This is a genomic window from Paenibacillus gallinarum, assembly GCF_014836635.1.
Taxonomy (GTDB): domain Bacteria; phylum Bacillota; class Bacilli; order Paenibacillales; family Paenibacillaceae; genus Paenibacillus; species Paenibacillus gallinarum.
The window spans coordinates 343,412-401,082 of sequence record NZ_JACSQL010000001.1; the positions used below are offsets into that span (position 1 = coordinate 343,412).

Genomic DNA, 57,671 nt, shown 5'->3' on the forward strand with positions numbered 1-57,671 from the left:
CCTACCAAGTCTTCAGCGAGATGGGTAGCAGACGGACAGAACATGGTGAAATTGTTTGAGGAGAAAGGCTTTAAGACGGATATGCAGTATGCCGAGGATGTCGTCGAAAATCAGATCGCACAGATTGAAAATATGATTACCAAAGGTGTAGACGTCATTGTTATTGCTTCGGTAGACGGAAATACGCTGACAGATGTCATCAAGAAGGCACACGACGAGGGTATACAAGTCATCGCTTATGACCGCTTGATTCGAAATACGGAGTACTTGTCCTACTACGCGACCTTTGACAATTTTCAGGTTGGAGTCCTTCAAGCTTCGTATATCGAGCAGAAGCTGGGGCTGAAAGAAGGAAAAGGGCCATTTAATATTGAGCTGTTCGGAGGATCTCCGGATGATAACAATGCCTATTTCTTCTTTGATGGGGCCATGTCGGTTCTACAACCATATATCGATTCCGGGAAACTAGTCGTTCGAAGCAAGCAGACAACGATGAGTCAGATCGCTACGCTGAGATGGGATGGAGCCGAAGCCCAAAAGCGGATGGATAACCTCATTAGTGCCCATTACTCCGGCGAAGAAATCGATGCTGTCTTGTCCCCCTATGACGGAATAAGCCTGGGCATTATTTCTTCCTTAAGAGGTGTAGGGTATGGAAGTGAAACAAAACCTTTACCGATTATTACGGGGCAGGATGCGGAACTGTCCTCTATTAAATCGATCGTTAATGGGGAGCAAACTCAGACCATTTTTAAAGATACACGCAAACTTGCAGAGCGGACAGTCGGAATGGCCGAAAGTGTTTTAAGCGGAACAGAAGCGGAAGTGAACGATACGGAAAGTTATGATAACGGAAAAGGCATCGTACCTTCTTATCTTTTAGAGCCTGTTTCGATTGATGCTACCAATGTGGAAGAAGAGATTATTGGTTCTGGATATTACACAAGAGAAGAAGTTGGGTTGAAATAGAGGCTTATACAAGGCAGGGGAATTTATACGCGGGAAGGTGAAATCATGGCTGAATATATTCTTGAAATGCGTGGAATTACAAAGACTTTTCCAGGAGTAAAGGCACTGGAGAATGTGAATCTAAAAGTGAAGCCGGGTGAGATCCATTCTTTGTGCGGAGAGAACGGGGCAGGGAAATCTACGCTTATGAAAGTACTTAGCGGGGTTTATCCGAATGGAACCTATGAGGGAGACATTCTTTTTGAAGGCGATGTATGTGAGTTCAAGACCATTAAGGACAGTGAAGAAAAAGGAATAGTAATCATCCATCAGGAGCTGGCACTCATTCCCTATCTCTCTATTGCGGAAAATATATTTTTAGGCAACGAAAGAGTAAATAAAGGGGTTATCAATTGGCATGAAACCATTATGAAGACCCGAGAGCTATTAAAGGAAGTGGGGCTGAGTGAGAATCCTAATACTCTAATTACGAATATTGGCGTCGGCAAACAACAGTTAGTTGAGATTGCGAAGGCACTCTCTAAAAAAGTGAAATTGCTCATTCTTGATGAGCCGACAGCTGCACTCAATGAAACTGACAGCCAAAACTTGCTCAGGCTAATGCTCGAATTTAAGAAACAGGGGATTGCTTGTATCTTAATCTCCCATAAGTTGAACGAAGTATCCGAGGTATCCGATTCAGTTACCATTCTTCGGGACGGAAAAACGATAGAAACATTAGATATGAAGGCTAAGGATATGTCAGAAGATCGAATTATCAGAGGGATGGTCGGTCGTGATTTGACGGATCGTTATCCGGAGCGCAAGCCGAATATAGGAGAAATGCTGCTTGAGGTCAAAGACTGGACAGTGTATCACGAACATCACGCGGATCGCAAAGTGCTAGATCAGGTGAATCTGAATGTACGCCGCGGCGAAATCGTTGGAATTGCAGGGCTCATGGGCGCAGGGCGGACGGAACTGGCAATGAGCATTTTTGGTAAAGCTTATGGACGGAAGATATCGGGTGAGCTTCGTAAGGAAGGCGAAGTCATTCAAAATAACAGCATCGGTCAAGCCATTGATAATGGATTTGCTTATGTCACGGAAGATCGCAAAGATTATGGGCTGGTACTGATACAGGACATTAAACGCAATATTTCGCTGACTGGTCTTCCTAAGCTGCAAAAAGCATCGATCATCAACGAGAATGAAGAGATTGTGGTAGCTGAAACGATGCGTAAAAGGCTGAAAATCAAAACTTCCAGCATCCAGCAGGAAGTTCAGAATCTGAGCGGTGGAAATCAGCAGAAGGTTGTGCTTAGCAAATGGATTTATTCCGAGCCTGACATTCTGATTTTGGATGAACCGACACGCGGGATTGATGTAGGTGCTAAATTTGAGATCTACTCGATCATTCAGGAGCTTGCAGGCGAAGGGAAAGCCGTCGTCGTCATTTCCTCAGAGCTGCCCGAGATACTCGGTATATGTGACCGGATTTATGTAATGAATGCGGGGAGAATTACCGGGGAAGTGAACCGGAGTGAAGCAAATCAGGAAGTGCTCATGAAATATATGACCAAGACACCGAGCAAGGGAACAGGAGGGGCTTAGAGATGGGGACATTAATAAAGCTGTTTAAAAATAACATTCGCCAGTACGGTATGATTATTGCACTAATTTTGATCATGATTTTGTTTGGTCTACTCAGCGGAGGGTTATTATTTGAGCCGATCAATATTACCAACCTTATTTTGCAGAACAGCTATATATTGGTGCTAGCGATCGGTATGGTGCTTGTGATCATAACAGGACATATTGATTTGTCGGTAGGATCGGTTGCAGCACTTGTCGGAGCATGCTCCGCCATCATGATGGTAAATATGAATCTTCATCCTGTCGTTGCTGTTATTCTTTCATTAGTGCTCGGAGCACTTATTGGGGCATGGCAGGGCTTTTGGATCGCTTATGTTAGAATTCCGGCTTTTATTGTGACCTTGGCAGGAATGTTACTATTCCGCGGAATTACGATGATTGTCCTGGAAGGTCAATCTATTGCACCTTTGCCCGAAGGTTTTCAGAAGATCAGTGCAGGATTTATTCCAGACTTCAGTAATATGGAAACAAATCTAGTAGCGCTGCTCGCTGGAATTGTGGTCACCATTCTGTATGTACTTAGTGAAGTGAAAAATCGCAGAAATCAGCAGAAGTATCAGTTCGAGACGATTTCAAGCGCTCTGTTTATTGCTAAAATGGTTGCCATTGCTGCCGTAATTAACATATTCTCTTTTGCGCTTGCAAGTTATGAAGGGATTCCAAACATCCTGATCCTGCTGGCGGTTTTGATTGTCGGATACTCTTTTATCATGAATAGGACTGTTATGGGGCGTCATATCTACGCGATCGGAGGAAACGAGAAAGCCGCAGGTCTCTCTGGGGTGAAAACAAAAAAGGTAACATTCTGGGTATTTGTTAATATGGGCGTTCTTGCCGCTATCTCGGGCTTAATCTTTACGGCGAGACTAAATGCAGCAATTCCGAGAGCAGGAACAAACTTTGAGCTCGATGCCATCGCAGCTGCCTTTATTGGCGGGGCATCTGCTTCCGGTGGGATCGGAACGGTGTATGGGGCAATCATTGGAGGTCTCGTTATGGGCGTACTGAACAATGGGATGTCATTAATTGGTCTTGGAATAGACTGGCAACAAGGGATCAAAGGCTTGGTTCTCTTGTTAGCGGTAGCTTTTGATATTTACAATAAGAATAAAAGGGCAGTTTAAAAAGTTTCGGTAGGAGATGTCCTTCCTTTTACAAAGTGACCGGTATGTGATAGGTTTTTCACCTATTACTTATCGGTTTTTTCTTTTAGGCAAGCATTAGGCGATCATTCCTTATCAGATCTCTATTAATCGGTGAGTAGTTTTATAGATAGAGTAGTTATGCGGCTTGACGATATAATAGGACAGGAAAATATAGTCTCCTAGAAGAAGGATTTATGTGATAATGAAAAGAAGAAGGTCACAAACAGAGGAGGATAGTTACAATGAATAAAGAGGTACTGTTCACAGAAGAACCGATTTTTGAAACAGAGCGAATGATACTTAGAAGATTAGATATGGATGACCTGGAAGAATACTTTCGTTTTGCTTCGGACCCGCTGGTATCGGAACGGACATTATGGGATCGGCATGAATCTACCGAGGACACCCGAGTGTTTTTAGAGAAAGTACAGAGATCGTTTGTAGAAAAGATAGCCTATCGTTGGGCTGTTATTTATAAGCCGGAACAAAGATTGATAGGAAGAATTGGATTTATTCATCTGGACGAAATACATAGCTGTGCAGAAATCGGATATGCTCTTTCTAGTAGATATTGGGGGAAGGGCATCACTACTGAAGCGTTACAAGAAGTAATTAAATATGGGGTTAATCACATGAATATAAACCGGATTGAAGGAAGATGTAATGTAGATAATCTAAGTTCAGCTCGGGTTATGAAAAAAGTCGGGATGCAGGAGGAAGGCATACTTCGAGAAAAGTTTCAGATCAAAGGAGAATTTGTGGACCAGATTCAGTTTGCAATGATAAAAAAAGATGTGCAACAAGAAATAAGGAACTTTAGGCAAGGAGGCAACAACACATGAAATCGACGATGAAAGTAGCAGGAATGTTTATCCTTTTTGCTTTACTCGCGTATGTGATTGTATCTTATAGTCTTACGACTACGAATTCAAGCCATAACAAGCCTTACGACGGGAAGAAACTCAGCATTGGTATGGTAGGTGAGGCACCCGTGGTGCGCGAGAAGCAGGTTTCTTTTCATAAAATAAATCTTCAGCAGATGAAGGAAGAAAGCAACCATTTGGATGCTATTTTTATTAGTAAAGAATTTTTATCAAAGGCTGCTGCACCAGAGTTTGCAAAAGTATACAAGGAATTAGAGATCCCCGTGTTCTTTATACAATCCGAGCGGAGTTACGTCCCTTTCTTCTATGAAGAGCTTAGTTATGAAGATGCGCCAGATACATCTATTGATCTAAGCTATGCAACTGCACTCGTCCCGCAGCAAGGAAATGAAATGGGATACTGGCAGTTTGGAGTCTATAATGACAGACGGAGTAAAAGAAACATTCAGTCTGCTTACTCCAAGATGTTTGAGGCTATTGATCAAGGAAGTATCAATGATGAAGAGAAGTAATTGCCCTTTATGAGGATTTAATTAGTCATAAACATATAAAATATTACATAATAATGGTACAATTAGGAATAAGTTGTTTACTCAGGACTTGAGGGAAAGAGGCAAGTCCTTTTTTATTTTATATTAGAGGAGGAGTGCATGCTCATGGATGGAGGAACAGGTGTTTTCAGTATTTTATCTATATTTTTAGTCATTTGGTATATCGTTTGTCTTGGATTAGGTATCTATTGTTTTGTGTTATTCGTGAAACTGGCGCGGAGAGGGATTACTGCGCTCGATATTTACATCGGTAAACATAAGAATCCAAACCGGCATACAGACCAAGAGTTATAATACTTACCACGCCTATAATTGAATTCATATAGCCGCTTTTAGCCTAGTGCTGAGTGCGGCTATTTTTTTGTGGTAACGATTTGCTTTTCTTTTTTGGAACAATACACCTACTAATCACGTTATTAATCATATAGAATAGATAGCTCCTAATAGACAACTGAGAGAGGAATATAAATACACCATGAATAATAAATGGAAAAACCTTATTTTGATTCTTACCTCCATATTACTGATCTTCGGAACTCTGCAAGCGAAGAAAAAGTATGCTCAGTATCAAAATACACACAGATATGTGCTGTCATTAATGAATCACGAATTGGTAACGAATGGTATGAGTAACTACAGTGAACTAAATCGGCTGTTGAAGGAACTCGATAGAGGCAGGATCTCGATGACTCAGTTTGAGAGTGGACTTCTGGATGTTGTTAAGGACTTGGATAGAGCTGAGCTTGCTGAATATACACTTGCGAATACCCATTGGAATTACACATATGACCAGCCCATAGGTGCAAATGATATCACAGGATTTTTAACGTATATTTCCTATAAACTGAAATATATTGCTCTCTCGGATCATGACGAAGCCAAAGTGGAAGCAGTGAAAGAACTTAAAGAGATCTTCCTGACCATGGAAAATAACTTAGATCAAGAGCGCATGATAAGTGGAAATTATCCTTCTATTAAAAATAGTTGGACCGCTGCGATGAAAGCAGTATATAAGGAACATGGCGATTCAGATCTCGTGAAGAGTTTTTTTGAAAACAACGAGAGATATACAAAATAAATAATAAATAGAGGTAATGAATAGATAATGAAAGAGAGGTCCTGGTAGACAAGTGAGATGGATTCCGTATCTGTTATTGATCTTATTTAATACTGCAATGACCCTGATCGGATGGTATTGGCTGAGGTTATTATATTGGGTAATGGAAGGATCTATCCCGGTATGGCTGATCTTAGGATCGTTTTTACTTGTAACAGGAATATGGATTTGTGGAAATATTCTTGTCATTAGAAATGGACGCATTCGCGCGATTCCTTCTATACTTATTATTGTTTTGACGGTTCTCATGGTTTACTACGAGCCAACCCTGATGCCGAGGTATAAGGAATTTGTAGACGAGAAAACCATGTCTCAGTCTTTCATTCTATTGGAGTATTTCAAAAAGGGGGAATGACCTCTGATTAGTATTCAGACCGAGATCACGATTGATAGGCCGATACGTTGCTGTTTTGATGCAGCAAGAGATTTGGATCTGCATACCCGAACGGTATGGAAGCATACTCATGAGAAGGTCATTTCATCCCCTGGAGGTAAAGATGGACAGCTGATCGGGTACGGTGAGATGGTAACCTTTGAGGCAACTCACTTCTTTGTTCGCCAGCGGCTTACATCTAAAGTGGTAGCTTTTGAGCCGCCCTACATGTTTACAGATCAAATGCAGCAAGGCGCGTTCCGCAGCATGACGCACATTCACGAGTTTGAAGTCCTTGGGCCAAGTTCAACACGGCTTAGGGACTCGCTTTATTTTGAAGCTCCTTATGGATGGGTAGGAAGGCTTGCGGAACGTTTTATTTTACAATCGTATATGAAGAACTTTTTGGAATTCCGTAATAAGCAGTTAAAGAAGATACTTGAATTATAGAGAGGATACAGATTACAAGTAGTACATATATAACTTACTCTTCATAAGGAGAAATAACATAATGACAAACGGATCAAATGATATCGAAGTTAAACTGTACACGATGTGCGTAGTACGCGACGGGGATCGAATCTTATTAATGAACCGCCCAAGTGAAAACGGATTTCCAGGATGGATCGCTGCAGGAGGGAAAGTAGATTTTCCCGAGAGTTTAACCGAAGGGGCCATACGGGAAGTCAAGGAAGAAACGGGTCTAACGGTAAGTAATTTAATATATAAAGGTCTTGATGAGTTTGTTGATGTGAACGAGAGATACCGGTATATGGTATTTAACTATATAACGGATACGTTTGAGGGAAAGCTGTTGGACAACCCTCCTGAAGGAGAACTTCGGTGGATCCCGCTTGATGAACTGGTACACTATCCGATGCAAGATTGGTTTAGAGAGAGACTGACATATTTTTTTGAAGACGGAACCTTTGAAATTTATGCTCTATGGGATGAAAAGCGTAACGAAACACAAAAGCGAACCATAACAAAATTGTAGGGAGAAAGACAAAAGTGAATCATATTCGGTACGAAGATTTGACCTATCTACTTAGTGGAAATGAAGTACAACAAGCAGCATACCGGGCACTGCAGAAACACCATGTGATGGAGATTTTATCTCCATACACTCCTATCCTTACAGGAACGATTCCGATAGATATCGATATTGAAGGCAGTGATCTCGATATTATTTGTGAGGTGCATGACTTTTCGGCATTTGAACGACTTTTACGAAGTGAATTTAGAGACTTTCAGGATTTTATCTTGACGGACAAAATAGTGAACGACATCAGGAGAATGAAGGCGAACTTCCGGCTTGAGCAGTTTGAGGTTGAGATATTTGGACAGCCTATCCCGGTCACTAAGCAGAACGCCTATCGTCATATGGTGATCGAAGACCGTATACTTCGTCTTTACAATGAAGAATTTAGACAACATGTACGTTCTCTTAAGAGAGAAGGATATAAAACAGAACCTGCTTTTGCCAAGCTGATGGATTTAGAAGGAGATCCTTATGAGAGCCTGTTAGAGGTAGAATCATGGGCGGATGAGAAAATTGAAGCAATGGGGTATCCTTCTTTTATAGATAGTGTCACAAGAGTATATCAATTTAGTGAGAAAGAGAAATACTACTTTCCTTTGAACACGAAAAATATAGAGTATACAGAAGGGGAGGAAGGGTCCGAATTATTTGCTGAAAGATATCATAAAGATCATTCTATTCATGTATCCCCGGGGAAAAATCGAAACGAAGCACATTTGTTTTTTCGAGGTGCTCATGACTTCACTTGTCGATGTACGATTCTTGACCTGTCACAGGAACAATCTCCGATTCTTAAGGAGATGGAGGCAAGTATTATCGAAGATACGAATGATTACAATTATGTCTATTCTGATGTTTTCGATTCATTTGGTGTCATTGAAGTGAAAAAATATGAGTGGAATACCTACATCACCTCAGATGTGGAGAAGTGGGGTACGGAGTTTTTTGGTTTTATCGAATCTTTTTTGCTTCGATATTTTTCTCAGCTTGTTTTTCCCGCGAAAGACATAAAAGCGATAGAGATCTATATGAAACAAACCTTGCCCTTCGCTAAAGCCTTTTATTATGAAGAAGAATTGTACTATCGGTTTAAGGATTTCTGGTAATTCTGGAATCTCGATAAAGTGCTTCTTTTTAAATGAACAATAGAGAGGAAGATTGCTGATGAACGTAAAAAAACGCAAAGTTTTTACTAGAATTCTACTTCTTCTTCCATTTATTTTGATTCTAATCATACTGCCTTTTGCTTATTCAAGTAAAACATATTATCCCGCTGCCCCTTTCTCTGCAATAAGCAAGAAAGAAGCGGTTCAAGTATTAAAACCGTCTTCCAAAGAACTGATCTATTTGACAGAAGAGGACGGTAAACGATGGTACGGATTTAAGGGCAGCCAAGGTGATGGCGCAGAGGCCGTTATTTCTTTCATGAAGTCTAAAGGATGGACGTATCAAACTCAGGAGGGGGCAGGCTATTTCTTTGGCAAAGAAAGTGGGGTAACTTCCGAGAAGGAAGCTTCTGCAATCGTGCATAGCGAAATGTGGACAGGTCAATATGTTCTATACAGAATCCCAGTTCGTCACTTGGAAGAATAACTATCCTTGAGTGAAAAATACAGTAATACAGCGCCAGCATAAAAAATAAAAAGACGTGAAGGAATGGATCGCAGTTAACGATCACTCCACTCACGTCTTTTTTATCTACAATACATTACATTACTTTGTTTTTTGCTTGAAATTCTCTTTCAGCAATGAGAGAGACAACTCGGCTGTGGAAGAGACGATAAGATCCGCTTTTTGCATCTGAGCAGGGTTGCCTACGCCAACTGCATACATACCAGCAGAGAGAATAGATTCGATCCCCGCTTCTGCATCCTCAATGCCGACACAGTCTTCTGGCAGAACGCCAAGTTTAGCAGCACCCGTTAAGAAGATTTCTGGATCAGGTTTCCCTTGTTTAATCAAATTCACATCAACAACATGATTAAAATAGTGGGTAACTCCTAGACGATCCAGAATAAACGGTGCATTCTTACTTGCGGAAGCAAGAGCAATACCTATACCGGCTTCTTGTAACTCTTTTAGCAGCGCTTCAATTCCTGGAAGCAAATCGGCAGGTGTCACTTTCTGAATCATTTCTTTATAGAGATCGTTTTTCTTTTCGGCAAGTGCATTTTTCTCTTCATCGGAGTAAGCAGCGTCACCTAGAGACAGGATGAGTTCCAGGGATTCCATCCGGCTGACCCCTTTTAATTTTTCATTAAATTCCTTATCAAAAGGAAGGTCCAATTCATCGGCTAAACTCTTCCACGCTAGATAATGATATTCTGCTGTATCCGTAATAACTCCGTCGAGATCGAAAATAACGGCTTTCATTGTTCTCCACCTTTCTGATTCGCTTAGGAAGCGGTTTTTGTAATGAGTGGCTCTTCATCTGTAATGAGCACTTCTTTATCATAAAGTTCCATCGTCAGCGGCGCACCGGAGACAAGCGTGATCTTCACTTCGTTCTGATCTACACTTACGTTAATCAGGCGCTCACGATAATTGATGTGGAAGCTGTAGCTAGACCATTCTTTTGGCAGGAATGGCGAGAAGCGCAGAGTCTCTCCATGCGTACGCATGCCAGCAAATCCTTGCACAATAGCGAGCCAGCTGCCCGTCATGGAAGTAATATGAAGACCATCTTCCGTGTCGTTATTATAGTTATCAAGGTCAAGTCTTGCCGTACGTTTGTACATTTCGACTGCTTTTTCTTCCATCTTCAGTTCAGCAGCAAGTACTGCATGAATGGAAGGGGAGAGAGAAGATTCATGAACCGTCATTGGCTCATAGAAGTCGAAATTCCGTTTCTTTTCTTCCATCGTAAATTCATCGCTGAAGAAATAAATTCCTTGCAGAACATCCGCTTGCTTGATGAATGGAGAACGCAAGATTTTATCCCATGACCATTTCTGATTCAGCGGAAGATCCGCCTTATCCAGAGAGGATACAGGACGCAGATCCTTATCGAGGAAGGTATCATGCTGTACATGAACACCCAGCTCTTCGTCGTAAGGGAAGTACATGCAGTCTACAATATCCTGCCAGTGAGCGAGTTCCTCAGCAGAAATATTCAGTTGTTCTTTTCGTTGTTCATCGATATCTGCAAGACTTTCCATTGTATATTTCAGCACCCAAGTTGCCATGGTGTTGGTGTACCAGTTGTTATTGACGTTATTCTCATATTCATTAGGTCCGGTTACCCCATGAATCATATATTTGTTATGACGTTTCGAAAAATGAACCCGGTCAGCCCAGAATCTGCTGATTTCGGTTAGTACTTCAATACCTTCATTTTGGAGATATGTTTTGTCTCCCGTATAATTCGTATAGTTATAAATGGCGTAAGCAATCGCTCCGTTACGATGAATCTCTTCAAACGTAATTTCCCATTCATTATGACACTCCACACCAGTGAAGGTAACCATTGGATAGAGTGCACCTTTCAGGCCTTGCTGACGTGCATTATGTTTCGCACCATCCAGTTGATTGTAGCGATAGCGAAGCAAGTTTTCAGTTACTCGTTTGTCGGCAAGCGCAAGATACATCGGAACAGCGTAAGCTTCCGTATCCCAGTAAGTTGCACCGCCATATTTTTCCCCCGTAAATCCTTTAGGACCAATATTCAGGCGTTCATCGTGTCCATAGTAAGTCGAGAATAACTGGAATATATTAAAGCGAATTCCTTGCTGTGCTTCTACATCACCTTCAATGGTAATATCCGCTTTATCCCAGCGCCGAGCCCATTCGAGGATATGTTCTTCTTGAAGCAGGTTGTATCCTTTGTTCATCGCGTCTGCCATCAGACGTTCCGCTGTAGGAATCAGATCTTCTTTCTCCATATCCCGTGAAGTGGTTACTACGACATATTTCTGAATTTCAGCAGAAGCGCCGGAAGGGATTTCATATTCATAATGAGCCGCTGCATAAAGTCCTGCTTCTTCTGTTGTCATAGATAAAGCATGTTCTGTTACAATGCCCATCGTTGCATTAATGGTAAAGCGCTCGATGTCAAATGCATTTTCTTTTGTCATAGCAGAAAGACTGATGTAAGGTTCGCCTATTTTACGATCCGCTTCAACCCAGAACGTTTCTTCATAGTTAGCGTCCTCGTTTTTCGTGTTTCCGTCCAAGTACGGAATCAGAGTGACTTTGATATTCTGATCTGTCAGATTCGTTACGTTATATTTAATTAGACATAGTTCAAGGAAGGAGGCACTGAGAAAACGTTCTGTTTCAATGCGCACCTGTTCATTTACGGTGAAGGAACGGCGTAGAATCCCTTCTTTCATATCGAGTTCTTGATAGAAGTCAGTGACTCTATCTTGATAAGTGTCGATTTCGTGATCGTTAACTAGGACGCGTATTCCAATGAAATTCATGGCATTAATGACCTTGCCAAAATATTCAGGGTAGCCGTTTTTCCACCAGCCAACCTTTGTTTTATCAGGATACCAAACCCCAGAAATATAGGTGCCTTGATGATGATCTCCGGAATACGTCTCTTCAAAATTTCCTCGCATTCCCATGTATCCGTTACCAATGGAAGTCATGCTTTCCTGAAGGCGCAGATCTTCCTTATGAAGTGTATTTGTAGTGAGTTTCCATGCATGAGTGTCAAAAATACGTTTATATGACATGATAATCCTCCTTGAAGGAGTGTGAGTCTCCACAGCTCCTGTGTTAGTTAATCGCTGGTGAAACTTTGATACCTCATCGTATTTTGAAAGCCTTTTCTTATATCGTCAAAATTCATATCTACTATCGTATGAATAACCCTGATCATTTGCTTTAAAAACGTACGATGTTGCATCATGAAAGTGCTGTCATTTGATTGCGTTTTCAGTATATAGTGCAACCGGTTGCCCTGTCAACCTAAAAAAGAATAATCTCGTATTCGACTTCTCAGGATACTTTATGAAAAGCAGCTTGATGCAAATCTAAATGCGTGATCATTCTTTTTATGTGTTAAGCAAGGGAATTATGAAATTCCTTCGACTGTAGTATCTTCCATTGTTCTGCGCTGAGAAGAAGCACGCTCGACAATTCGGTGTGGGACAATAATATGTTTTGTCATTTCTTTGGGATCTAAAATTTTCTCAATTAGACTTTTAGCTGCTTGATATCCCAAAGTAAAAATATCGATATCGACCGAGGTGAGCGGGGGGTTCAGCATCTCAGCAATACGTAGGTTATTGAAACTCACAAGCGAGCAAGCTTCTGGCAGAGAAAATCCCAGCTGACTCAGCATCGTTTGCAGAGGGAGAGCATGCATATCATCGCCGACAATAAGTGCGGTTGGCCGGTTAGGCAGCTTAAAGAGGGAATCTAAATCTGCTTTAGTAAAACTTGAGTCTAGTATATACGTTTCATCAGCAAAGAGACCGGAATCTTGTAATGCTTCTCGGTACCCGCGAACCCTTTCTTTATGAACCGTGCGGCTCACATCTGCTCCCACATATGCGATGTACTCATGACCAAGCTCTATTAGGTATTGTGTTACGTCTTTGCCCGCTTGGAAGTTGTCATTATCTACATGAGTGGTTTCATTTACGTATTGCTGCGGTTTACCGATGACGGTATAAGGGATTTTTTCGTTATGAAAATAATCGACTACCGGGTCTTCAGATTTAGAATAAAGGACGATGAAGCCATCCACCCGGTTGGCTCGGGTCATCATTTTGACACGATCAAGCAGTTCTTCATCCGTTCTTGCTGTGACAATGGCCATCGTAAAATTTTTCTCATTCGCAAGCTCACTGATTCCTCGAATGCTTTCTAGAAAGAATGGATTTTGAAAAATAGCAACTTCTGCATCTGGCATGATAATTCCGATTGATTGCGTTTTCTTGTTAGCTAGGCTTTGTGCAGAGAAATTAGGTTCGTATCCAAGCGCTTTCATTTCTTTCCTTACTCTGGCTTTTGTTGCTTCGCTGATTTTAGGACTATCCTGTATAACGCGAGATACAGTGGAGGTAGCAACATTCGCCCGCTTTGCTATATCTTTAATGGTTACTGCCATCGATAACGCTCCTTTACTATATTCTTTTGTTATATCATACACACCCCTTGGCAAATGAACAACGTCTAAACCAAGGGACGAAACTCACATTAATAAAAAAGGGTTGCAAAATGAAAGCGATATTATTTATAATGATCTTGCAACCGATTGCACTGAATTGCACCATGTTGCAAATCAATCTGTTTGAATCCCTAACAAGTCTAGAAAACAAAGTGTAAACGCTTAAGAAATACGGGCTGGATTCAGCTTATGTATTTCAACTGTAGAAACGTTCTTTTGTAAGGGATTTCTGAATGCGATATCAATTCCAATTATGTTAAACGGGGAATCATAATGGATCAAGCGAAGGTTGCGAAATAATAGAACATGAGGTACTCATTATGAAAAAATTATTGTCTTTTGAGTTCTGGCAAAAGTTTGGTAAAGCACTGCTCGTCGTTGTCGCGGTTATGCCAGCAGCCGGTATTATGATTTCACTTGGTAAAGTAATCGCCATGTTCGGGGCAGATCTTTCATTCCTGGTGACCGCAGGCGGGGTTATGGAAAATCTCGGTTGGGGAATTATCAACAATCTTCACATTCTATTTGCAGTTGCTATTGGTGGTTCTTGGGCGAAGGAACGTGCAGGCGGAGCTTTTGCTGCACTAATCGCATTTATCTTAATTAATATTACGACAGGAACGCTTCTTGGCGTAAGCAGTGACATGCTCTCACAGGAGGGAGCGACGACAACGACCTTATTCGGTCAGGAGATTCTAGTATCGGGCTACTTTACTTCCATACTGGGTGCACCAGCACTGAACATGGGTGTTTTTGTCGGTATCATCTCTGGTTTCCTCGGAGCTGTAGTCTTTAATAAATATTATAATTATCGTAAACTGCCAGAAGCATTAGCTTTCTTTAACGGTAAACGTTTTGTACCTTTCGTCGTTATTTTATGGTCTGTTATTATTGCTGTTTTGATGTCTGCCGTATGGCCTTTCGTACAAACGGGAATTAATAGTTTTGGTAAATGGCTTGCTGCTTCAGGAGATACAGCACCGTTTATTGCACCTTTCTTATATGGTACGCTAGAACGGGTACTTTTACCTTTCGGTCTACATCATATGCTTACTATTCCAGTAAACTACACAGAGCTTGGAGGTATTTACACGGTACTAACCGGAGCGAATGCGGGCGGAACGGTAGCTGGACAAGATCCACTCTGGCTCGCTTGGGCAAGTGACCTTGCGAACTTGCAAGGAACAGATCCTGCAGCGTACCAGCAGCTTATTTCCACGGTTACTCCTGCAAGATTTAAAGTAGGACAAATGATCGCAGGAGCCGGTATTTTGATGGGGATTGCGCTTGCAATGTATCGCCGTGTAGATAAAGACAAACGTTCTAAATACAAATCCATGTTCCTGTCCGCAGGTTTGGCTGTGTTTTTGACAGGGGTAACAGAGCCGCTTGAGTTTATGTTCATGTTTGCTGCACCGCTTCTGTATGGTGTGTACGCAGTCATTACGGGTCTAGCTTTTGGTATGGCAGATTTAATTCATCTGCGGCTGCATTCCTTCGGTATGATTGAATTATTAACTCGGATTCCGTTATCGATTAATGCGGGCCTTGTCGCAGATATTATTAACTTTGTCATTACAACAGCTGTATTCTTTGGGGCATCCTATTTTATTTCTTACTTTATGATTGGTAAATTTAAATTGGCTACACCGGGCAGACTTGGGAATTATACGGATGATGAGTCTGATAAAGCAGCAGCTGAGGATACGGGTTCTGCATTGGCCTCTGAAACATCAGCTGTAGATGCTGAAGGGGAAGATCTTCCTTCTAAAATCATTACTATCCTCGGTGGACCGCAAAATATTGTCGATGTAGATGCATGTATGACTCGTCTACGGATTACAGTGAATAACGTTGATGCCGTGGGTAATGAAGAAGAATGGAAGAAACTTGGAGCACTCGGGCTGATCAAGAAGGATAATGGAATTCAGGCGATCTATGGACCGAAAGCAGATGTACTCAAATCCGATATTCAAGATAAGCTAGGGTGATGAAATTTTGAGGATATTAACACTGAACACACACGCATGGATCGAAGAAAATCAGCTTGAGAAAATAGAGCAGCTTGCTCATTTTATAAACGAGCATAATTTTGATGTGATTGCACTTCAGGAAGTCAACCAATCCATGCAGGAAGAAGCACTTCCTGCTTCGGAAATGACCTATTTTCATGAAGCAGAAGAGAATACGATCGTTAAAGCAGATAATTATGCTTATGTCCTTCGTAAACAGCTTCACACCGAATATTACTGGACGTATATACCTGTCCATGTTGGATTTGCTAAATACGACGAGGGACTGGCTATTCTGTCCAAGACACCGATTAAGGAAGCATTCGGTGCTTACGTATCGGATATGCGGGATTATGCCAATTTCCGTACACGCAAACTGCTGGGAATCAAAACGGAAGTCTCCGGTAAGGATACCTGGTTCGTGAATGGTCATTATAATTGGTGGCATGATGAAGAGGAACCATTTGAGCCTCAGTGGAAATATTCTCTTGCTGTGATGGACAAGTATGTTGGTTCTCTGCCTGCCTTTATTATGGGAGATTTCAACAATGCAGCTCATATTGAGGGCGAAGGTTATTCCCTGGTGACAGGGAGTGGATGGCATGATTGTTATGAGCTTGCAGCTCAGAAAGACGATGGATTCACGGTTGTTAAGGCAATTGCAGGATGGGAAAATAATAAGCAGAAGCTGCGAATCGATTTTGTCTTTTCGAATCAAGAGGTTCCTGTCCATTCTTCAAAAGTCGTACTGAATGGAATCGATAGTCCTGTGGTATCAGATCATTTTGGTGTCGCTGTGGAAATCTAAAGTTAACAAGTAAATAATCCCACAATCCTGGAAGGAGGATGTGGGATTGTTTTTTTTGCATCAATTGGTTTGTGTATCAATGGGTCGAATTCATATTTGTCTCTGCTGCCAGAATTTCCTGATAAAGATCCATGACTGCAGTGAAGAGCGGGATAGACTTGTCCTCTAATAAGGAAGAAACGCCAAGATTTTGATTTAATTTTATTCTTCCTTTGTAGGAGATAGGTGTTGTTTTAAAATAAGCTGACATGTGTGTCAGCAGTTCGCTGCATGCAAGTAGTTCCTCTTTCTTTTCCTTTAGTTGTTCATTCCTAATCATGTGAATTGTAAGATAACCCACTTTTTGAACACGGATCAATATAGGAAAGTCTTCTTCGACATGGTATGGACGATGTGTAATTTCATTGAAAGCTTGATCATATAAGGTACTGGTTCTTTTTAACGACCGAAGTACGATATTAGACAAAACCTTTATTTCTTGGTTATGTTGATTTTTTGCATACGTCTTGATCAGCTTGGCTTGAGCATCCAAAGCGGCAGCAAAAGTCCGATCCAGCCGTTTTGAAGCAGAATGAGGTGATAGTACAAGCATCCCGGCTAAACCAAGAGAACAACCAAGTAAAATATCTATAATTCTTACATTTACAAAGGCAAGCGGTGAATCTACCGGATGTGCCAGTGATACGAGCAGAAGAGAGATCGGCGTAATGAATACCGCAGCAAGAGCATAGTTTTTGGCGGCCAGCGTTTTAATAATGAATTGCATGAAAGCAACAGTCAGTACGACCACAAGGCTGGTGGGCTCTAAGAATAGCAGTAGAGATGCGAGTAATCCTCCTAAGCATGTACCGATCATAAGCTGAATTCCCCGATAAATACTGGCCGTTGCCGTAGCAGCGATTAGGACAGAAGCGCATCCGATCGGAACCCAAGAAGGATGCGGTGCCTGAATCATACTCGCCACTCCATAAGAAACGAGAACGAGCAGCCCCATTTTAGTAGAGGCAGAGAAGATTGTTGTATAGTGATACAGACCTCGAATACTCCACCTGGTACCAATCGCTTCTTTTAGAGAACGGGTGGACACTTCAAGTTTGGGTGAAGGGTTCTTAATGGCTTCCATCATGTATAGAAATGCTTCCTGTAAGCCAGGCTTAAAATGATCTTCTTCCTTTATTTTGCCGATAACTTGCCGATCCACAGTCAAAGTTGAAGATCGTTTAGGTAATGTACGGGCTATCGTTCTCAGCATACGTGGATAGGCAGCAGGAACGGATATTTGTTGATCTTCTATAGAAACAATGGCCCAAAATAGCTGATCCGCAGCCTCTGTAATCTTGTAGATTTGCTGAAGGGAGAGATTCTCTTTTCTTCGAGATATCATACTTTTATAAATTTTCTTTTTCGTTTGCTGAAGAAGTTCGCCCGTCTCCAAGCGAAGAAGCGGATAGTCGCTCGTATTCAAAGATTCAAGCATAGTTGCAAGTTTCTGGTACAGGGAAGACAGCATTCTTTTCTCTGGTCCATAACGATGAAACGCTAGGGGAATCATACATAATAGGAGTGCAGGAATGCCGCCAAGGAGCACAATCAGCCCCCGATAGGCGAATAATCCTGGATCTGCGGGAAGGCTGATCGCCATACCGCATACGAGAACAAACATATATCCTGCGGGAAGCAGGACGCCTGTTATTCCACATAAAAAGGTAGCTGCCGCACCAATAAAACTAATGGCAGCTGCACTTGCAAGTAAAGAAGGAGCCGCAAGAGTGCCCAGCATAATACTGAAAGCAAGCCCTAACAGAATGCAGCTCAGTTTCACAAAGCGCTGTCTTGCGGTTTCATCCCTCATATATACATTCACAAAAGCACCCGTTGTTGCCAGCATTCCAAGCCCAGGTTCGTGTAGAATGATACCGGTTAGCAGAGGAATGCCGGTGCTAAGCCCCGCAATAACAGCCGGTCCCCAAGGGACCGGGACTTTATTGATGCGAAAAGCTTTCTTAAGATGCTGTGCGATGTAAGTTCTTGTTTTGGGTATTGATTGCTTGTTTAAATCCAAATGATATGGCACCTCTTTAGTCATGGGTAATTCAAGTATAGGTTTTCAGTCAAAAACTCTATTTACCACAAGACCTCAGAGTTTAAACTTGCATCAGCAATCGTCTATTAGGATACAACTTGTTGAAACTGACTGTGGTACAGCTCATAATAAGGACCTTTTGCTGCTAATAATTCCTCATGTGTCCCTTGTTCTACAAGACGTCCATGCTCAAGGTAAAGAATGGTATCTGCATCCTGAATCGTACTTAGCCGGTGGGCGATAACAAAGCTGGTTCTTCCTTGCATAAGAAGCTTCATTGCCTCTTGTATATGCATTTCGGTTCTTGTATCTACGCTGCTTGTCGCCTCATCCAGAATAAGAATAGCCGGATCGGCAAGGATGGCCCTCGCGATCGTTAACAGTTGCCGCTGTCCATGACTCAGGTTGCTGCCCTCCGTACTAAGCATTGTGTCATACCCCTGAGGGAGTCGTTTAATAAACGTGTCTGCATTCGCGAGTCTAGCCGCTTGCTCTATTTCCTGGTCCGTCGCATCCAGTTTGCCAAAACGGATATTTTCCCGAATCGTTCCAGAGAAAACATGGGCATCTTGAAGTACCATACCCATCAGCCTGCGGAGATGATCTTTGTCGATTTGGCGAATGTCTACATCATCAATCGTAATTGCGCCATCCACAATATCGTAGAAACGGGTTAAAAGATTTACGACCGATGTTTTACCTGCTCCAGTGGGTCCAACGAGAGCAACCTTTTCACCAGGGCGTGCAGTAAAGCTTATGTTTTGCAGAATAGGTTTATCCGCATTGTAATGAAAAGACACATCATCAAAACTTACAGCACCTTGAATGTTCGTGATAGGTTTTCCGTTTTCGCCTTCGTGCTCCGTTTTCATATCCATAATCTCAAATACTCTCTCTGCACCGGCGACAGCAGACTGAATCAGATTATACTGATTTGCTAGTTCAGAGATGGGGCGCCCAAATTGACGAGAGTAACTGAGGAAACTGACGACAATACCGACCTGGGTTGAACCTTGGAATACGAGCCAGCCGCCGACAGCCGCAATCAGGGCAAAACTGAGGTTGTTGATGACATTCATGAACGGTCCCATCATCCCAGACATAATTTGCGCCTTAATTCCAATCTGATTTAGCCGCTCGCTAATTTCCCTGAAGCGGAGGGTTTCTTTTTCTTCCTGACGGTATAGTTTCACTACTTTTTGCCCACTGATGGTTTCTTCAATCATTCCATTGAGATCCCCCAGATGTTGCTGTTGTTCTTTGAAATATCTCTTTGTATATTTAGCAATATTCCTGGTTACTACAAGAGCGAGTGGGATGCTAATCAGTGCTACTAAGGTGAGCGGTATATCCAAAATAATCATAATTACAAGTGAACCGATGAGTGTGACGATACTATTCAGTAGTTGAGTAACACTCTGATTCAGTGTATTAGATACATTCTCTATGTCATTGGTTGCACGACTCATCAGTTCTCCGGTGCTGCGCTTGTCAAAGAAGGAAACCGGCAGTTTCTGATATTTTGCAAACAGATCTTTTCTCAGGTGAAGCACCGTTTTCTGGGAGAGGGCGGTCATAATATAGGCCTGCACCCAGGTAACCACCGCACCGAATAAATGAATAGCAAGCATGATCAAGCAGATTTGAATCAGCCCCATATAATCTCTCGGAATAATGTAATCATCAATCGTTACCCCAATAAGGTAGGGACCTAGTAGAGCAGTGAGTGAACTTAGCACGGTGAAAATATAAACCATGAGCAGCGCAGTACGCTGTTTGTTTAAGTAATTCCAGAGCCGTTTTATCGTAGCCCCCGTATGTTTCGCCCTTACTTTTGGCATTTGATGCACAGGAACTCGGGGACGCATTTGATTAGACATAGGATATATCCTCCTTGCGCTGTGAACGGTAGATATCTTGATAAACGGAACTTGTCTTCAAAAGTTCTTCATGCGTTCCTTGAGCTACGATCTTTCCATCGTTTAGGACAAGAATAAGATCTGCTTTTGTTACAGAAGAAATTCGCTGTGCGATGATAATCTTGGTCACGTTGCTTTTTTGTTGTTCCATCGCTTTTAGTATGTTAGCCTCTGTCTTTAAATCAACCGCACTCGTGCTATCGTCCAGTATAAGTATTGCAGGGTCCGTAACGAGTGCTCTCGCGAGTGAAATCCGTTGTTTTTGCCCGCCAGACAGGTTTACCCCTTTTTGTCCAAGGACCGTGTCATACCCTTTTTCTAACTGTTCGATAAAAGGAGCCGCTTCGGCCGCCTTTGCAGCCGCCAAGATTTGTTCGTCACTGGCTGAAGGATTACCGTAGCGGATATTATCTCGGATGGTTCCGCTAAACAGAATCGCTTGCTGCATCACTATGGCAACCTTGCTTCTTAGCTCTTCCAGATCATAGTCCTGTATGGGGACATCTCCGACCCGTATTTCTCCGCTATATACTTCGTAAAGTCTTGGAATGAGATGGACTAGGGTAGTTTTCCCAGCACCTGTCGCTCCAAGAATAGCTACCATTTGACCCGCTTCTGCTTTGAAACTGATATCTGTGAGGACGAGGTCATCCTCTTGATTATGATAGGAGAAACTAACATTTGAGAACTCGATAGACCCTCCATTATCACTAGAAACATGTTTTGGATGAATCGGGTTTTCAATCTCGGAATATGTACTCAGCACTTCATTTACCCGATCTGCAGATACTTTCGCTCTAGATACAAAAACCAGCATGTTACTTAGCATCAGCATTGACATCAGGAGCTGGGTGACATAGTTAATGAAGGCGATCAGTTTACCTATTTCGAGACTTCCTTGATAATACTGCAATCCCCCGAACCAGAGCACCGCTACGATACTTACGTTTAGTACAAGCGTCATGAGCGGCATACTGAGTGCCATCAGCCGATTAGCCCGAATCGCTGCCTCGGTATAATCCTCATTTGTTTTGTTGAATCGCTGCTCTTCATAATCTCTCCGGACAAAAGCTTTAATGACACGAACACCAGACAAGTTTTCTTGAAGGACGGTGTTTACATGATCGAGCTTACTTTGCATTTTCGTAAATAAAGGAAAGGACCGTTTGGTTAAGAGATAGAGGATGAAGAAAAGTACGGGCACGGAAACCACTAAGACGAACGCTAGATTTGGACTCAGCATAATTGCCATCGCTAAGCTTCCGATCAGCAGAAGCGGCGTACGGACAAAGATTCTTAGAACCATCTGAACAAAAGCTTGCAGTTGCACCACATCATTCGTTAACCGAGTAATGAGCGAGCCGGTTTTTCGTTCATCCAAATTGCGATAAGAAAAAGATTGGATCTGTTCAAATAATCGAATTCGCAGATCTTTTCCAAAATGCTGTGCAGCAATGCTCGAAAAAATCGTACAGCCGGCTCCGCCCACTAGACCGATCAGCGCGACAACGATCATAAAAAGTCCGGTTTCCTGAATATGATCAAGATTATTTGTCATTATCCCTTCATCTATGATACTTGCCATGAGTCTGGGCTGAAGCAAATCCATGGAAACTTCGAGCAACATAAGCAGAGGAGCGAGTAAGCTCGCTGCCCAGTAGGGTTTGAGAAAAGGGAGTAGTTTCTTCATTAAAATAAGGACACCTTTCGTAAGTGAGATAGAGGGACAACTTTTTAGTGAGTAAATCAATTTCATAACTCATTAAAGCAACTAAAGGTATTATGAAATGAATTCAAGTAAGCTTGTTTTTAACTTAAAGCCACGACGGAAAAATTGTCAAATGATTCCTTGCAGAACCAGGATGTATAAAATACGCATTCTAGATTTATCATTTTTCATTTGAATTAACTGTAATATTATTTCATAGTTTTGTTTAAAAAAGCGTTTACAGAGTTAACTCATTAGGTTTATTATGTAATTGATAGAAAAGAAGATAGTAAGCAGGATTTATATTTTAGTTAATTCATAGACAATAGGAAACACGCGAAGAACCATTCATTTCAATAAGGTGGAGGTTATTATTATGGTAAAAGTTCTTGTACATACGGAGAAACGAAAAAGCCAAATCAATAAAAATATCTATGGTCAATTTTCTGAACATTTGGGACGTTGTGTTTATGAAGGAATATGGGTTGGCGAAGATTCACCCATTCCAAATACGGACGGCATCCGAAATGATGTAATAGAAGCATTGAAACAACTAAAAGTACCTGTACTGCGCTGGCCAGGCGGCTGTTTTGCTGACGAGTACCACTGGGAAGATGGAATTGGACCTCGTGAGAACCGTCCGCGTATGCTCAACACCCACTGGGGCGGAGTAGAAGAGAATAACCACTTCGGTACGCATGAATTTATGAGACTCTGTGAACTGATTGGGGCAGAACCTTATATTTGTGGTAATGTCGGCAGCGGTACAGTGTATGAGATGCAGCAATGGGTAGAGTACATGAATAACGGCGGGCAGTCGCCGATGGCAAGCCTTCGTGCACAGAACGGTCAAGAAGAACCGTGGAACGTGAAGTATTTTGGTGTAGGTAATGAGAGCTGGGGCTGCGGCGGGAACATGCGTCCTGAATATTACGCTGATCTGTATCGCAGATATTCCACTTATGTGCGCAATTACAGTTCTGAGCCGGTATACAAAATTGCTTGTGGACCTAATACAGCAGATTACCACTGGACAGAAGTCCTCATGCGGGAAGCTCATCATCTCATGAACGGACTTAGTCTTCACTATTACACGACAGGTACTGGAGTATGGGAGAAAAAAGGCAGTGCCACGGGATTCACAAGTGAAGAATGGTTCACAACACTGAAAGCAACTCTATACATGGAAGAACTGATTGTAAAGCATTCTGCCATTATGGATAAATATGATCCAGACAAAAAAGTAGGACTGATCATTGATGAATGGGGAACTTGGTTTGAAGTAGAGCCAGGAACAAATCCAGGATTTTTATATCAACAAAATACAGTACGTGATGCGCTCGTAGCGGGAATTAACCTGAACTTATTCCATGAACACTCCGATCGCGTAACGATGACGAATATTGCACAGATCGTGAATGTCTTGCAAGCAATGATCCTGACGGAAGGTGCTAATATGGTACTGACACCGACATATCATGTTTTTGATATGTATAAAGTTCACCAGGATGCACATTTGCTTGAGTCTCAATATGTTAGTCCATCTTATAAAATGGGTGATGAGGAGATTCCGCAGCTCAGCCTATCTTCTTCTGTAGATCATGAAGGGCATATTCATGTATCTGCTTGTAATCTCAGCCATGCAGATTCCTTGAACGTAGAACTTGATCTGCAAGGAATTGTAGATGCAGCGGTAAGCGGCCAAGTGCTGGTTTCATCTAATGAGCTGGATGCACATAACTCGTTTGATAATCCGACTCAGGTTGCACCGAAAGAACTTGAAGGAATCACAGCAGAGCAAGGAAACGTAAGTTTCACACTGCCTGCTGCTTCCGTAGCGGTAATTACAATTGTGCCAAAGAGAGGCTAAGGAAAGAGGATGACAACAAGAGCTGATAACGAATGCAAAGGTTGTACGGCAAGTGTGCATGTCAGCGAATCACAACTTGCAGTTATGGAACAGTCCACAGTTACATCTGATCAAGGAATGTCAGAACAGGCTGTACAGGAGCTGTATAAAGAACGTTTAGCGATATGCCGTACATGTGATGGATTTAAATACGGTACCACTTGTAAATACTGTGGGTGTCTCATTCCTTTGAAAGCCAAGGTAGCCAGCGCTACCTGTCCATATCCTTTTGAACCGAAATGGCTTAGATAATATGAATGAAGAATGATGATGAAAGCATCTTCCTTTCCGAGGAAGATGCTTTTTTTACATGAAGATCGAGTTGATCAAGATACGAAACTGCTAGACATATTTTTGGAAAATACAGTAAAATAATGGGATTAGAATAAAGGGGTGCAGCTGACATGTCTTTTGAAAAAGTGCTTGATCAAGGTTATGTTCGTCTAGTAAATCATATGGGGTCTGATCTGACCATAGCGAATGCGGCAAGAGTGTCTTATGCCAAAGAGTCAGTGGAACTCACGGAGCGAGATATGAAACTGATACGGTTTCTAGCAAGAGAAGGACATACTTCTCCTTTTCGTCACGTAATGCTTCAATATGAAATCTACGCACCCTTGATGGTCGCTAGACAGTGGTGGAAATACATAGTCGGCTCAAGTCATATGGAAGGTACAGGAGATAGCCTGGATGCGTGGAATGAGTCGAGTCGCAGATACATAACAGAAGAACCCAAGTTTTATATTCCAAATCATCAGGAGTGGAGAGGAGCGCCTGCGCATTCAAAACAAGGGAGCGGAGAGGCACTTCCACCAGAGCAGGGCGCTAAACTAAGTAAAGAGTTACTAGAGTATGTAGAACTGGGTATAAAAAAATATGAAGCAGCTCTAGAATCAGGGGTATGTGCTGAACAGGCAAGGCTTTTTCTCCCATCTTACGGGATGTATATTCGCTGGTATTGGACAGCTTCGCTGCAATCGGTATGTCATTTCTTAAATCAGCGGCTTATGCATGATGCCCAGCAAGAAATCCAAGCGTATGCGAAAGCAATTCTATCCTTAAGTGAGCCTCTGTTCCCGGCAGCAATGAATGAGATGGTGAATTATAAGGAAGAAGTCTCGCTATAGAAGAGGTCATAACCTAAATGAATGGCAGGAGGTAACGAACTTGGAATACCGTAAGATGGATGCCCGTGATTATGAGCAGTGTATTGCTTTATGGAAAATAACAGAAGGAATGAGCATCAGCAATGCAGATTCCAGGGAAGCCATAGAAAGTTATTTGGAACGTAATGAAGGCTTCAGTTATGTAGCCGTTCAGAGTGAAGATATCATAGGGACTCTGCTGGCAGGACATGACGGTAGACGAGGCTATCTATACCATTTGTCAGTCAAGCCGGAATACCGGGGACAAGGGATTGCCAAAATCCTTGTACAGTCTTGCTTGGACCGATTACGAGACGCAGGGATCGAGCGAGCTCATATTATGGTGATGGGTTCCAATGAGAGTGGCCAATCATTCTGGACGGGTCTCGGATGGACACAGCGCGGAGATATTTTGATATGTTCCCGAGACATTCATATGAATACTGTAGGAAAGGAATGACTTATGCCGCTGCTGACAGAGTATGAGAAAAGACGGAGTATCGCAGATTCTAAAGCAGAAGAAATAAAAAGAAAATTCTCCTGTATAGAGGCTATTATGGTGACTGGATCGGTCGCAATAGGCACGGTTGATGCGTTCTCGGATCTTGATCTATTATGCTATGTTGAAGGTCCGATACCCGCTTCTATCAAGGAATACGAACAAGTGAAGCTGGATGAACTCTCAGGTATTGAGATTGCTTCTAGTGATAATGTGTACGCAGTGAATTATGAGAACCAAGGTGTGAAATGTGAGATAGTGTATTTCTCTATTTCATTTGTCGAACAAAAAATAATGAATCTGCTCCAGTATAAAGACCGCTCTTTTTCCACTCACACGGTAGCAACCGGGATTTTGCAGTCCTTATCTTTATATGATAAGTCAGGCGTGCTTGCAGGCTGGAAGTGTTCACTAAGCACATATCCTAAAGATATAGGAAGCTGGCTGATCTCAGAACATCTTGATTTTTATTCTAGAACAGAGATGGAAAGAGGGCTTGTTCGTAACGATCTTGTATATTTGGCGGAAAAGAAACTGCAGAATCAAGAAAAGCTACTTGCAATATGGTGTGGTCTAAACCGGATGTACTATCCAGGTAAGACGAAGGGTCTTATTTATACGTTAAGCCAAATGAAGATGAAACCAAATAATGCAGAATTTCGAATGATGAATCTGTGGAGGGTACCAGCTGAAGAATCTATAAATATTTTAACTGATTTAATAGAAGACACTTTTGATCTCATTGAACTGTACAGATCAGATCTGGTGGTTTCCGAAGCCCGTCAACAATTTCTTAAGTAGGATAGGGAGGCTGACAGTGATGAACAAGATTGATTACAATGGACGAATCTTTACGTCTTGGGAGAATTCAGGCAATGGGGAGGTCAATCGAGAGACACTGTTTCATTATTTTCAAGATGGGAATCTCGTATGGGCTAATTATGCAGGAGGCGGTATTTTAGCAGGTCACCTGATAGCGACAATGGGGGAAGATGGAGTTCTGGATATGCGTTATCATCATGTTAATGAAAAGAATGAGATCATGACAGGGATATGCACTTCAACTCCCGAATTACTTGAGAGCGGAAAAATACGCATCCATGAAGAATGGACGTGGACAAGCGGAGACCGGTCAAGCGGGCGTTCAATATTGCAAGAAGTCTGAAGGATGATTGTATTGTTGTATTAGAAGGAGGTAGCCATGGATTTGGATAATCTGGTCGTGTTCAGTTTTGTAGGGATCATTTCCGTTATCATCGGTGTGGTAATGAAATGGAAGCCTCCAAAGCGAATAAACAGCTTGTTTGGATATCGAACCCATCGGTCAACTCAGAATCAACGAATGTGGGAAGAAGCGAATCGTTATAGTGCGATGTGGATGATTTATGTTGGGATTTTTTTTATAATCATTGGATTGATCGTTGCCAAATTCGTTCAAGGTATTCAGGGACTTGGTATTTTGGTAGGCGTGTTTCTGACCGTTCATCTCCTTGTATTTGTCATGGTGGAGAGAAGGTTAAAGGAGCTAGAATAATACATGGAATACAACTACAACCGCTTACATTATAAAAGAGAATTACAGAATAACCGAACTATTTCGACATTTATAAACAAAACATATGTGTTTACAATATAAGGGAATTAAGAAGTTGTGCAGCCTGCATAACTTCTTTTTTATTCCATATAAACTACGATTTAGGAGCGAAAATTAGGGAGTCAGCAGTAAAATTGAAATTCATAAATATTTTTTCGGAAAATCAAACTATTTCCTCTTAAAGCTTGTTATTATAGTACTGAACGTTGTTTTATCTGCATTCTGAATAGAAAATGAAAGTTCGTAAAGCGGACAAAATCGGTTGTGAAATAAGAACGATGAAATGAGGTTTCCCGTGAGAAATATGGAAAATATCTTCATACAGGATACCCATCAGATAGTACTTACGTCAGCTCAGAAAGCAGTAACAATCCGCTGTTAATATTTTGACCAAATTGTGTCATTAAAAGCAAAAGACGAACATCGGTTATATTATGATTCTGTGCTTCGTTTAAAGAACATGGTAAGAGCTGGATTGGGGCAAGCTATTCCTAATCAACAAGTGATTGTAAGAGTCTAGTGTATACAAAATAAAACTATAATGAGTAAGTGGACTGTACTTAAGGAGGAATAGTGATGATGATATCCTACAACCATGAATCCATCGAGTATCACACAACTACAGGAGGAATAATTATTCAGAATGGCAGAGTTCTCCTGCAAAGAGAACAAAACCAGCCGTATTGGTTTTTACCGGGCGGTAGTGTAGAAGCAGATGATACACCTGAGTATACAATCGCTAAGATGATATATGAACAGCTTGGTGTACCTGTAATTCAAGAGCAGCAAGTATGGATGATTGAGAATATTGTCGATTTACCGCTGGGTCCCAATATGCAGGTTCATGAGACGGGAATGTTCTTCGTTCTAGAACTTCCATATCCACATCCGATCTTTAATAAAAACGGTGAATTTACAGGTACAAATAAGGAGTATAGATATCAATGGATTGATCTTGACCTTCTTGATCAGCACCTCGTGGTTCCGGAGTTTGTCGTTCCCGAGCTGCATGTGCTGGAAGTTGGTAAGGGTGTTAAGCATATCGTCAGCTAGTTTTCGTAGAAGTCATCTCTGTTCCTTATTAGTTTGAGCAGGGAGCCGTACATATGCCGAGTCTTACGAATGAAAATAAATAGGATTGATCTCATGAAGCCTGGGTTCCTATACTCAGGCTCTTCTTATGTCCTTTAATACCAGATGACTTTGCATCTTTCCTTCTGAAAAGGTATTGTAGAAAGTAATGTGAAAAGGTAAGTATGGAGGGAATTAGGGGATATGGCTAAGCAAAAATATTATGTGGTTTGGGAAGGGAAAAGCCCGGGTATTTATACAAGTTGGCCTGCATGCCAGCAACAGGTAAACGGAGTGAATGGTGCTAAATACAAGGCATTTGAATCCAAATCAGAGGCGGAGAAAGCCTATACGGCTGGCTGGAAAGGATATTGGGGGCAAGTGGGGACGCAAAAATCCGCTGGGAGTTCCAGTAATCGTAAATATGGAGCTGCTCCCGCTGATCCTATTGAACCTGTTGACTACAATAGTATCTCGGTTGATGTAGGAACTAGGGGAAATCCAGGCCCTACGGAATACAAAGGGGTGGATACAAAGACAGGAGAAGTATTGTTCAGTGTAGGTCCGATTCCAAATGGTACGAACAATATCGGCGAGTTCCTGGCCATTGTTCATGCGCTGGCTTATCTTCAAGAACAAGGAAGTAACAAGACCATTTACACGGACTCGGTAAATGCAATGAAGTGGGTTAGACAGAAGAAAGCAGCTACCACGTTAAAAAAAGATGCCTCGACCCGTCAGATTTGGGATTTGGTCGAGCGAGCTGAAGAATGGCTCAGAACACATACGTATCAGAACAAAATCGTGAAATGGCAAACGAAGCTTTGGGGAGAAATTAAAGCAGATTATGGACGTAAGTAAATAGAGAAATCATAACATGGATGATCATGGAGGGAACCGAGAGAATGACAAATTATAAAGCAGTGTTTTTTGATATAGATGGTACGCTGGTGAATGATGAGAAGGAAATTCCTGCAGATGCAGTTGAAGCGGTGAATCAGCTGAAAGCTCGTGGAATTGATGTTTTTATAGCGACGGGAAGAGCACCTTACTATATTACAAAATATTTATCACAGCTTGGTCTAGACTCCTTTATCAGTCTGAACGGATCATATGTGGTGTACAAAGGACAACCTATTCATAAGACTCCCATTTCCACATCAACAATGGAGAGACTGGAAAATACAGCTCTCAGCCACAATCATCCCGTCGTGATGCAAGGTGCTGAAGCGAGTTTCTCTAACACGGAACTGCACGAGTTTATTGCGACGTCTTTTGAGACCCTTCATGTCGAGGTACCGGGTTATCGTACTTCTTATTGGAAGGAAGCGCCGATCTATCAGGCTCTGCTCTATTGTCAAGAACACGAAGAACATCTCTATACATCGGAGGAAGCCGGTTTTGGGGATCTTCAGTTTGTTAGATGGCATCCTTTTGCAATGGATGTAATTCCTGCGGAAGGTTCCAAGGCCAAAGGTATTGAGGCTGTACTCAAAGATTTAGGAATATCGAAAGATGAAGTGGTCGCTTTTGGCGATGGACTGAATGATGTAGAGATGTTGTCCTATGTCGGGCTGGGGATCGCAATGGGAAATGCGAATGATGAGGTTAAGTCATATGCAAAATATGTAACCAGTTCAGTTGATGAAAGCGGGATTCGTAAAGGTTTGGAGTATGCCGGATTACTGTAATGAGGTCTTAAATTTATATAGAACAGTGCGGTGTGAGAAAAGGATGGTCCACGGATCATCCTTTTTTCTATGCTTGCAGCCTTCATTTTCTGCATAAAAAATTCACATGATAATTACATAATTAAGGAACCAATACACGTAAAAAAGGATATATATGGTATTATTGATCTTGAGAACGGAAAGAGGATTCGGGAGTTTTCCTGTGAGGAGGATGTTCATGTTCTATGTTAATGCAAGGGCTTTTATTGAAAGAGAAGGGAAACAAGGAACCGAGCTCGTCATTCAAACCCGTAACAAGCCGGGAGAGGAAGCACTTGAACTTCCAGGTGGACGAATTGAACTGTTCGAATCCGTACACAAAGCGTTAATTAGAGAAGTCCAGGAAGAAACAGGTCTGACGATTACTCGGATTGAAGGCGCTTCAAAAAGAATAGATACGATAGGTATAAATCCAGACTTTGAGGTCGAATGTGTTGAGCCTTTTTGTGTATACCAGACCCTTAAGGGTCCGATTGATTCTATTGGTATGTACTTTATCTGTAAGGCAGAAGGCAAGCTGTTTGAACAAGGAGACGAGACGAAGGGAGCTACATGGAAAACGCTACAAAGTCTTCGTACGATGATCGATCAGAATCCACTGCAGTTTAGTAATGTAGATAGAGCAGGTCTTAAATATTATCTGAAACATAGAGTTGTTCGTGATTAAGTTACCATTTTAATTTTTCTCTCATTCACTTTGTTGTCGTACATGCCTTCCTTCTTGAATAAGATGAACAATAGGTTGTCTTTTTATTCAAGAAGGAGGAGGCTGTATGATTACAAGTGCTTTTTTGGGTTACATACTGCTTGGGGTTTCCATTGCTGCACCCATTGGTCCGCTCAATGCTGCCCAGCTTAACATTGGAATCAGACGTGGATTTTTTCATTCTTGGTTTTTCGGACTAGGCGCAGTGCTTGCTGATCTATTGTACATGCTTTTAGTGTATTTGGGAGTCGTCCATTTACTAGATGCTCCCTTTATTCAAACGTTTTTATGGTCGTTTGGTTTTTTTGTGCTTTCGTACACAGGAATAGAAAGTATTCTTAGCACCGGTCAGATAAAGGAAACGGAACTTGACCATAAAGAACCTTTGGGTAAATCTTTGATGTCGGGATTCTGGTTATCGCTCTTTAATCCGATGTCCATTTTATTCTGGCTTGGCATTTATGGTTCCGTTCTCGCAAAAGAGACAAGCTCTGGAAGCGTGTTACATGTAGTCATTTTTAGCTCTGCCATCATACTTGGTATTTTTATATGGGACCTTTTGGTTGCTACCATGTCCAGTTTTTTTCGTCGTTATTTGAGTCCTGCACTTTTAAAAACCATTTCTGTAATTTCAGGTTTATCCTTATTAGTATTTGGATTATATTTTGGTTTTCAGGCAGTTAAGGCTTTGTTTTTTTGACCCTTGCCGGGAAGCGATATTTATTAGTTTTTAAGCTATGAATCAGTTTACGGTCAGGCTTGGTTCGTTTGGGCTTGTCTGAAGTCCATACTTTTTTCTGCATATACAGGGTCAAGAGACCAATGCATGCAACAAACAGAAAGCTGATCCAGAAGCCAGGTCTGCTCGTTTTATGAAAGAGTGTTCCTGTTACAGCCAGTAGAATCAGAGTAAGTCCTCCATATCTTTTGATCTGTCCAAAAGTGGTCAGCTTTAATAGTTTGCCTGATGTGATCAGAATGAAGGACCAATTGTACAGAAGCATGAGCCCTGCAGCAGTCGTGATTGATTCATAGATCGTATCAGGCAAAAGTAGCGCCGTTAAGATCGAGATACCGAGCAGTACAGCATTGAATCCATACGCATAAATAGGAAAACGTTCCTTCACTTTTCTGCCGAAAAGAGAAGGGGCGTCTTTGTCTTTGGCAAGGGTAACAAGCATAGTCGTTACCGCATATAAGGATGCCACCATCGTCGAGAAACCAGCAATAATCAGCACACCATTAAATAGGTGAGGAATAAAAGGCAGTTCATAAGTGGCTAGTGCTTGGATAAATGGACTCTTTTTAGTTCCATAACTCTGCCAAGGTGCCAAGGTAAGGACAAGAAACAACGAAGTTACATAGATTACGGCAAGTACTGTAATCATAATCCTGCCGGATTTTGGAGCTTCTTTTGGCTGTTTCAAACGGATTGCCATGAGCCCCATGACTTCCACTCCTCCAAAGGCATAAAAAGAAAAGATCAACGCTGCCCATGTACCTGTAATTCCATTAGGGAATATCTCGCTCAAACGAAGCGGGGCATTAGGTTTGATACCCCCGGATAACCAGCCGAATAAACCGGCAGCTCCAAGACCAATAAACATAAGGATAGCTGAAAGTTTGATAATAGCAGCTGTACTCTGCAGCGGATCAAACAACTTCGTACCAATCACGATGATCAGGAGTCCAAGCAGTGCATATGCCGACGCGAATACCCACATTGGAATATTCGGAAACCAAAATCTCGTAAATAGGGACAAGGCAGTGAGCTGACTTCCCATAATCAGTAATTCTGAAGAAAAATAACCCCATCCACTGCTGAATCCAGCCCATTTTCCATAAGCTTTCTTCGCATAGGATCGGAAAGACCCTTGCTCTGGTGCAGCAGCTGTCATACCGGCGAGTGCATTAAATACACAATATGTACCAAGAGCAGCCAGTACAAAAGTAAATAAAACGGAAGGACCACCCACTTGAATTGCAAGAGCAGAACCTAAAAAATATCCCGTTCCGATGGTACCGGCAACGCCAAGCAGAGAAAGTTGCCACCATGATAAATTACCTTTTGGTTCTGATGCTTGTTTTTTATTGCTATTCTTATCGCCCATTTTTCTGTACCTCATTCATGTCATATTTACCTATGTAATATAAGAAGAGAAGGACAAAAAGATACTGGAATAATTTACTGAATAAAAAAAGGGAATCAATTGGCAAAACATAGCTATTGGACTATGATAGATAAAAGGCGAATAGAGCAAAAAAGTGGGGAAGGTGTCAGAAAATGAAAGATGATGTGCTCAAAGTAAGTACTGCCCAGCGTCTGGAACGTTCTGAGATGGAATACATGATAGACCGAATGAGAGCAATAGAAGAACGTTCGGGGAATCCAATGGGCATTGAGACTCAGTATTTTGGAGAAGCTGTCGCTTTTTATAGTAGGGAGATGCCTTGGCCTCAGTTTAATACAGTGAAGGGAATCGGTTCAGCAGAAGAGTCATATCTATCCGAAATCATTTCCTTTTATCGCTCAAGGAACCGCAATCCGCATATAGAGGTTACTCCTCTTAGAGCAGAGCCAACACTGTTCAGATCACTAGCTAGACAAGGTTTTTTTCAATCCTCCTTTCATGCCACGTTATATACAGGATGTAAGAAAAAGAGTGCTTCTCCATTAGAAAAATGGACAAACGACAAGGAAAACGCAGAAATTATAGAAATAAACTCGAATCAATTTGATGATTATGCCATGGTTCATTGTCTAGGGACAGGATTACCGATTTCAGGGAAACAGCATATTGCAGATAACAACCGTATTCTTCATGGAAGAAAAGGGTGGAAGTATTATGTAGCTTATTATAATAACGAACCCGTGGGCGCTGCGGCAGCTTATATTCAAGGAAGTACCGCTTCATTGACCTTTGCAACTACCTTGCCGGCATACCGAAATAGAGGAATTCAAACCTTGTTAATTGAGCGGCGAATGAGAGATGCAGTTCAGGAGGGGTGTAATCTCATCGTTGGACAAGCCGCATATCTGTCTTCGAGTTTTCGGAATATGCAGCGAGCAGGAATGCAGCTTGGTTACACAAGATCGACCTGGAGCAGTCTTATGCCTCTGAGCGGCCTTATGTAGAAAGAAGGGAATGTAAGAGTTGAAGCAACAAACTTTATTTCGGGTGCTCCTTTTTCTATATTCAGTAATGCTCTTATATTTTATGTTTGCTGGATTTCATCGCTCAATTCATAGTAACTATCGCTATAATCTGATCCCATTCCATACGATTTCAGCTTATGTAAGGAATCTGAGTCTTGATAATGTAATAGATACATCAATTAATTTGATTGGGAACATTGCCGTTTTTATCCCGCTTGGCTTTCTTATTCCAGCATCGAAGTCTCATCCTTGGTCCTATGGTAGGTTCATTCTATTCTTTAGTTCTTTTATCATTTTACTTGAGTGCATGCAGACTTTTTTACGAGTGGGAACCGGAGATATTGATGACCTTTTATTGAACGTAATCGGTGGTTCTGTTGGGTACGTATTATTCTCTCAATATAAAAAAATGAGTTTCATAGATCACCAGAAAACATAGAAGAAATGTAATATTCAGAAAAAGAGTAAAGAAACCGATATATATAGGGGATTTTAGGTTTCATTTTTATGACAGACTGGAAAAGAAAAGGTCATTATAGACGCAACTATTACTAGATTTCTGCGTTCATTATAGTAGAGAATGTAAAAAAATGTTGGATGCCGGCGAGTTTACTAGACGACCAAAAGGATGTGTGAAGGTTTGAAGAAAATTGTTCTATTCATGTTGTTGTTTGTAGGGTTATGGGTGATTCCTGGGCTCAGTCATGCAGACGGTGGACAAGCTAAGATTTATCTTAATGATAAAGAGCTTGGAGCGACGGGCGATACGAAAGTCGAGATTATTAATAAATCTGTCATGATTCCAATCCGTATGGTGGCAGAGGAACTTGGCTATGGCGTAAAGTGGGAACAAAAAACAGGCACCGTTACTATAGAACAAAATGGCTCCACCATTAAAATGGTCGTAAATAACAAAAATGCTACAGTTGATAATCAATCCGTAAAGCTGGACAATGCACCCGTCCTTAGAAAGGGAACGACACTGGTTCCACTACGTTTTGTCGGTGAGCAGTTCGGTATGAAGGTAAGCTGGAATAATACCACAAAGACAGTATATTTGGAGGATGAGAGTGGATCTGGAGCAGGCAGTCAGCCTCCAGCGGGTTCAACTACCTTACCTAGTGAAGGCGATAGCAGTACAGTACCCAATCCGAACAGTCTCATGGAAATAAGTGGACTCAGCTTCAGTGAGAACCGTTTGCTGATCGGGACAAGCGGTAAAGTTACTCCTAAAGTATTCACGATGACTGGACCAGATCGAATTGTAATTGATCTGCCTAATACTAAATTTAGTTCAACGTTTGGAGAAGATCTGAATCAGCAGGGTGCAGGTAATTTAGAAGTTACTGGTTACCCGATTGTATCCAAAATCCGATACTCTCTGTTCAGTGATAATCCTTCTACCGTCCGCATTGTTCTCGATTTGACACAGGTCTCTGGATACCATGTGACACAAGAAGGGACAAGCCTACTGGTACTCGATCTAAATTCAGATTCAACTTCTACACCAAATACAAACAGTCCGGGAACAACTCCTGTCATACCGCCGGCAACGACGAACCCTGGCGGAAATAACGGCAACAAAGTCATTGTTTTAGATGCAGGTCATGGAGATCATGATTCTGGTGCAGTAGGAGTCACAGGCAAATTAGAGAAAGACCTAAACCTCAGTCTGATTCTGAAGGTAGAGGCATTACTTAAAAAAGAATCTGGCGTTGATGTAATTCTTACCAGAGATGATGATACATTTGTTTCTTTAACAGGTCGTGCGAAGGTAGCGAATGACCTCGGAGCGGATGTATTCATCTCCATCCATGCCAACTCTGCCGCTGCATCAGCGAGTGGGACAGAAACGTTTTATTACAAAAATCAAGATAAAGCTTTAGCCACGATCGTTCATAAACATATGGTCAGTGCAACGGGTTTTAAAGACCGTAAAGTGAAATCAGGTAATCTTTCCGTATTAAGAAACACAAAAATGCCGGCAGCATTGCTGGAGATTGGTTTCCTTTCTAACAAGACAGAAGAAGCGGCTATGTTCAAAGAAGATTTTCAGAACCGCGTTGCCCAGGGCATTGTTGATGGCATTAAAGAGTATTTGAACTTATAACTTATCGTCATAATAATGAAGGATTGATATTGAATATCCAAAGTGTGGATTAGAGGAGGATGTGATCCTACACGCATAAGAAGTCGCGAAATCGCGGCTTTTTTTGTTTTAGCAATGTAAGTTCTTATCGTAAGCGAAGGAAAAGAGCTATATTGTAGGCCGCTATATTTAGAAATGAATATCTATTCTTTAGATTTTTTTATTTTTAACTCATACAAATCCATATAGAATGATAACAACAAACATGTAAGCGCTTTATAAGTTGTTTTTAATACATGTTTGAAATTTCTCAGGAGGTGTGTGTGGATGAAAAGAAAGACTTGGTACACGTTGGTGGTGGTTATGATGATTTCTTTATTTTCCTCGGTAAGCGCATTTGCAGGTTATGTTTTCTGGGAACCGTTAAGCTATTTCAACTCAAACACATGGCAAAAGGCAGATGGATACTCTAACGGTGGAATGTTCAACTGCACTTGGCGAGCAAACAATGTTAATTTTACAAGTGATGGTAAACTCAAGCTTGGTTTAACCAGTTCTGCTCAAAATAAGTTTGATTGCGGTGAGTATCGTTCCACCAATAATTACGGATACGGGCTTTATGAAGTCAGTATGAAACCCGCTAAGAATCCTGGGATTGTTTCCTCCTTTTTTACTTATACCGGACCTGCTCATGGAACACAATGGGATGAGATTGATATTGAATTCTTAGGTAAAGATACAACAAAAGTACAGTTTAATTATTATACAAATGGGGTTGGTAATCATGAGAAGATGATCAATTTAGGGTTTGATGCATCACAAGGATTTCATACGTATGCTTTCGACTGGCAGCCAGGACATATCAAATGGTATGTGGATGGAGTATTAAAACATACAGCAACCAGCAATATCCCCAAAACACCTGGAAAAATTATGATGAATATTTGGAACGGTACAGGGGTTGATGAATGGTTAGGTTCTTATAACGGTGCCAATCCATTGTCTGCAGAATATGATTGGGTTCGATATACGAGTAACTAGAAGGTAAAGGCAGCCATCACTGGCTGCTTTTGATTTTTGATCATAACCGGATTCAACCAAGTATCATTTATCCAATATATGTATTCAATTTCAAATATCCTAAATTATTGCAATAAATGTTGCAATATTAGTATGGGCAGATGCATTAATCATTCATTATGATTAACTCTGTAAGCAACATTACATAGACTGGGGGAAGCAATGTTGGACACAAATAAAAAAAGAAGAATAGGTAGTATGGTAATGGTAGGGATATTGGCCCTATCTGCGGTACTGAGTGGATGCGGTAATGGGGGGAACAAGGAAGCTGAGTCGAGCACTCCATCTGCACCCTTGGAGCTTAAAGATGGGAAATACGATCCGCCGGTGACAATTAGCTATCTACGGCCTTGGGGTCCAGACGTTACGTTTAAGTCAGGCGAGGATCAGGATAACAATGTTCATACCAAATGGGCGAAGGAGAAGCTGGGCATTGAGCTGAAAAATGAATGGGTTTCTCCATCTACCAATAATGCATTCGAGACGAAGCTTCGTCTATCCCTTGCTTCCAATGCAGAAATGCCGGATATTATCTCTTATCGTGGTGAATTTAATTTGGTGCGTGAGTTGATTGAATCCGGAATGTTTGTTGATGCAGGCGAGTTATTTGATAAATATGCCAACGATACATGGAAAGATGCGATTAACGAAGATCCTTCCGTTTGGTATCCATATATGCAAGACGGCAAACGCATTGGTATCCCGATTCTGGATTATTCCTATAATGGTGACCCAGTTATGTGGATTCGGGAGGATTGGCTGAAAAAGCTTAATCTGAAAGGACCGGAGACATTGGCTGATCTTGAAGTTGTTATGGATGCGTTTACAAATCAAGACCCGGATGGGAATGGTAAAAAGGATACATTCGGATTGACCATTGGATTCAAAAACTGGGTAAACACCTGGATGTCGGATGCTGGATGGGTCTTTGGAGCATATGGCACGATGCCAAACCAATGGAACCTTACAGAGGATGGAAAGCTTGAATATGGTTCAGTGACACCTGGAGCAAAACAGGCACTCGCAACATTACAAAGTTGGATGAGCAAAGGATATATCCCAGAGGAAGTAGGCGTATACGACGAGACGAAGGCTGCTGAAGAATTCACTGCCGGCAAGGCAGGGATTGTGGTTGGGCCTCACTGGATGCCAACTTGGCCACTGGAGGACGTGAAGAAAAACGATCCAGATGCTGAATATAAGGCATATCCTATTCCTTCTGGCCCTGATGGTGAAGCAGGCAGACGTGGTACGCCGAACGAGAATGGTGTTGTTCTGATTAATAAGAACATGGAGAATCCGGAAGTATTTTTCACCTATCAAAACTATCTGTTTGAGAATTTTGCTAATCCACAAGCAGGCGGTGAATTCGAATATGGATTTGCTGAAGGATACGATTATGTTATGGTTGACGGCAAACCATCAACGGATCCAAGCCTTACGGAAGGTTATGCTCCTGAGAAATACACGTTGGCCTTCGATGGGGCACGGATTCCAAGTCTTAGTATGAATACGCTGGCGAAGCTGGCAAATGGTGAGGAGCCATCGACGCCATTTGAGAAAAAGTTACATTCAAGTGTTCCAACAGCGATGCTGGAAGCAGCGAAACTTGTTCTGGATCAAAAGGATATCTCTCTTAAGCAAATGTTTACTGGTGCGCCAACGATGACGATGCAGATGAATAATGATATTCTGACCAAGATGGAGAAGGATACATTCTCCCAAATCATCTATGGTAAAACTTCAATTGATGCATTTGATTCTTTCGTAGAGAAGTGGAAGTCTTCAGGCGGGGATGAGATGACAAAAGAAGTAAACGAATGGTACCAGTCCGTACAGAGCGAAAAGTAAGAAATGCAGAGTTGTTAAAATCACCCATTCACTGCAATATTTCAACAAAAATCTAATCACAAAAGGCATTGCTGGGATAACTCCAGCAATGCCTTTTAGCAGTTTGGATAACATAGAAGTAACGGGTTGAATCTAGTTTCGAGTCCTCTTTAAACGGGCAGACTTTCCCGATATTCCTGCGGAGTAACGTCATAAAATTTCTTGAATACACGAATAAAGTAGGCGGTATTGTTGTAACCGACGAGCTCTGAAATTTCAAATATCTTGGCAGTTGAAGTTCGCAAGTAATATGCAGCCTTCTCCATTCTTAATCTGTAGACGTAGGCTGTAAGTGCTTCTCCCGTCTCCGCTTTATAGACTTTGGATAAATAGACAGGATGCAGATGTACATGGTCAGCAATCGCTGGCAGGGATACATCGGAAGCTAGATGATGATCGACAAAACTTTGTACACTCCGAACGATCGTGCTGTGATTGTCCTTCAGCTCTTGTTCAGCGTCATCACGGATGTAATGCAACGTTCGGATAGACCAATCCATTAGTTGCTTTGTAGTCGAATAGCTAGGAGCTTGAAAGTAACGATAGGACTCGGCTGGTAGTATTGAAGAGAGCTGTTTTCCATTTTTATGTATGATATAAGTAAATGCACCGGCTAAAGCGTAGTACACTTCAATCGATGACTCTGCGATATCATGATCTTCGCTTGAATGCAGCAGCTCCTCAAAGATCTGCTCGATTTTCAGTTCCACATCTTGAAACCGTCCGGCTTCGAGCAGACTTATTAAAGTAGGCGGTTTATAAAGTGACCTGATCGCATGGAGAGAAGGCACATTTTTTTCGTCGGAAGCGGTAACGAACAAGCCTTGAACTTGTCCCATCCGTTTACGCATAGATATAACTGCTCGCTCATAAATTTCACCGATCTCGTTCGGGAATTTACCCCAGTGAGAAACGGAGATCGAGATTGCTCCCTTTAAGTAGGACTGCACATTCGTTTGAATCTGAGCGGCATAATGTTCTAGCATCGTCTGAGGGGTCTCGTGTTTACTTGAGAACATCTTGCCTGGGTTTCTGACACTGACCAGGACAACGATATAATCATGAACATCTCGGGTATGCCAGATATGAAAATGGCCTTGCACAACTTCATTAATAATATTACAGATGGCATACTCCATGAGTGCAATATCGCCGCTTGCCATCTCGGATAAATGCTCTTCCATTCGAATAATTAACATCCCTAAATCTTCTCCTATTGCATAGGGAAGTTCCAGTAGTTCAAGTTTATCTTTCAGCGTCTTTTGATCATAGGTTTTGCCAGTCAGCAGCTCATGAAGCATCGTAGATTGCAGTAGTGGCAGGTTATCCTGAAACGCATGTAATGCTCTTTGATAAGATGCAGCTGTTTCCCATTTTTCCTGAATTCGGTTGACGAGACGTTGGACTGATTCCATCAGATCTTCATCACTCACAGGCTTGAGTAGATAATCAAAGCTTTCTTGGGCCATCGCCTGCTTTGCATATTCAAAATCGGCATGACCTGACAGCAGAATAGTTTGTACATGGGGCCATCTTTTATGAATCTCGGTAATTAGTGCAATGCCAGATATTTCAGGCATACGAATATCGCTAATCACAATATCGATGTCGTGGTTTTCCATAATTTCAAGTGCCACTTTGCCAGATAATGCCTCATGGACAGTGCCAATTCCACAGCTTTCCCAAGGAATGGTCTCTGCCAGCGTCTCGACCACTGAACGTTCATCATCCACTAATAAAATTTGTAGCATGGATAGTTCACCTACTTGTTAGTATTGTCGTGCCATATGATATCAACTTTAACCCCACCGAGTGAAGAATGATGATAGGTCAAACCTGCTTCTTCACCGTATAGAAAAGATAAACGCTGATGAACATTCCACGTGCCGCAGCCCATATTCTCATCCAGCGGTTTAAGGAGATCATATTTCATTTGATCAAGCTGTTTGTCTGACATGCCAAGTCCACTGTCTTCCACCGTAAGAGTATATACATCATCTTTGCAGTCCCCATAAATTCTGATTTCCCCATTCTCTGCTCTAGGCTCGAGTCCATGGATGATAGCGTTCTCAATAATAGGCTGGAGGGTCAACCTGGGTACCGTTTTATCTAAAATAGCATGGGGAACGTCGATTGTAAAATGCATACGTTCTAGTCTAAGCGATTGGATCTCAAGATAATTTTTCACCATTGCTAATTCTTCTCGTATTGTTGCCATGTCATTTTCCGATCTTGTTATGTACCGGTAGTATTCTCCCAAATTTAGTGCCATGGCCACCACCGCTTTTTCATTTTTCATTCTCGCCATATTTTTGATATAGAACAAGCAGTTATAGAGAAAATGTGGATTGATCTGGGATTGCAGCTGCTTCAGGGTTGCTTCACGTCTTCTCAGTTTCTCTTCGTAGACATTTTCGATTAACTCCTGAATACGCTGCGCCATGATGTTGAACCTAGCGAACAAGAGGCTAAATTCGTTATGTGCAGTGTGATTCAGTCGCACGGAAAAGTCCCCGGTGGACAAGCGATTAGTTCCTCTCACCAGTTGAAGAAGAGGGACCTGAACACTGCGAAAGAGCGTATACAGAACTAGGATACTCATCACGATTAAGACTGCAATAGAGGCATAGAACAGGTTACGACTGCTCGTAATCGGCTTTAATATTTGCTGCATAGGCACATAATCCACATAGTACCAACCGAGACTCTTGGATTGAATATAGGAAACGTAGTATTCGGTTCCATCCAGTGTAGTTCTGAACCCGCCTCTAGCTTGCAGTTTTGCACTTTGCAGTGAAGGCAGAATCGATTTCAGGGTACTCTTCTCCGTGCTGTTGCTAATTAAGCCGAAATCAGGATGAAACATAAAAGGGTCGCCTTTGTTGTTTAACTTATTCTGATTAAGCAGCAATTTGAGATGGTGAACTGGAAAACTAATTTTGGTAATCAATTTGGCCTTACTAGGATTGCTCATCGCTGTCGTTGGATCGGTAGTATGCCAGATAAATTGATTGTCGTTATAGGTCCAGGACTGCGAGAGTGGTTCTGTAAACTCATTTTCTCTGTAAGGTATGTAAGCATAATAGTCTGTTGATATTACTTTTTCCATACGGGGGAAGTACAAGGTAATGGTCGAATGCCATTTGCTTGCTGCATTATACAGATTCATCTTCTCTAGAATGGCACTTCCCGCTTTGGTACGCTCATAGGGAATATCTTTGTAGTCGGGGCGTTGATACTCCTGAATACTGGAATCCTGTCCAATCGACATCCCGTAAAGGGACAACTGATAAATGTTGGACTCCACGGATTCTGCAAAAGTCGACAGCTGATTCTTCGTGTTGTTCTGAATTTCATGTTCAATGACTCTTACGCTTTCTCTATTCGAGTAGGTATAGAGGAACAAAACCAGAATAAGCAGGATCACAACTAACAATGCAATTTTAGTAAAAACATTTAAGCGGTTCAGCAAAGCTCTGCCTCCTCATCTCGTTAAAATATTCATATCATTCTTGCAATATTAGGATATAGATCGCAAAATCCCATTGTTATAATTTTACTATACAAGTTTGGGTTAACTTGTAAAACATAAAAATTAGAACATGGGGGATGCAGGGGTGAAGGAACATACTTTAAAAACAACGCATAAACAGCGTTCTACCAAGGTGAGACAGCGCTGGAATTTTCAGCGGAACTGGCCATTGCATATGATGCTCATTCCAGCCGTATTACTCGCGCTGGTGTTTCAGTACATACCGATGGGCGGAATTGTCATCGCTTTTCAAGATTACAAACCATACCTTGGATTTTCAGGATCTGAATGGGTAGGGTGGGACAATTTCCGATACCTGTTTTTATATCCTGACGTTGGTCAAGTCATTTGGAATACACTCTTTATTGCCTTTTTCAAGATTGTGGCAGGGCTGATTGCCCCTTTGTTGTTTGCCGTTTTATTAAATGAAGTACGACTGGTTGGTTTTAAAAGAGTGAGCCAAACACTGGTTTATCTGCCGCATTTTCTCTCATGGGTTATACTCGGCGGGATTTTACTTGACATCTTGTCTCCGCAAGGAGGAATTGTGAATCAGCTGATCGTAGCACTTGGAGGGGAACCGATCTTTTTCCTTGGAGATGGTACGTGGTTCCGGGTAACGCTGATCGTCAGTGACGTCTGGAAAGAATTTGGTTTTGGAACGATCGTCTTTCTTGCCTCTCTCGCAGGGATTAACCCGGCGCTTTACGAAGCGGCCGAAGTGGACGGGGCTAACCGGTTTAAGCAGACGCTGCACATTACGATTCCGGCATTGATGCCGATTACAATTGTGCTTATGACGCTTTCCATTGGTAATATTCTAAATGCCGGTTTTGACCAAGTTTTCAACCTGTACAATCCACTTGTGTATGACAAAGGAGATATCATTGATACTTTTGTTTATCGACTGGGGATCTTGAACGGGAAGATGAGTTTTGCTACAGCGGTAGGATTATTCAAATCTGTGGTAGCTACTATTTTGATTGTGGTATCGTACAGACTTGCTTACAAACTAGCCAACTATAGAGTTTTTTAGAGAGGAGAAACGAAGCTTGTATTATAAAACAAAAGGATATCGAATATTCAGCATAGCCAACTACACGTTCCTTGGTATTTTATCGTTACTCTGTATTCTGCCCATCATTCACATATTAGCTGTTTCATTCAGCAGTATGGCGCCGGCTTCCTCCAATATGGTCACATTCTGGCCGATTGGTTTTACAACGGACGCCTATGTGAAAACATTCGGAAATTCAAACTTTATCAATTCCCTTTGGGTATCTGTCAATCGAACCATACTAGCTACAATCATTGGTATCTTCATCATGCTGATTACAGCTTTTCCTTTATCAAAGGAAGATACTAGTTTCAAAGGACGTTCATGGTACACTTGGTTTTTTGTGTTCACCATTCTATTCAGCGGCGGTCTTATTCCGAGCTATATTCTTGTACAAAAGCTTGGTTTGATGAATACAATCTGGGCACTCATTTTGCCAGGAGCCTTGTCCGTGTGGAATGTCATCCTCATGATGAACTTTTTCCGCGGATTACCAAAAGAACTGGAGGAAGCAGCTTATTTGGATGGAGCAGGACATCTCAAAACACTCGTTTTGGTTTATGTTCCACTTTCGCTTCCAGCGATCGCAACCCTGTCTTTGTTCACAATGGTAGCTCAATGGAATTCTTGGTTCGACGGCATGATCTACATGTCTGACATTAAAGATTATCCACTTGCATCCTTGCTGCAAACCATCATTGTTCAGCAAGATCTTAGTAAAATCAATGTAGACCCATCTATGCTGGAGAATATCTCACAGCGAACCGTACGTGCAGCACAAATCTTTATTGGTGCGCTGCCGATCTTGCTTGTATATCCGTTTTTGCAACGCTTTTTTGTTAAAGGAATCGTCATTGGAGCGGTTAAAGGCTAAGCAATTAAAACTTGGTTAATGGAGGATATAGGATGAAAAAAGGATTGGCATGTATTGTTACGGGATGTTTAACAGCTTCACTCTTTTTCCCAACATTTTCTGGAGCAGAGGGTGTAGATAATCAGGTGAAAGGAGACTTGCAGGCGAAAAGCCTGCAAGCTTCTGTTCCCTATAAAGACCTGGACAGTCATTGGTCCCAGTCTGCAGTACTTCGTATGCAAGATATGGCTTTATTGCAAGGTTATGCGGATGGTACATTTAAGCCGAATCATGAGATTAACCGAGCTGAGTTTGTTATGATACTCGATCGTGTGTTTGGATTTACAGGTGGGACAGAGTCTCATTCGTTTGCGGACATTACCGCAGGGGATTGGTACTACGATGTGCTGACAAGAGCAAACGGGTCAGGAATTATCCAAGGAACCGATGCGGATCATCTGTCTCCTAAACAACCGATAACTCGTCAGGAAGCTGCCATAATGGTGGATCGTGCTTTTCAGCTTTCGACCGGAATGGAAGAGGAAAGCGAACTGTTGAAGTTTCATGATGCGAATGATGTTTCCAGCTACGCAAAGAAAGCGCTTACCTACTTAACGAATAACCAAATCATGAAAGGTTATCAGGGTAAGCTGTATCCCAAATCTCCAATCACACGTGCAGAGACGGCAGGTCTCCTAGCTGCGATGATCGCGGATATTAAAACCTCTCCGGGAACTTATGAATCCAGCGTAGAGGGGAATCTGATTGTTCGGTCTTCCGATATTACACTCAAAAACACAGTCGTGAAAGGAAACTTGTTGCTTACGGAAGGAATTGGAGATGGGTCCATTGTGCTCCAAGGGGTAACAGTTACGGGGAGTGTCATTGTCAAAGGCGGCGGCAGTCATTCAATAGACATCAGCGACTCCAAGCTGAATCGTATCGTGATTGACAAAAGCGGAGAGCCTGTAAGTGTGAAAATTAAAGAAGGCAGTAACGTACAAGAGATAACCGTTATGCAGAAAGCTAGTGTGGAACTTTCCTCAGATAGCTCGGTCGATTCATTAACGGTCCTCACAAAAGCAGATCAGACACAGATTAATTCTAAAGGGAAAATTAACAAACTGAAAGTCGATGCAGCAAATGTGGTTGTTAATGGCGAAACAGTAAAACCAGGCTTTGTTACTTCTATTAAAGGAGAATCTACACAGCCTGTTCCCTCCCAGCCTGGTAACTCAACAACCGATTCGAGCACTTCCAATCCATCTTCTCCGGGTGGACAAACACCATCAGTACCAGATAGCCCGTCAAATGAGAAGCCTATTCCATCAACGACAATTCCTGATAAAGACTGGAAGCTTGTCTGGAATGACGAATTTAACGGATCTGCTATTGATGATACCAAGTGGACAGTACAGGACACGGGTCTAGTCTATAACAATGAAATGCAATACTATAGTCCGAATAATACCCGCATTGTAAAAGATGAGGATCGAAGCGTTCTTCAAATTGAAGCAAAACGCGAAGAGAAAAGCGGTCAAAAATTCACTTCCGGTAAACTCATCTCTATGGGAAAAGGCGACTTCACCTACGGTAAAGTTGTTGTACGTGCGAAGCTCCCTAAAGAACAAGGTATGTGGCCCGCTTTTTGGATGATGCCGACAGATGAAGCCCACTATGGAGGATGGCCTGCCTCTGGAGAGATCGACATTATGGAGCTCATTGGCGGCGAAGAGAGCCACAACAAAATATACAGTACCTTGCATTATGACAGTGTGAAGTCTGATGGGTCTCATGGACACGATCAGGGAAGCGTCACACTTCCGGATGGAGAATCATTCGCTGATAATTATCATGATTTTCAAGTGGAATGGCTCCCAGGAATGATACGGTTTTATGTTGATGGCAAGCTGCATCATGAAGTAACCAATTGGCAGACAAAGGCTTCAGGTCAGCCGGAATACTACACGTTTCCTGCTCCTTTTGACCGTCCATTCTACCTGATTCTGAATTTGGCAGTTGGAGGAGATTGGCCAGGATCGCCTGATCATGACTTTACTTCAGAAGCAATGAACGTTGATTTTGTTCGTGTATATTCTTACGACAAATTAGACGAATGGCCTGATGTGACAACAGATCCAATTGAGCCTGAAGCACAGCGTGAACCACAAGAGGATGGCAACCAGATCTACAATAATCAATTCTTGGATGGTACTGAAACAAACGGTGTTCCGCAGAAGTGGCAGTTCATTACGAACGAAGGCGGATCAGGAAATGTTAAGGTTGTAGAATATAATGAAAAAGAAAACGCAGTGCAGGTGACCATTGACAAACAGGGGACTGAAAACTATTCAGTTCAGCTCACACAGATGCCGATCTACGTGAAGAAAAATAAAAAATACAAGATAGAGTTCGACGCGAAGGCGTCAGCAAATCGTACGATCTCTTCTAAGGTGACCCAATTTGAAAAAAGTTGGACGAATTACTCGGGAGATCACTCATTTGCGATTACGACAGAGTGGAAAACATACGATTATACATTTGACATGCGAGATGGATCAGACAATAATGCCAGATTTGAATTTAATTTAGGATTGGATAATCATACCGTTATGATCTCTAATGTTCGGCTGAGCGAGGTAGGAGAAGCAGATCCGCTGACTGTAGAGCGGAAGCCGCTGCCTGATGGCAATTACATCTTTAATGGAACATTTGATCAAGGCAAGAACCGTCTTGGATTTTGGTCAAGCTATATTGCTGAAAATGCTGTAGCTGATGTCAGCGTGAACAACTTCTTGAAATTTCCGATTATGGAACGTCAACTGGTTGTTGATGTGAAGCATACGAATGGAGAGCCTGAGCAGGTTGCGGTGAATCAAGGGGATTTGAAGCTAGAGGCGAATACCACCTATGGTTTTTCTTTTGAAGCCAAAGCAGATGCGCCGCGCAGTATGGACATTGATCTGATTAGCGGTGAGGGACATTCCATACAAATTCATCAAGGTCAGAATATCCAGCTTGATCAGGAGACGAAGACGTATACCGGAGAAATCAGTATTGGAGATGGAGAGCCAACTGCAAATTCTGAGTTTAGACTGTTACTTGGCAGCTCTACAGGTACCGTCTATGTGGACAATGTCCGTCTAACAAAACGTGGAAATCCTATTTCCGTTAATGGCTACACACATATACCCGCAACGGAAGCCTGGTCCATGCAGGGCTTACAACTTGAGAATTCAGATGAAGGCGGCCAGCATATCAGTCATATGGAAGAAGGGGATCTACTCCAATACAAGATTGATGTAGCTGCTGACGACGTTTATGTATTATCTGCCCGAATGGCTAGTGCGAAAAATGATTCGAGTATCCGTTTCAGCATCAAGGACGAACAGGGCACTACGGTTGCACAGTCTGTGTACGCTCTTGGAGATACGGGTGGATGGCAGTCATACAATACAGTCTACTTTCGATCTGTTTCTTTAACGGCTGGCAAACATTATTATGTTGATTTTGAGGGTAAGGATTATAATACACGCTGGGTGGATATTTCGCAGAATAAGGTGAAAAATGGAGAATTTGCAGCATCCCAGGAGCATTGGGAGAAGATTCCTAATAATCTGATAACTTCTGATGCCGAAGGCGGAGGAGTACTGATTCAGTTACCCGGCACAAGTAATGATGAATGGTCAGATGTCTTGCTGCAGCAGCAACAGATAAAACTTGATGAAGGAAAGACATACAGGCTCGCATTTGAGGCCTTTGCATCTACTCCGAGATCAGTGCAAGCGGTCGTCTCAAAAAGTGAAGGCGATTATACAAAATATATGGAAGAAAAAATTGAGCTAACCGAAAGTAAGAAACAATATGCTTATACATTTACGATGAATGGTACTTCAGACCCCGCAGCTGTACTAGCATTTGGGTTAGGTGATCCGTCATCTATCGGAAATCATACTGTATCCATCCATAATGTATCGTTAATTGAGGTAAATCCAAGTGCTGATCAGGGTGGACAGCCTATTAACGTCAACCTGATTTCAAACGGTGACTTTTCCAAAGGAACCGATGGTTGGTTTACTTATGTGAATGGGGATACCAAGGAGCTTCAGATAAGTGCTGGTGATCAGAAGCTTCAAGCCCAAATTGGAACGGCTGGGCAGAACCCTTGGGATCGTCAGGTCATTAACGAAGGGTTTGGCATTCAGCGAGATTTTAAATACAAACTTACCTTTAAAGCGAAAGCTGACAAGTCCAGAAAAATGAACGTAGGCATCGGATGGGTCGATACTGCATCCAACTATGAATGGCATGGATTCTTTGGGGAAAAGGTGGATCTAACCACGGAGGAACAACTTTTCACCTTTACATTTAATGCGACAGAGGATAGCTATGCTAATACTAGAATTTCATTTGATATGGGTAATATTTCGGGTGCAGAAGACGGCGATACAATCATCACGTTGTCCGATATCGGCTTGGTTAATATGGGGCCTGTGAAGTAGATTACTAAGCTTTGTGCAGGATATTAATCCGTATTTTAGCTGTAAACTTTAATTTGATGAGGCACCACCATAGTATGGAATGTTACAAGTTATTTTACTTGTGACTGGAGACTAAGGTGGTGTTTTTTCTATAGGAAAACAAACGGAATTGAAACCATTGTGAATAACAACCTCACCCTTATGGAGTTCTGCTTTTTCCATTATTTTACGAATAAACCGATTAATTCACTATATTATTCAGGTTTCATATATAATGGTATAGATTATACAAGGAGGAGAGGTGCAGTTCTTGGAACATCATTTGATCTATGAAGAATCCTTTTGGGGACATGACGTTCGATTAAGACACATTACACAGGGTTCCAATACGCTCGTGGTTTTCTTTCCTGGGCAAAATTACTCTTGTGAACTGCCTGTTCTGTACTACGCTGTTCAAAGCGCTACCTCTCAGGGCATGGATGCCCTGATCTTGGAGTACGGCTTTCAGAGTGCTCGTGTAGCACTGGAGAGAGAACAACGTTCCATCCTTGAAGAAGAAGTATTACAGATGATTAGACGCGGAAGTGAGGGGTATGAACAGCTCATTTTTGTGAGTAAAAGTCTAGGAACCTTGCTTGCCGGATACACGGCTAAACATCTCACGAATCATTCTATCCACCACCTGTATCTAACACCGCTTGATAGTACACTCGCCTATATGCAACATTCGAAAGGTATGGTGATTTACGGGGCTAAGGATTCTTTATTTAGTGAAGAGAGCAGAGCCAAGCTCACTTCTTGTTCTGAACTGAAGGTCCATAAAGTGCTGGACGCAGGTCATGGTCTGGAAACATCAGATCCTAGAAAATCTGCTGAACTAATCTCACAGCTAGTAGAAGAATACATTCGTTTCTTTACGTCAATAGAAGAAATATATTCATCATAAAATAGAAAAAGAGAGTGAGCTAAGGGATTAACCCTTTCGCTGCACTCTCTTTTTTTTGGAATTAACGTGCTTGGTAACGTGCGTAAGCATCCTGATGTATCTTAGTTACTTCTTCGATACCCATTCCTTTAATCGTCTCAACAAAGGTTTCGTAACTTGTAAGAGGCTCATCACCTAAAATAAATTTCGTAACCATTTCATCAACGTAGGTGTTAACCTGACCCATGATTTGGGCTTCTTTTCTTGCTTCATCTTCCGTTTTACGAAGGTTAGGAAGAGCCATTGCATAGTCCGCTTGCATCCAAGCGCTATTTGCTTCTTTTTGCTGATCAAAAGTCATCAGTGCGTCAAGATAACGCGTATCTTGGTTCATTGGTCCATCCATAATAGAAAGTGCATAACTAGCAAGTGCTTGGTCATAAGTCAGACCATCTGGGTTTTTAAGAATCGTATCTGTAAATTCGATAGCGTCACCATTACGGGTGTAACTTTCATTCTCAATACCGAAGTTAAAGAGATCATGTCCTTCCGGACTGTAATTATAATCCATCCACTGAACAATAGCTTTCAGTTTGTCTTTGTCCGCAGAAGTAGTGATGGCTTCACCATAACTTAATACTTTGGTATCAAAACGGAAAGTACTTCTCGATACACCATTCTGATCTTGCGCCCAAGGAGCGCCGACAAGGTTAAAGTTTGGATCTTTTTCAGCCATCATATTAAGGTACTTCGCCATACCGCTAAATACACCGCCATAGTAAGAACCGGCTTGGTTATTCGTAATTTTGTAATCAAAAGCTTTTCCATCATTGGTCATGACTTCTGGATCGATTAGACCTTCTTCATACCACTTTCTCATGGTTGTTAAGAATTCTTTGTAACCTGGTTGAATTGGACCATATTCAATCGTTTCTCCATTCAACTGGAAACCTGCAAGGACACCAAAGGCAGGTGCGAAATCATTCAATTTACTCATGTTACCTGGACCCCAGTTAGCCGTAAAAGGAAGTTCATCTTTTTTGCCGTTGCCATTAGGATCCTGTTCTCTGAATGCTTTCAATACAGTGTACCACTCGTCGATATTTGTAGGTGCTTTCAGATTTAGCTTATCAAGCCAATCTTGACGCAGAATCATGCCTGTTGTTCCATTAAGCTTTACAGAATCTGTACGTAGATAAGGGAACATAAAGATCGTACCATCATCGAGCGAAATTTGTTTACGAACTTCTTCATCTTCAGCAATGATTTTCTTTAGGTTTGGAGCATAAAGGTCGATATACTCATTCAGTTTTATAATTCGTACATCCGCTAGCAGTTTCTCCGGTCCGCCTGATACATCAGCCCAGTTGTAATAAATAATGTCAGGAAGCTGGTTACCCGTAACTAAAAGATTGAATTGATCTTTTTGTTGTCCGAGTGGAGGATGTGTGAAATTCACCTTAATCCCGGTGCGTTTTTCTTTTTCCTGATAAGCTTTTACATCGCTGAATCCATTGCCTGAAGCAATTTTCCCGTCATTTGCTCTCCAATAATTGATTGTCATTGCTTCATCTACAATCGGAAGAGAAATTTCGGTTATCGCTTGTTCGCCTTCAGCTGGCTTAGGGCCTTCCGCCTCTTTAGTTCCACTACATCCTGCAAGAAGCCCTGTTGTCATTACCAAACCAAGCATTATAGACATGACCCTCTTCATATAAACCCTCCTTAACAATCTATAGGATAAAGCTGTACTCGCACCACTTCACATTCAAAGATGATGCAAGTACTTTGCTCTATTCTTTAATGGCTCCAATCAGTGCACCTTGAACAAAATAACGTTGGATAAAAGGATATATCATCAAAATCGGGAGTGTGGAAACAATGATGGTGGCGTACTTGATGTTTTCTCCGATCGCAAATCCGGTGTCATTAGCAGAACCCATCGCTTCGGTACTATTACTAAGTAAAATATCTCGAAGAATGATTTGAATCGGATATAGATCCTGAGATCTCAAGTACAAGAGAGGACCCATAAAATCGTTCCAATGATCAACAGCGTAATAGAGAGTCATTACGGCGATGATCGGTTTAGATAAAGGAACAACGATCTGGAACAGAATTCGGAAGTCATGAGCCCCGTCGATTTTAGCTGACTCGATCAAGGGGAGTGGGATACTCATAAAATTCGTTCTCATGATGATAAAGTTAAAAGTACTGATGGCTGTAGGCAGAATCATGGCAAGTCTCGTATCTAGGAGACCCAAGTTCTGAATAAGTAAGAAAGTAGGGATCATACCGCCGCCAAAAAACATGGTGAAGGTAATCAATTTCATGAAGAAGCTGCGTCCGTATAAATCAGGTCTTGAAAGAGCATACGCAGCGAGTGTCGTCATCAACAGGTTAAGTGCGGTTCCGACAATAACATAAAACAAAGTGTTCATATAACCACTGTAGATCTTTGGATTCTGAAATACTTTCGTATAAGCTTCTATGGAAAATCCTTCTGGGAGCAGCATGAGCGATCGGCTTGCCAAGAGCTGCTGCGGATCAGATATAGAAGAGTTAAATATGTAGAGCATAGGATAAGCACAAAGTAACATCACGAGAAGCAACAGAAAAATATTGATAACGTCAAATACATTTTCGCCAAAGGATTTTTTCATGTTTGGTTCACCTCTCTACCACAGACTGGTTTCATTTGCTTTTCTGCTAATGTAATTGGCACCAAGCAGTAAGGCGAAATTAATGACGGAGTTGAACAAACCAATTGCGGTGGAGTATGCCTGATCGCCAAGAAGCATCCCTTGCCTATATACAAAAGTAGAAATAACATCTGATGTTTCATACGTTGCAGCGGTTTGCATAAGTAAGATCTTCTGGAAATCTGCGTTCATAATGCTGCCCATTCGCAAAATAAGTAGAATAATGACAGTTGGCATGATACCCGGCAGTGTAATATGTAATAATTGGTTCCATCTGCCTGCGCCGTCCATTCTTGCAGCTTCATATTGCTCTGAGTTAATACCGGCAAGTGCTGCGAGGAATAGAATGGAGGCCCATCCTGCACCCTGCCACACATTAGAGAGAATATACATAGGACGAAACATGTCTTTATCGGTAAAAAACATCATCGCCTCAAGACCGAAGAAGCTTCGGATTATATTAAATAGTCCTCCATCTAACGATGAAAAAGTTTTCAACATACCTACAACAACGACTACCGAAATAAAGTGAGGCAGGTAGCTGACCGTTTGTACGGCGCTTTTAAAATATCGGTTTCGCACTTCATTTAGCAGGAGCGCAAGAATGATCGGTGCGGGAAACCCGATAACGAGACTAAGTAAGCTAAGGATTAAGGTGTTGCTCATCAGTCTCCAGAAGTTATAGCTTTCAAAGAACATGGTGAAGTTCTCAAAACCAATCCAGTTTCCGCCCATAATTCCTTTAGCCGGGCTGTAACCGCTCTGGAATGATAGAAGGATCCCATACATGGGTCCATAACAAAAAATAAAGTAATAAGCTAAAACGGGAACAAGCATTAAATAAATGAACTTATTGCGGCGCCATTCTCTCTTGAAAAAATGCATGGCTCCTTTACTTTGAACCGTCTGTTTCACAGCCAAGGGATTATTCATTCCCATGGTTCTGATTCCTCCCCCTCAGGTACATATAATGAATCGGAAATAAACACTATCAAAATATCTGTGAACATCTGTGTTGTAAACAAAATACTACCGAATAAGCGCTTTCATTGTCAATATTTATTTTTAATGTATATTATTTGATTTGGATTGTTGTTTATTTAAATTAATTCATTAGTGATAGAGAATCTTTAATAAATAGTCTTTTATAGGCTTATTTCTTAACATTATAAGGATTAATTTGTAATAATGGTCGTAAAAAAAGATATATTCAACATAAAAATAGAGACAAATAAAATGTCTGAAATAAAGAAAAACAAACAAAAAAGAGTGGGGTTTCGTCATTAGACGAATTTCCACTCTCCATTTTTGATTAAATATGGATCTTTTATCGAGATTGTAAAGCATCTTTTAGTTTATTCATGGCTTGTTCCAGCAAACGTCTGGAACAGGCTACATTCATGCGCATAAATCCTTCTCCGTGTTCGCCAAAGTCAGTGCCGCTGCTGAAGACGAGACCGGCTTTATGAAGCAGAAATTCATAGAGTTCTTTATGAGGTATTTCCAAATTGCGAAAATCAATCCATAGTAAATAGGTTGAGTCGGGCAATTTTACTCTTAATTCTGGTAGATGCGTATGAATGAATTCAGTTACATATACCATATTTTCATGAATATAATCTAGTGTCTCCGAAAGCCAAGGTTCTCCTTCACGGTATGCTGCTTCCGTCGCTGCAATACCGAAAATATTCATAGAAGAGAGCGCATTTTTTTCAATGATCTTTTTAAACTTATCGCGCAGTTCTTCATCAGCTATTACGACATTTGACGTATGCAAGCCTGCGATATTGAAAGTTTTGCTTGCTGCGGTACAGATGATAGAATGCATTTTAGCTTCTTCAGATATCATAGCGTAAGGCGTATGAAGACCTTCTGTGAATACGAGATCTGCGTGGATCTCATCGGAGACGACGATCAGATTATGTTTAACGGCAATCTCCATTACGGATAGTAGTTCTTCTTTGGTCCATACACGTCCAATCGGGTTATGAGGGCTGCATAATACGAGCAGTTTAGCTTTTTCATGTTTTGCAATTTGTTCCAAATGAGCTAGATCCATTTTATAATCGAGCCCATCATGAAGGAGGGGGTTTAAGACCAGTTCCCGTCCATGATTAGATGCTAACTTGTGAAAAGGTCCGTAAACAGGAGGCTGTATGATAATATGATCTCCAGGCTCAGTATAGGCTTCTACTGCCATATTAAGGGCAGGGACGATACCCGGTGTATATACAAGCCACTCTGGGCTCACGTTCCAACCATGACGTTTTTGCATCCAGTCTGTAATGGATCGCTGAAAAGAGGCATTTGGCGTAGCATAGCCGAGTATTCCATGATCTGCTATTTCACGTACCGCTCGCAGAACCGGCTCCGGTGCAGTAAAGTCCATGTCTGCAACCCATAGCGGTATAGCGTCTTTTACCCCAAAGAGCGACTCTATTCCATCCCATTTCACAGAACTTGTCTCTTTGCGGTTAATCATGCGATGAAGCGGATGATCATGATTTGTAGTATTTTTATCCATTAATTAGTTTCCTCCAGCACAATATATAGCATATCAATCCATAATTATTATCTAATAAAGTAGGTTTGAACGCAATGAGACAGGAGTGGAGCATCTAAATGGAACAACAAACGATTGTTTTTACTGGAGGGGGATCTGCCGGACATGTGACGGTGAATTTGGCACTGATTCCTTATTTTCTGAAAAAGGGTGAAAAGGTACATTATATAGGTTCTAGAGACGGCATTGAAAAAGAACTTGTTCAGTCTCTAGAAGAGGTGAGTTATAGAGCAATCGCGACGGGGAAACTGCGCCGGTACCTTAGTGTTAAGAATTTGAAAGATCCTTTTAGAGTGCTAAAAGGGGTAGGTGAAGCTTACCGGTACCTTGGGGATGCGAAACCCTCTATTGTATTTTCGAAAGGCGGGTTTGTATCTGTTCCTGTTGTCCTGGCTGCATGGATGCGCAAAATCCCCGTTGTTCTTCATGAATCGGATCTTACCCCAGGTCTCGCTAACCGAATTGCCCTTCCTTTTGCTACTCAGGTATGTACGACCTTTGAAGAAGCTGCTGAGCATCTAAAAGGAAATAAGGCAGTTCATGTAGGGGCTGTTGTTAGAGAAGAATTGCGGCAAGGCGACAAGGAACGGGCCAGAAGGTGGCTTGGGTTTGAAAAAGAGAAGCCGGTACTGTTATTTATGGGTGGCAGCCTTGGTGCGAAGAAGATGAATGATACTTTGCGGGCTATAGTGACCGAGCTTACTGGGAAATATCAGATTGTCCATCTCTGCGGGAAAGGTCAAGTGAATCTAGAGGTGGATTCGGTAAAAGGCTACAAGGCTTTTGAATATCTTCAGGATGAGCTCCCTGATGTACTTGCGTTAGCGGATATGGTGATTTCAAGGGCAGGTTCGAATGCAATATTTGAATTTTTAACCTTACAAAAACCGATGCTGCTGATCCCATTATCTGAAAAAGTGAGCCGTGGAGATCAACTTTTGAATGCCAAAGCCTTTGAAAAATCAGGATATGCTCAAATTTTATGGGAAGAACATCTTTCTGAAGATACCTTGCTGGAATCTATTCGTTTGCTGGATGAGAATAAAGAAAAGATAAGAGCGAAGATGCTGGATTATAATCGACAAGACGCGATATCAGAAATCATCAAAATCATTGAAAATTCACGTTTGAAATAAGTTTTATTTTGTGGAAAAGCAGGGGATTTCTTGTATCTTGACGAATGAATTCAGAATTGATATCTATTCCAATCTATTTCTGGCGAGGGGATGAAGGCGAAGTGAATACACTGCAAAAAAATTCCTTGATCGTGTCTTTTCACGAATGGCATGACTGGTTCCGTAAGTGGAGTATAGAGAGGAATACGCTTTGGGATACCCCGGTTGCAGCTGAGAAATGGACGGTTCGTGAACTGATTAGTCATATGATGCGATGGGATCGTTATTTTTGGGAAGGTGCCATATCTTTGATTATTTCTGGAGAAGAGAAACAGCTGCAAATTCAGCATCTGGATTTTGATGTATTTAATGAGGCGGCACGTGAACATGCACATACAATTAGTATAGAAGAGCTAGTGCAAGAAACGCTTCATTACCGTGAGCAGATTATCCGCGCGCTTCATGAGTTGCCTGCTGAGGATTGGTCGAAAGAATATAGGGGACTTGATGGCGGACCTTTTACTGTACAAAGTTATGTTGAAGATTTTATTTGGCATGATCGCCATCATATGAAACAACTTGAAGATATGTCTAAATCTTTATAACGAGGAACGATGTACGATGATTCTGGAAAGTGCCATGCTGTATGTAACAAAAGGGAATGAGTCTGCTTTTGAACAAGATTTTGCTAAGGCATCTACGATCATATCAAGCATGACAGGGTATATTCATCACGAGTTGTATAAATGCATGGAGGCAGATCATCAGTATCTGCTGCTAGTTCAATGGGAAACACTGGAGGATCACACGATTGGATTTCGAGGTTCTGAAGGTTATCAGCAGTGGAAGAAGATCCTTCATCACTACTATGATCCTTTTCCAGTAGTAGAACATTTCAAGAAGGTCAGTCTGTAAGTAGTGACCTAAAAAATACAATCTTGAATTCTGCCGCATCAAGGGGGAACACATGTGGAATACACGATCCGGTCACTTGAGAAGGAAGATCCCGTACCTTATGACCTATTACTCCTTGCGGATCCGTCTAAAGCGGTGATAGACGAATACATTCACCGCGGACAGATAAGCGTGGCCGTATCTCATGGAGAAATTATAGGAATTGTGGTGCTGCTGCATACCAGGCCGCAAACTTATGAGATTGTAAATTTGGCAGTGAAAGAGGAGTGTCAGGGTAAGGGCATAGGAAAA

The 57,671-nt window shown here is 41.7% G+C and carries 52 protein-coding genes (2 of these 52 running past the window's edge); 39 read left to right on the plus strand and 13 right to left on the minus strand.

The window, feature by feature from the left end:
• The 12 genes from chvE to H9647_RS01815 form a co-directional block, all read left to right on the plus strand.
• Window positions 1–969, plus strand: partial view of a multiple monosaccharide ABC transporter substrate-binding protein gene (gene chvE / locus H9647_RS01760; protein ID WP_191797620.1) — the 3' portion only. The gene continues 114 nt to the left of window position 1, outside the view; 969 of the gene's 1,083 nt are visible here — the last part of the coding sequence; its start codon lies off the left edge, out of view; the stop codon is at window positions 967–969.
• Window positions 970–1,014: 45 nt separating this feature from the next.
• The gene (gene mmsA / locus H9647_RS01765; RefSeq protein ID WP_191797622.1) at window positions 1,015–2,562 is read left to right on the plus strand and encodes a multiple monosaccharide ABC transporter ATP-binding protein; all 1,548 of its coding nucleotides are present in this window, start codon (window positions 1,015–1,017) and stop codon (window positions 2,560–2,562) included.
• A gap of 2 nt (window positions 2,563–2,564) precedes the next feature.
• Window positions 2,565–3,728, plus strand: coding sequence for a multiple monosaccharide ABC transporter permease (gene mmsB / locus H9647_RS01770; protein ID WP_191797624.1), 1,164 nt, complete (start codon window positions 2,565–2,567; stop codon window positions 3,726–3,728).
• 263 nt (window positions 3,729–3,991) lie between these two features.
• On the plus strand, window positions 3,992–4,591 hold the full coding sequence (locus H9647_RS01775) for a GNAT family N-acetyltransferase (RefSeq protein WP_191797626.1): 600 nt from the start codon (window positions 3,992–3,994) through the stop codon (window positions 4,589–4,591).
• Window positions 4,588–5,145: a hypothetical protein gene (locus H9647_RS01780; protein WP_191797628.1), complete on the plus strand. Its 558-nt coding sequence runs from the start codon at window positions 4,588–4,590 to the stop codon at window positions 5,143–5,145. The genes H9647_RS01775 and H9647_RS01780 overlap by 4 nt, the downstream gene beginning before the upstream one ends.
• A 144-nt stretch (window positions 5,146–5,289) precedes the next feature.
• On the plus strand, window positions 5,290–5,478 hold the full coding sequence (locus H9647_RS01785) for a hypothetical protein (protein WP_225228996.1): 189 nt from the start codon (window positions 5,290–5,292) through the stop codon (window positions 5,476–5,478).
• Between the two features lie 181 nt (window positions 5,479–5,659).
• Window positions 5,660–6,262: a hypothetical protein gene (locus tag H9647_RS01790; protein ID WP_191797632.1), complete on the plus strand. Its 603-nt coding sequence runs from the start codon at window positions 5,660–5,662 to the stop codon at window positions 6,260–6,262.
• A 76-nt stretch (window positions 6,263–6,338) separates the two neighbouring features.
• On the plus strand, window positions 6,339–6,656 hold the full coding sequence (locus tag H9647_RS01795) for a hypothetical protein (protein ID WP_191797634.1): 318 nt from the start codon (window positions 6,339–6,341) through the stop codon (window positions 6,654–6,656).
• 72 nt (window positions 6,657–6,728) lie between these two features.
• Entirely contained in the window at window positions 6,729–7,124 is a 396-nt protein-coding gene (locus tag H9647_RS01800) for an SRPBCC family protein (protein WP_318245242.1), read from the plus strand.
• Between the two features lie 61 nt (window positions 7,125–7,185).
• Window positions 7,186–7,671 (plus strand): 8-oxo-dGTP diphosphatase, encoded by a 486-nt coding sequence (locus H9647_RS01805; RefSeq protein WP_191797636.1) that lies wholly within the window; start codon window positions 7,186–7,188, stop codon window positions 7,669–7,671.
• Between the two features lie 14 nt (window positions 7,672–7,685).
• Entirely contained in the window at window positions 7,686–8,822 is a 1,137-nt protein-coding gene (locus H9647_RS01810) for a DUF4269 domain-containing protein (RefSeq protein WP_318245243.1), read from the plus strand.
• A gap of 58 nt (window positions 8,823–8,880) precedes the next feature.
• On the plus strand, window positions 8,881–9,309 hold the full coding sequence (locus H9647_RS01815; RefSeq protein WP_191797638.1) for a hypothetical protein: 429 nt from the start codon (window positions 8,881–8,883) through the stop codon (window positions 9,307–9,309).
• A 120-nt stretch (window positions 9,310–9,429) separates the two neighbouring features.
• Here H9647_RS01815 and pgmB read toward each other — a convergent pair whose 3' ends face one another.
• The 3 genes from pgmB to H9647_RS01830 form a co-directional block, all read right to left on the minus strand.
• A complete protein-coding gene (pgmB, locus tag H9647_RS01820) occupies window positions 9,430–10,089 on the minus strand; it encodes a beta-phosphoglucomutase (RefSeq protein WP_191797640.1) in 660 nt (219 codons plus the stop codon).
• Window positions 10,090–10,112: 23 nt separating this feature from the next.
• Window positions 10,113–12,395, minus strand: coding sequence for a glycoside hydrolase family 65 protein (locus tag H9647_RS01825; protein ID WP_191797642.1), 2,283 nt, complete (start codon window positions 12,393–12,395; stop codon window positions 10,113–10,115).
• Between the two features lie 341 nt (window positions 12,396–12,736).
• Window positions 12,737–13,777 (minus strand): LacI family DNA-binding transcriptional regulator, encoded by a 1,041-nt coding sequence (locus H9647_RS01830; RefSeq protein WP_191797644.1) that lies wholly within the window; start codon window positions 13,775–13,777, stop codon window positions 12,737–12,739.
• Between the two features lie 380 nt (window positions 13,778–14,157).
• On the opposite strand from H9647_RS01830, the gene H9647_RS01835 reads away from it, so the two are divergent.
• Together H9647_RS01835 and H9647_RS01840 are read left to right on the plus strand one after the other, a co-directional pair.
• Window positions 14,158–15,828: a PTS transporter subunit IIBC gene (locus H9647_RS01835; protein WP_191797646.1), complete on the plus strand. Its 1,671-nt coding sequence runs from the start codon at window positions 14,158–14,160 to the stop codon at window positions 15,826–15,828.
• 7 nt (window positions 15,829–15,835) lie between these two features.
• The gene (locus tag H9647_RS01840; RefSeq protein ID WP_191797648.1) at window positions 15,836–16,657 is read left to right on the plus strand and encodes an endonuclease/exonuclease/phosphatase family protein; all 822 of its coding nucleotides are present in this window, start codon (window positions 15,836–15,838) and stop codon (window positions 16,655–16,657) included.
• A gap of 76 nt (window positions 16,658–16,733) precedes the next feature.
• Here H9647_RS01840 and H9647_RS01845 read toward each other — a convergent pair whose 3' ends face one another.
• From H9647_RS01845 to H9647_RS01855, 3 genes are all read right to left on the minus strand, one after another.
• Window positions 16,734–18,719, minus strand: coding sequence for an FUSC family protein (locus H9647_RS01845; protein ID WP_191797650.1), 1,986 nt, complete (start codon window positions 18,717–18,719; stop codon window positions 16,734–16,736).
• A gap of 107 nt (window positions 18,720–18,826) precedes the next feature.
• Window positions 18,827–20,620 carry an ABC transporter ATP-binding protein gene (locus H9647_RS01850; RefSeq protein WP_191797652.1) on the minus strand — a complete coding sequence of 598 codons (1,794 nt, stop codon included), beginning with the start codon at window positions 20,618–20,620 and terminating at the stop codon, window positions 18,827–18,829.
• Window positions 20,613–22,349: an ABC transporter ATP-binding protein gene (locus H9647_RS01855; RefSeq protein ID WP_191797654.1), complete on the minus strand. Its 1,737-nt coding sequence runs from the start codon at window positions 22,347–22,349 to the stop codon at window positions 20,613–20,615. The genes H9647_RS01850 and H9647_RS01855 overlap by 8 nt, the downstream gene beginning before the upstream one ends.
• Window positions 22,350–22,743: 394 nt before the next feature.
• Here H9647_RS01855 and H9647_RS01860 point away from each other — a divergent pair, with 394 nt between their 5' ends.
• The 12 genes from H9647_RS01860 (at window position 22,744) to H9647_RS01915 (ending at window position 31,721) form a co-directional block, all read left to right on the plus strand.
• Window positions 22,744–24,237 carry an alpha-N-arabinofuranosidase gene (locus tag H9647_RS01860; protein WP_191797656.1) on the plus strand — a complete coding sequence of 498 codons (1,494 nt, stop codon included), beginning with the start codon at window positions 22,744–22,746 and terminating at the stop codon, window positions 24,235–24,237.
• Window positions 24,238–24,246: 9 nt separating this feature from the next.
• On the plus strand, window positions 24,247–24,528 hold the full coding sequence (locus H9647_RS01865; protein WP_191797658.1) for a DUF6171 family protein: 282 nt from the start codon (window positions 24,247–24,249) through the stop codon (window positions 24,526–24,528).
• Between the two features lie 152 nt (window positions 24,529–24,680).
• Window positions 24,681–25,403: an FAD-dependent thymidylate synthase gene (gene thyX, locus H9647_RS01870; protein ID WP_191797660.1), complete on the plus strand. Its 723-nt coding sequence runs from the start codon at window positions 24,681–24,683 to the stop codon at window positions 25,401–25,403.
• 40 nt (window positions 25,404–25,443) lie between these two features.
• Window positions 25,444–25,881, plus strand: a complete 438-nt coding sequence (locus tag H9647_RS01875) for a GNAT family N-acetyltransferase (RefSeq protein WP_225228997.1) — start codon at window positions 25,444–25,446, stop codon at window positions 25,879–25,881.
• A 3-nt stretch (window positions 25,882–25,884) separates the two neighbouring features.
• Window positions 25,885–26,721: a nucleotidyltransferase domain-containing protein gene (locus H9647_RS01880; protein ID WP_191797662.1), complete on the plus strand. Its 837-nt coding sequence runs from the start codon at window positions 25,885–25,887 to the stop codon at window positions 26,719–26,721.
• A 19-nt stretch (window positions 26,722–26,740) separates the two neighbouring features.
• Window positions 26,741–27,085 carry a n-acetylglutamate synthase gene (locus tag H9647_RS01885; protein WP_191797664.1) on the plus strand — a complete coding sequence of 115 codons (345 nt, stop codon included), beginning with the start codon at window positions 26,741–26,743 and terminating at the stop codon, window positions 27,083–27,085.
• Between the two features lie 36 nt (window positions 27,086–27,121).
• Window positions 27,122–27,454 carry an SdpI family protein gene (locus H9647_RS01890; protein ID WP_191797666.1) on the plus strand — a complete coding sequence of 111 codons (333 nt, stop codon included), beginning with the start codon at window positions 27,122–27,124 and terminating at the stop codon, window positions 27,452–27,454.
• 636 nt (window positions 27,455–28,090) lie between these two features.
• Entirely contained in the window at window positions 28,091–28,567 is a 477-nt protein-coding gene (locus tag H9647_RS01895) for an NUDIX domain-containing protein (RefSeq protein ID WP_191797668.1), read from the plus strand.
• A gap of 222 nt (window positions 28,568–28,789) precedes the next feature.
• Window positions 28,790–29,446 carry a ribonuclease H gene (rnhA, locus tag H9647_RS01900; RefSeq protein ID WP_191797670.1) on the plus strand — a complete coding sequence of 219 codons (657 nt, stop codon included), beginning with the start codon at window positions 28,790–28,792 and terminating at the stop codon, window positions 29,444–29,446.
• 44 nt (window positions 29,447–29,490) lie between these two features.
• Window positions 29,491–30,276, plus strand: coding sequence for a Cof-type HAD-IIB family hydrolase (locus H9647_RS01905; RefSeq protein ID WP_191797672.1), 786 nt, complete (start codon window positions 29,491–29,493; stop codon window positions 30,274–30,276).
• Window positions 30,277–30,493: 217 nt separating this feature from the next.
• The gene (locus tag H9647_RS01910; RefSeq protein ID WP_191797674.1) at window positions 30,494–30,982 is read left to right on the plus strand and encodes an NUDIX domain-containing protein; all 489 of its coding nucleotides are present in this window, start codon (window positions 30,494–30,496) and stop codon (window positions 30,980–30,982) included.
• Between the two features lie 106 nt (window positions 30,983–31,088).
• A complete protein-coding gene (locus tag H9647_RS01915) occupies window positions 31,089–31,721 on the plus strand; it encodes a LysE family transporter (RefSeq protein WP_191797676.1) in 633 nt (210 codons plus the stop codon).
• Here H9647_RS01915 and H9647_RS01920 read toward each other — a convergent pair.
• Window positions 31,702–33,132, minus strand: coding sequence for an amino acid permease (locus H9647_RS01920; protein WP_191797678.1), 1,431 nt, complete (start codon window positions 33,130–33,132; stop codon window positions 31,702–31,704). The genes H9647_RS01915 and H9647_RS01920 overlap by 20 nt on opposite strands.
• A gap of 173 nt (window positions 33,133–33,305) precedes the next feature.
• Between H9647_RS01920 and H9647_RS01925 the strand changes: the two genes are divergently transcribed.
• The 5 genes from H9647_RS01925 (at window position 33,306) to H9647_RS01945 (ending at window position 39,198) form a co-directional block, all read left to right on the plus strand.
• The gene (locus H9647_RS01925; RefSeq protein WP_191797680.1) at window positions 33,306–34,157 is read left to right on the plus strand and encodes a GNAT family N-acetyltransferase; all 852 of its coding nucleotides are present in this window, start codon (window positions 33,306–33,308) and stop codon (window positions 34,155–34,157) included.
• Between the two features lie 19 nt (window positions 34,158–34,176).
• On the plus strand, window positions 34,177–34,617 hold the full coding sequence (locus tag H9647_RS01930) for a VanZ family protein (protein WP_191797682.1): 441 nt from the start codon (window positions 34,177–34,179) through the stop codon (window positions 34,615–34,617).
• Window positions 34,618–34,818: 201 nt separating this feature from the next.
• Complete coding sequence (locus H9647_RS01935; RefSeq protein WP_191797684.1) at window positions 34,819–36,288, plus strand: N-acetylmuramoyl-L-alanine amidase family protein; 1,470 nt, start codon at window positions 34,819–34,821, stop codon at window positions 36,286–36,288.
• A 306-nt stretch (window positions 36,289–36,594) separates the two neighbouring features.
• Entirely contained in the window at window positions 36,595–37,308 is a 714-nt protein-coding gene (gene bglS / locus H9647_RS01940) for a beta-glucanase (protein WP_191797686.1), read from the plus strand.
• A gap of 243 nt (window positions 37,309–37,551) precedes the next feature.
• On the plus strand, window positions 37,552–39,198 hold the full coding sequence (locus H9647_RS01945) for an extracellular solute-binding protein (protein ID WP_225228998.1): 1,647 nt from the start codon (window positions 37,552–37,554) through the stop codon (window positions 39,196–39,198).
• A 149-nt stretch (window positions 39,199–39,347) separates the two neighbouring features.
• Here H9647_RS01945 and H9647_RS01950 read toward each other — a convergent pair whose 3' ends face one another.
• Both H9647_RS01950 and H9647_RS01955 read right to left on the minus strand, forming a co-directional pair.
• Window positions 39,348–40,988 carry a response regulator transcription factor gene (locus tag H9647_RS01950; protein WP_191797690.1) on the minus strand — a complete coding sequence of 547 codons (1,641 nt, stop codon included), beginning with the start codon at window positions 40,986–40,988 and terminating at the stop codon, window positions 39,348–39,350.
• Window positions 40,989–40,999: 11 nt separating this feature from the next.
• Window positions 41,000–42,709, minus strand: coding sequence for a sensor histidine kinase (locus tag H9647_RS01955; RefSeq protein WP_191797692.1), 1,710 nt, complete (start codon window positions 42,707–42,709; stop codon window positions 41,000–41,002).
• Between the two features lie 235 nt (window positions 42,710–42,944).
• On the opposite strand from H9647_RS01955, the gene H9647_RS01960 reads away from it, so the two are divergent.
• From H9647_RS01960 to H9647_RS01975, 4 genes are all read left to right on the plus strand, one after another.
• Window positions 42,945–43,805, plus strand: a complete 861-nt coding sequence (locus tag H9647_RS01960) for an ABC transporter permease (protein ID WP_191798612.1) — start codon at window positions 42,945–42,947, stop codon at window positions 43,803–43,805.
• A 16-nt stretch (window positions 43,806–43,821) separates the two neighbouring features.
• Window positions 43,822–44,700, plus strand: a complete 879-nt coding sequence (locus H9647_RS01965; RefSeq protein WP_191797694.1) for a carbohydrate ABC transporter permease — start codon at window positions 43,822–43,824, stop codon at window positions 44,698–44,700.
• A 32-nt stretch (window positions 44,701–44,732) separates the two neighbouring features.
• Window positions 44,733–49,181: a carbohydrate binding domain-containing protein gene (locus H9647_RS01970; RefSeq protein WP_191797696.1), complete on the plus strand. Its 4,449-nt coding sequence runs from the start codon at window positions 44,733–44,735 to the stop codon at window positions 49,179–49,181.
• A 289-nt stretch (window positions 49,182–49,470) separates the two neighbouring features.
• Window positions 49,471–50,106 (plus strand): hypothetical protein, encoded by a 636-nt coding sequence (locus tag H9647_RS01975; protein WP_191797698.1) that lies wholly within the window; start codon window positions 49,471–49,473, stop codon window positions 50,104–50,106.
• A 61-nt stretch (window positions 50,107–50,167) separates the two neighbouring features.
• On the opposite strand, the gene H9647_RS01980 is transcribed toward H9647_RS01975, so the two are convergent.
• From H9647_RS01980 to H9647_RS01995, 4 genes are all read right to left on the minus strand, one after another.
• A complete protein-coding gene (locus tag H9647_RS01980; protein ID WP_191797700.1) occupies window positions 50,168–51,799 on the minus strand; it encodes a type 2 periplasmic-binding domain-containing protein in 1,632 nt (543 codons plus the stop codon).
• Between the two features lie 79 nt (window positions 51,800–51,878).
• Window positions 51,879–52,748: a carbohydrate ABC transporter permease gene (locus H9647_RS01985; RefSeq protein WP_191797702.1), complete on the minus strand. Its 870-nt coding sequence runs from the start codon at window positions 52,746–52,748 to the stop codon at window positions 51,879–51,881.
• Window positions 52,749–52,763: 15 nt separating this feature from the next.
• Window positions 52,764–53,720: an ABC transporter permease gene (locus H9647_RS01990; RefSeq protein WP_191798613.1), complete on the minus strand. Its 957-nt coding sequence runs from the start codon at window positions 53,718–53,720 to the stop codon at window positions 52,764–52,766.
• Between the two features lie 394 nt (window positions 53,721–54,114).
• Window positions 54,115–55,311 (minus strand): MalY/PatB family protein, encoded by a 1,197-nt coding sequence (locus tag H9647_RS01995; protein ID WP_225228999.1) that lies wholly within the window; start codon window positions 55,309–55,311, stop codon window positions 54,115–54,117.
• Window positions 55,312–55,409: 98 nt separating this feature from the next.
• Here H9647_RS01995 and H9647_RS02000 point away from each other — a divergent pair, with 98 nt between their 5' ends.
• The 4 genes in view from H9647_RS02000 to H9647_RS02015 are tightly spaced (at most 54 nt apart) and all read left to right on the plus strand, a layout consistent with a single transcriptional unit that may run on beyond the window.
• Window positions 55,410–56,486, plus strand: a complete 1,077-nt coding sequence (locus H9647_RS02000; RefSeq protein WP_191797704.1) for an undecaprenyldiphospho-muramoylpentapeptide beta-N-acetylglucosaminyltransferase — start codon at window positions 55,410–55,412, stop codon at window positions 56,484–56,486.
• A 44-nt stretch (window positions 56,487–56,530) separates the two neighbouring features.
• Window positions 56,531–57,070 (plus strand): DinB family protein, encoded by a 540-nt coding sequence (locus H9647_RS02005; protein WP_191797706.1) that lies wholly within the window; start codon window positions 56,531–56,533, stop codon window positions 57,068–57,070.
• Window positions 57,071–57,086: 16 nt separating this feature from the next.
• Window positions 57,087–57,380, plus strand: a complete 294-nt coding sequence (locus H9647_RS02010; RefSeq protein ID WP_191797708.1) for an antibiotic biosynthesis monooxygenase family protein — start codon at window positions 57,087–57,089, stop codon at window positions 57,378–57,380.
• A 54-nt stretch (window positions 57,381–57,434) separates the two neighbouring features.
• A protein-coding gene (locus tag H9647_RS02015; protein ID WP_191797710.1) for a GNAT family N-acetyltransferase crosses the window boundary here: on the plus strand, window positions 57,435–57,671 show its 5' portion. The gene runs 222 nt beyond the window's last position; 237 of the gene's 459 nt are visible here — the first part of the coding sequence; it begins with the start codon at window positions 57,435–57,437; its stop codon lies off the right edge, out of view.

Excerpts from the sequence above, each read along its gene's own strand:
- H9647_RS01920 (WP_191797678.1), bottom strand. The coding sequence starts at position 33,132 with ATGGGCGATAAGAATAGCAATAAAAAACAAGCATCAGAACCAAAAGGT.
- H9647_RS01775 (WP_191797626.1), top strand. The coding sequence starts at position 3,992 with ATGAATAAAGAGGTACTGTTCACAGAAGAACCGATTTTTGAAACAGAG.
- H9647_RS01850 (WP_191797652.1), bottom strand. The coding sequence starts at position 20,620 with ATGTCTAATCAAATGCGTCCCCGAGTTCCTGTGCATCAAATGCCAAAA.
- thyX (WP_191797660.1), top strand. The coding sequence starts at position 24,681 with ATGTCTTTTGAAAAAGTGCTTGATCAAGGTTATGTTCGTCTAGTAAAT.
- H9647_RS01970 (WP_191797696.1), top strand. The coding sequence starts at position 44,733 with ATGAAAAAAGGATTGGCATGTATTGTTACGGGATGTTTAACAGCTTCA.
- H9647_RS01945 (WP_225228998.1), top strand. The coding sequence starts at position 37,552 with ATGGTAGGGATATTGGCCCTATCTGCGGTACTGAGTGGATGCGGTAAT.
- H9647_RS01885 (WP_191797664.1), top strand. The coding sequence starts at position 26,741 with ATGAACAAGATTGATTACAATGGACGAATCTTTACGTCTTGGGAGAAT.
- H9647_RS01980 (WP_191797700.1), bottom strand. The coding sequence starts at position 51,799 with ATGAAGAGGGTCATGTCTATAATGCTTGGTTTGGTAATGACAACAGGG.
- H9647_RS01815 (WP_191797638.1), top strand. The coding sequence starts at position 8,881 with ATGAACGTAAAAAAACGCAAAGTTTTTACTAGAATTCTACTTCTTCTT.
- H9647_RS01805 (WP_191797636.1), top strand. The coding sequence starts at position 7,186 with ATGACAAACGGATCAAATGATATCGAAGTTAAACTGTACACGATGTGC.
- H9647_RS01925 (WP_191797680.1), top strand. The coding sequence starts at position 33,306 with ATGAAAGATGATGTGCTCAAAGTAAGTACTGCCCAGCGTCTGGAACGT.
- H9647_RS01785 (WP_225228996.1), top strand. The coding sequence starts at position 5,290 with ATGGATGGAGGAACAGGTGTTTTCAGTATTTTATCTATATTTTTAGTC.
- H9647_RS01995 (WP_225228999.1), bottom strand. The coding sequence starts at position 55,311 with ATGGATAAAAATACTACAAATCATGATCATCCGCTTCATCGCATGATT.
- H9647_RS01895 (WP_191797668.1), top strand. The coding sequence starts at position 28,091 with ATGATGATATCCTACAACCATGAATCCATCGAGTATCACACAACTACA.
- H9647_RS01950 (WP_191797690.1), bottom strand. The coding sequence starts at position 40,988 with ATGCTACAAATTTTATTAGTGGATGATGAACGTTCAGTGGTCGAGACG.
- H9647_RS01790 (WP_191797632.1), top strand. The coding sequence starts at position 5,660 with ATGAATAATAAATGGAAAAACCTTATTTTGATTCTTACCTCCATATTA.
- H9647_RS01860 (WP_191797656.1), top strand. The coding sequence starts at position 22,744 with ATGGTAAAAGTTCTTGTACATACGGAGAAACGAAAAAGCCAAATCAAT.
- H9647_RS01910 (WP_191797674.1), top strand. The coding sequence starts at position 30,494 with ATGTTCTATGTTAATGCAAGGGCTTTTATTGAAAGAGAAGGGAAACAA.
- H9647_RS01835 (WP_191797646.1), top strand. The coding sequence starts at position 14,158 with ATGAAAAAATTATTGTCTTTTGAGTTCTGGCAAAAGTTTGGTAAAGCA.
- H9647_RS01990 (WP_191798613.1), bottom strand. The coding sequence starts at position 53,720 with ATGAATAATCCCTTGGCTGTGAAACAGACGGTTCAAAGTAAAGGAGCC.
- H9647_RS01830 (WP_191797644.1), bottom strand. The coding sequence starts at position 13,777 with ATGGCAGTAACCATTAAAGATATAGCAAAGCGGGCGAATGTTGCTACC.
- H9647_RS01865 (WP_191797658.1), top strand. The coding sequence starts at position 24,247 with ATGACAACAAGAGCTGATAACGAATGCAAAGGTTGTACGGCAAGTGTG.
- H9647_RS02000 (WP_191797704.1), top strand. The coding sequence starts at position 55,410 with ATGGAACAACAAACGATTGTTTTTACTGGAGGGGGATCTGCCGGACAT.
- H9647_RS01855 (WP_191797654.1), bottom strand. The coding sequence starts at position 22,349 with ATGAAGAAACTACTCCCTTTTCTCAAACCCTACTGGGCAGCGAGCTTA.
- H9647_RS01960 (WP_191798612.1), top strand. The coding sequence starts at position 42,945 with ATGATGCTCATTCCAGCCGTATTACTCGCGCTGGTGTTTCAGTACATA.
- H9647_RS01780 (WP_191797628.1), top strand. The coding sequence starts at position 4,588 with ATGAAATCGACGATGAAAGTAGCAGGAATGTTTATCCTTTTTGCTTTA.
- pgmB (WP_191797640.1), bottom strand. The coding sequence starts at position 10,089 with ATGAAAGCCGTTATTTTCGATCTCGACGGAGTTATTACGGATACAGCA.
- bglS (WP_191797686.1), top strand. The coding sequence starts at position 36,595 with ATGAAAAGAAAGACTTGGTACACGTTGGTGGTGGTTATGATGATTTCT.
- H9647_RS01985 (WP_191797702.1), bottom strand. The coding sequence starts at position 52,748 with ATGAAAAAATCCTTTGGCGAAAATGTATTTGACGTTATCAATATTTTT.
- H9647_RS01890 (WP_191797666.1), top strand. The coding sequence starts at position 27,122 with ATGGATTTGGATAATCTGGTCGTGTTCAGTTTTGTAGGGATCATTTCC.
- mmsA (WP_191797622.1), top strand. The coding sequence starts at position 1,015 with ATGGCTGAATATATTCTTGAAATGCGTGGAATTACAAAGACTTTTCCA.
- mmsB (WP_191797624.1), top strand. The coding sequence starts at position 2,565 with ATGGGGACATTAATAAAGCTGTTTAAAAATAACATTCGCCAGTACGGT.
- H9647_RS02010 (WP_191797708.1), top strand. The coding sequence starts at position 57,087 with ATGATTCTGGAAAGTGCCATGCTGTATGTAACAAAAGGGAATGAGTCT.
- H9647_RS01905 (WP_191797672.1), top strand. The coding sequence starts at position 29,491 with ATGACAAATTATAAAGCAGTGTTTTTTGATATAGATGGTACGCTGGTG.
- H9647_RS01825 (WP_191797642.1), bottom strand. The coding sequence starts at position 12,395 with ATGTCATATAAACGTATTTTTGACACTCATGCATGGAAACTCACTACA.
- H9647_RS01880 (WP_191797662.1), top strand. The coding sequence starts at position 25,885 with ATGCCGCTGCTGACAGAGTATGAGAAAAGACGGAGTATCGCAGATTCT.
- H9647_RS02005 (WP_191797706.1), top strand. The coding sequence starts at position 56,531 with ATGAATTCAGAATTGATATCTATTCCAATCTATTTCTGGCGAGGGGAT.
- rnhA (WP_191797670.1), top strand. The coding sequence starts at position 28,790 with ATGGCTAAGCAAAAATATTATGTGGTTTGGGAAGGGAAAAGCCCGGGT.
- H9647_RS01915 (WP_191797676.1), top strand. The coding sequence starts at position 31,089 with ATGATTACAAGTGCTTTTTTGGGTTACATACTGCTTGGGGTTTCCATT.